This is a genomic window from Pseudogracilibacillus sp. SO10305 (assembly GCF_037072005.1).
Classification (GTDB): Bacteria; Bacillota; Bacilli; order Bacillales; family Amphibacillaceae; genus Pseudogracilibacillus; species Pseudogracilibacillus intestinigallinarum.
Genome location: NZ_JAXHDE010000003.1, coordinates 115343 through 173013, shown reverse-complemented (window position 1 = coordinate 173013; position 57671 = coordinate 115343). Strand labels below are relative to the sequence as shown.

Below are 57671 nucleotides of genomic sequence, written 5' to 3'. Positions count from 1 at the left end.
GTTCGTTGCTAATACGATGGAAATAGGGTTTGGATATATGTTCCTTACGACGATGGTTTTAGCGACAGTCGTTAGTATAATTGGATTTATTTTCTTGAAATTTCATAAGCAATAAAACATAGTCGGAATGTAGCTGTTTACAGAATATTCCGACTATAACTCAAATTGTGGAAAAGTTAAAAAAAGTATGTATAATTGAAATATCAGATAAAATCTGTATTTTTTAAAAAAGGGGAGGGTTCATACTATGAACTGGAAGAAATGGTCTTTACTTTTAACGATCGCTTTCGCATTCTCGTTATTTCTAGCAGCATGTGGCGGAGGAAATAATGATGCTGGATCAAATAACGGCAACAATGAAAGCGGAAACAATAATGCTGAAAACGCGGAACCATCTGGCGATCAGACATTAAACATTAATATTAAAACAGAGCCACCTTCATTACATCCAGGTACTTCATCTGATACGACTTCAAGTGCGGTACTTGACCAAGTGTTTGAGGGGTTAACTCGAATTAACTTAGAAGGTGAACCAGAGGAAGCGATGGCTGAGAGCATCGATGTATCTGAAGACGGATTAACATATACATTTAAAATCCGTGAAGATGCAGAATGGTCAAATGGTGATCCTGTAACGGCGGAGGATTTCGAATATGCGTGGAAATGGGTATTAGATCCTGAAAGCGCAGATACGGACTATGCATATCAATTATACCCAATTAAAGGTGCCGAAGATGCAAAGGAAAACGGCGGATCTTTAGATGATGTTGGGATTACAGTAGAAGATGAGAAAACATTAGTTGTTGAGTTGACTCAACCAACAGATTATTTCTTAGAATTAACAGCATTCCATACTTATTATCCATTAAATAAAGATGTTGCAAGTGAAAATGACAAATGGGCTCTAGATGTTGGAGACGACTACGTTACGAACGGGCCATTTAAATTAGTTTCTTGGGATCATAAAGATCGTATCGTTATCGAGAAGAACGAAGATTACTGGGATGCAGATACGGTACAATTAGAAACGATTACAATGCACATGATTGACGATGAGTCAACGGCATTATCTATGTATGAAAATGATGAATTAGACTGGATTGGAGATCCTGTTGATGCGATTCCTTTAGCAGCTATCCAATCGATGAAAGATGCGGGAGAGTTACACATTGAGGACCGTGCTGGATTATACTACTATGCAGTTAACCATGAAGACGAAGTGTTAGGAAATGCCAACATTCGTAAAGCATTAGCTTTATCTATTAACCGTCAAGGAATTGTAGATAATGTTACACAAACAGAGGAAAAACCAGCAATGGCACTAGTACCACCTTCCATGTTTGAAGAGAACGAAGAAGGATACTTCGCAGATAATGATATTGATGAAGCGAAGAAATATTTAGAAAAAGGTTTAGAAGAATTAGGTTTAGATGAATTACCAGCAATTAAACTTTCTTATAACACAGATGAAGGACACGCGGCAATTGCACAAGCTGTTCAAGATATGTGGAATAAGAACTTAGATTTAAATGTTGAATTAAATAACGAAGAGTGGAACGTTTACTTAGACTCATTAGGAGAAGGAAACTATCAAATCGGACGTATGGGTTGGATTGCAGACTTTAACGATGCGATTAACTTCTTAGAGATCTTCGAAACAGTTGGTGGAAACAACTACACGAACTGGGAGAACGATGAATTCAAAGCGTTATTAAAAGATTCACGTGCAGAACTTGATTCTGACAAACGTCAAGAAATTTTAAAAGAAGCTGAAGAATTATTTATGGAAGAATTACCAATCGTTCCTGTTTACTTCTATACAAACACATATGCTGCAAAAGACAATGTAAAAGGCATTGAGGCTCTACCTGTAGGTGCATTCAACCTTAAGTGGGGTTACAAAGCAGAATAATATGCATGTTTGCACATGAAAAAAGGGGTGATTCATTTCACCCTTTTTTCATGTTTTGTACATCTACAATATCTTGCCCCAGAATGAATTGTAGTTCCTCGAACGAATAATTAACTTCTTAAATAATGAATGAGTTTAGTGTGGAGGTGTGTTCACGTGTTTAAATATATTTTAAAGAGGATTGGATATATTTTCGTTTCTTTGTTTTTTATCGTTACGATCACTTTCTTTTTAATGCAAGCCGCTCCAGGTGGTCCGTTTGCATCAGAACGAAAATTGCCTCCTAAAATTGAAGAACAGATGAACGAATTATATGGATTAAATGATCCGATTTTTGTACAATATACAGATTATTTAGTAAGGGTGGCAAAATGGGATTTCGGACCATCTTTTAAGTATGTTGGTCAAAGTGTAAACGATATTATTTCACGTAGTTTTCCGTACTCTTTAGTATTGGGAATCGAAGCGATTTTAATAGCACTTTCTATAGGAGTGTTTTTAGGTGTTGTCGCAGCACTATACCATAATAAATTTGGAGATTATGTTGCGATGATTATTGCTGTACTAGGGATATCTGTACCGAGTTTTATTTTAGCGGCTTTATTACAATATGTTTTCGCTATAAAAATGGGTGCATTTCCGATCGCAAAAATGGACACGTTTTGGCATACAATTTTACCGGCGGTTGCCATTGCGACGACCCCACTTGCCTTTATAGCAAGGTTGATGCGTTCGAGTATGTTAGATGTATTAAGTTCTGATTATATTAAAACAGCTAAGGCAAAAGGTTTAAGTGGCCGTGTGACAATTTACCGTCACGGTATTCGAAATGCAATATTACCAGTTGTTTCTTATTTAGGACCGTTAGTTGTTCAAGTGTTAACCGGAAGTTTTATCATTGAGAAAATCTTTGCTATACCAGGACTTGGAAATGAATTCGTAACGAGTATTACGAACCGTGATTATACAGTTATTATGGGAACGACCGTATTCTTTAGTGTGCTATTATTGGTGTCGATTTTAATTGTCGATATTATTTATGGGTTTATCGATCCTCGAATTAAAATTACTGGAAAGGGGGATCAGTAATGTCACATCCACAATTAAATCAAAGTGATTTTGAACGTATGGAATATATGCAATCAGATGCTGAGAAAATTGCCGGAGAAAGTACTTCTTATTGGAAAGATGCTTGGCGTCGATTCCGAAAAAATAAATTAGCGCTTTTTGGTGTATTCGTAATCATCTTTTTAGGTGTGATGTCATTTGCGGGTGAATCTTTATCAGGGCATAATTATTATGACAACGATCTAATGATGGCGAACCAGTCACCATCTGCGGAACATTGGTTTGGAACAGATAACTTAGGCCGTGACATCTTTGCTCGTACATGGTATGGAGCAAAAATCTCCTTATTTATTGGGTTAATGGCGGCATTCATTGACGTATTAATCGGTATTATTTGGGGTTCGGTTTCAGGATATTTAGGTGGTAAAGTAGATGAATATATGATGCGTGTGGCAGATATTTTATCTGGTGTGCCATACCTTTTAGTAGTAATTTTATTAATGGTTGTTATGAAACCAGGATTATGGACGATGATTATCGCCATGACGATTACTGGGTGGATAAATATGGCCAGAATTGTTCGTGGGGAAGTTATGCGATTGAAAAATGAAGAATATGTACTTGCGGCGAAATCACTCGGAGCAAGTAGTTATCGAATATTATCGAAACATTTAATACCTAATACATTAGGTCCAATTTTAGTTACGTTAACATTAACAATCCCGACGGCTATTTTTACAGAGGCGTTTCTAAGTTTCTTAGGATTAGGTGTACCAGCACCAAGAGCTAGTTGGGGTACGATGAGTTCTGATGCGATTGCTGCATTACAATATTATCCATATCAATTATTTTTCCCAGCATTCTTTATTTGTTTAACGATGCTTGCGTTTAACTTAATTGGTGATGGATTACGAGATGCACTTGACCCGAAAGATCGTCGTTAGTTTGGAGGGGAATGAAGATGAAAAAAGTGTTAGAAGTGAAGGACCTATCTGTTTCGTTCCATACATATGGCGGAGAGGTACAAGCGGTCCGTAAAGTGAATTTTGACGTGTTTGAAAAGGAAACATTAGCAATTGTTGGAGAATCTGGTTCAGGTAAAAGTGTAACCGTTCAATCGATTATGCGTTTACTTGCCATGCCACCAGGAGAGTTTAAATCTGGTGAAATTTTACTCGACGGTGAAAACTTAATCGATAAATCAGAAAAACAAATGGAAAAAATCCGTGGGAAAGATATTGGAATGATCTTCCAAGACCCGATGACTTCTTTAAACCCAACGATGAAAATTGGTCGCCAAATTACAGAAGGATTAATAAAACACCAAGGTGTTTCAAAGAAGGAAGCATATGACCGTGGGATTGAGTTATTAAAACTTGTTGGAATTCCAAATCCTGAACGTCGTATTAACCAATATCCGCATGAGTTCTCTGGTGGAATGAGACAAAGAGCAATGATCGCAATTGCCCTTTCTTGTAACCCGAAAGTATTAATTGCGGATGAGCCGACGACAGCGTTAGATGTTACGATCCAAGCGCAAATTTTGGATTTATTACGTGATATTCAAGAAGAAATGAATACGGCAATTATTTTAATTACACATGATTTAGGTGTCGTGGCAAATGCTGCTGACCGAGTTGCGGTCATGTATGGTGGAAAAGTTGTAGAAACGGGAACGGTTGATGAAATTTTCTACCAACCGAAACACCCTTATACGTGGGGATTGTTAGGATCAATGCCGAAGCTGAACAACTCAAAAGAGAAGTTACAGTCCATTCCGGGATCACCACCTGATTTAAAAGATCCTCCAAAAGGTTGTCCATTTGCGGCGCGTTGTCCTTATTCGATGAAAGTATGTGATCAACATATGCCAGAGTTTAAGACATCATCTGAAACACAGCAAACAGCTTGTTGGTTACTAGATGAACGAGCACCGAAAGTGGAACCTCCAGCACATATTATGGTAGGAGGGGAAAACGATGAATAGTAGCGAAAAATTACTAGAGATTCGAAATTTAAAAAAGCATTTCAGAATTGACCGTAACAATGTGTTAAAAGCGGTGGATGGATTAAATTTCGATATTTATAAAGGGGAAACATTTGGATTAGTAGGAGAATCTGGCTGTGGGAAATCAACAGCAGGCCGTACGATCATGCGCTTGTATGAGGCGACAGAAGGGGAAGTCATTTTCAAAGGGGAAGATGTACATGGGCCGAAAAATAAAGATGCTTTAAAGAAATTTAACCAAAATATGCAAATGATTTTCCAAGACCCATACGCATCCCTAAATCCGCGTATGACCGTTGTAGATATTATTTCTGAAGGGTTAGATATTCACGGCTTAGTGAAGTCAAAACAAGAGCGTTTACAGCGTGTACATGAGCTACTCGAAATTGTTGGGCTCAATAAAGAGCACGGAAACCGTTATCCGCACGAATTTAGTGGAGGACAACGTCAGCGAATTGGGATTGCCCGTGCATTAGCAGTAAACCCGGAATTTATCGTAGCGGATGAACCGATTTCTGCATTAGATGTGTCGATTCAAGCGCAAGTTGTAAACTTAATGAAAGAGTTGCAAGAAGATCATGGGTTAACGTATTTATTTATTGCACATGATTTGTCTATGGTACGTCATATTAGTGATCGTGTCGGTGTTATGTACTTAGGGAATATGGCTGAAGTAGCAACGAGTGAGGAGTTATATGAAAACCCACTTCATCCCTACACGCAAGCTTTATTAAGTGCTGTCCCGATTCCGAATCCGGATTTAGAACGGTCACGTGAACGAATCGAAATAAAAGGTGATTTACCGAGTCCGATTGATCCACCGAGTGGTTGTGTATTTAGAACAAGGTGTCCATTTGCTACTGAAGTGTGTGCAAATGTGCAGCCATTTTATCAAGAGTACAAAAAAGACCACTGGGTTGCGTGTCATAAATATGATGATCGTTATAAAGATAGTTTTGAGTAATAGATGCCACGGGAGTATAATCTCGTGGCTCTTTGCATTTGTTCGTTTGAATAATTAGAGGAAATAGTAAACTCCTGAACAGTGTACATAATGGTTTCATATATTGCACCATCGAAAGGGAGAGTTTACTATAGTCTAAAATGAAAACAGGTGTTGCAAACCGTTATTTAAAGGGATCAGATATTAGATGCGATGCTGTGTGTACTGGATGCAATGTGATCGAAAACAGATGCAATAAACGAAAAACGGATGCAACGCGATTGAAAACAGATGCAATAAACAAAAATTAGATGCAACGCGATCGAAAACAGATGCAATAAACAAAAATTAGATGCAACGCGATTGAAAACAGATGCAATAAACGAAAATTATATGCAACGCGGTCGAAAACAGATGCAATAAACGAAAATTAGATGCAACGCGGTCGAAAACAGATGCAATAAACGAAAATTAGATGCAACGCGGTCGAAAACAGATGCAATAAACAAAAATTAGATGCAACGCGATTGAAAACAGATGCAATAAACGAAAATTATATGCAACGCGGTCGAAAACAGATGCAATAAACGAAAATTAGATGCAACGCGGTCGAAAACAGATGCAATAAACAAAAATTAGATGCAACAAAAAAGGATTCCAGCAAAATAAGCTAGAATCCTAAAATATTTATGCATACATCTCCGCTATTTCTTTTTGTAATTTTTCGTCACGGACATATTCATCATATGTCATCGATTTATCGATAATACCGTTTGGTGTAATTTCAATTAGGCGGTTTGCAATACTATGAACAAACTGGTGGTCACTAGAAGTGAATAAAATCGATCCTTTAAACTTAATTAAGCCATTGTTTAAAGCCGTAATGGATTCTAAGTCTAAGTGACTTGTCGGTTCATCAAAAATGAGTACATTTGATTCTGCAAGCATCATTTTAGATAACATACAACGTACTTTTTCTCCTCCTGAAAGCACTTTTGCTTGTTTTAAAGCTTCCTCCCCAGAGAAGAGCATTCTACCTAAAAATCCGCGTAAAAATGTTTCTGTTTGATCTTCAGGTGAATATTGACGTAGCCAATCTACTAATGTTAATTCGTTATGTTCGAAATAAGCACTGTTATCTTTCGGGAAGTAGGAGCGAGAAGTAGTGACACCCCAATGGAATTCTCCACTATCAGGTTCCATTTCGCCATTTAAAATTTCAAATAAAACAGTGTTTGCTAAGTCATCTTTTCCAACGAAAGCAACTTTTTCATCTTTATTAATCGTAAATGACACATTATCTAACACTTTTTGTCCATTGATCGTTTTGGATAACCCATCAACACGTAACAAATCATTTCCAATTTCACGACCTGGTGTGAAGGCAACATATGGATAACGGCGTGAAGAAGGTTTAATATCATCTAATGTAATGTTTTCTAGTAATTTACGACGTGAAGTTGCTTGTTTAGATTTTGATGCGTTCGCACTAAAACGCGCGATAAATGCTTGTAAATCTTTAATTTTTTCTTCTTTTTTCTTGTTTTCTTCTTTGGCCATTTTTGCAGCTAATTGACTAGACTCATACCAGAAATCATAGTTTCCAACATAAATTTCAATTTTCCCGAAGTCAACATCTGCAATATGTGTACACACATTGTTTAAGAAATGACGGTCGTGTGAAACGACGATTACTGTATTTTCAAAGTCTGCTAAGAAATCTTGTAACCAATGAATGGCTTGAATATCTATTCCGTTTGTCGGCTCGTCTAATAGTAATACGTCAGGTGTACCAAATAAAGCCTGTGCTAATAGCACTTTAACTTTTTGGTCATTTTTTAGTTCGGACATTTGTTTATCATGTAATGAATCAGGTATACCTAACCCAGAAAGTAAAATAGCAGCTTCTGATTCTGCTTCCCAACCATTTAACTCTGCAAATTCCCCTTCTAGTTCTGCAGCACGGATGCCGTCTTCTTCTGTGAAATCCGTTTTTAAATAGATCGCGTCCTTTTCCTTCATTACGTCATATAAACGTTCATGGCCCATTAGAACAGTTTCTAACACTTGTTCGTCTTCATATGCGAAATGATCTTGTTTTAACACTGCAATACGTCTATCTGCGTCTAGTGAAACATGGCCTTTTTGTGGCTCAATTTCCCCAGATAAAATTTTTAAAAATGTTGATTTACCGGCACCATTTGCACCGATTACTCCATAACAGTTTCCATTATTAAATTGTATATTGACATCTTCAAATAATTTTTTATCTCCAAATCGTAAACTAACGTCGGTGACATTTAACATGTACATGTTCCTTCCTAAATTTATTGTCTCAAGTAAGCGTAAGTGATTATCGTATATTCGTCAATAATTAGCTCTAATTATTCAATCCTTTTTTAGCGAGGCTATCAATTCCTAATGTCTTATAAGGGACATCAAATTTAAAAGCAATATTGTTCGTTTCTAAGTCGAATGCATGTACAGCGACGTGGAAGTTACTTTTGATATCCATTTCCGTCACTTTTACATAAATTTCTTCCTCTCGTGGATTAATCACAACCCATTCAGGTGTTGGTAAATATTGCTCGATATATTGCATAATTTTTTTGTTCGGTAATTTTAAATCGCCGACAGAGATTGATTTTTGTTTTAAGGATAAATCACCGTTCTCTTGAACAACTGGTTCAAAATTGACGACTAATGGAACGGTAGAAGAGAAAATAGGAATTTCTCCGAATAATTGTACTTCCTCATCAATATTAATATAAAATTGGTGGTCTGTATTTGCTAATAATTTATCTAAATACGCATTGACCAAATTATTTACATGATGTTTTGTCGATCGTACGATAAATTCCGAACTATCCTCTAATTTATATGCAGTCCGTTCCTTTTCAATATCGACTTTAGGTACAGGAGAATAAAAATAAAGTGTTAAGAGGAGGAGTACTCCAATATTAACCCCCGCCAATATATAAAATCGCTTTTTCCATACATTTTTATTCATTGTTTCGTTCTCCTTCATGGATGACAAATTGTAAAATACGTTCAGCCATCATTTCATATCCGGTATGATTCGGATGGAAATTGTCTCCAGATAAGTAAAATTCATTTTCAGCTTCATCGAAAATATCGACCATTGGGATAAAATACCCCTTTTCATAGCGGTTTGCTACGTCTGCTCCTATTGTATTCCAGCTTTCTACAATATAGTCCAATTCTTCGATATCTGAAAAATATCGTTTAAACGGATTGTAGAAACCAATTAAGTAAATTTCTGTATCTTCATTTAAATTTTTTATCGTATCAAAAATTGTTTCGAGTCGTTGTTCATATTTAATTTGTTCACTTGTGAATTGATCTAACGATAAATCGGTAAAATTGTCTTTAAACACTTGCATGATATCATTCGCTCCGATAGTAATAAGGACAATATGTGACTTTTCAATCGCTCTTTTTATTTCTCTTTCTCCTAGACGTTCAATTAATTGGCCACTTCGGTTACCACGTTTACCGAAATTATCAAAATGGACGAGTTGTTTTTCTTCATTAATAGTTTCATCTAAAACACCGACATAACCACCATTCTCCGTTTCATCGCCAACACCTTCTGTTAGAGAATCACCAATGGCAACGACATTAATTTCGTTTGTGAAAAAGAAGTTCGCAGCTCGTTTTAATTGATCTGAAATAAAGTCACGTACTGGGTCTTCTTTCATCATCGCTGTTTCTAACTCTTCATCCAATGGCTCACCGTCGCTATCTGTTTCACTCATTCTTTCATCTTCAATGATTTTATTTAAAGGTTTTTGTTTTTTTGGCGTAGAGAAAAATGCTAACACAATGATGCTTATAATAATGATGGACAAAATAAATGTTCGTTTAATAAAAATCACACCTATATTTCAATATTATCTATATTATAGATGACATTCCTTGATTATATAAGTACTTTACCCAATCGTTAAATAAATGTAAACGTATGAAAATAAAGTTGTTACGTAAATAAATAGAAATTTGAGCAATATAAGATGAAGTAGTAAAAAGTTTCGTTCCTATTATCCTGCACATTTCAAACATGTTTTATAAACTATATAATTTTTGTCATGCTAATTTTCGAGAAGAAAAGGGGCAGGAACTAAAGTGAAAAAACGACACAAGGAGGCTACTTTACATTAATTTTTACTGGAACTCCTTTTTTGTCGATTTCGGACATGACTAGTCTCGGAAAGGTTTCCAAAAATTCACAGAAGCTATGTGAAGGCACAAAAAAAGAGCACCCCTACGTAAATGTATAGTATTTACGTAGGGGTGCTCCTAATGATTATAAATCATGTTTTGTCCAAGTCTCGGTATTTTTAAGTTTAACTATCTAGTTTTTCTTATTTTTATTATGCACGTTTGTTTCTAGCACTTTTTACAGTCGTAACTAAGTCATTGTTTGTAATGACGATAGCATTCCCATTTACCGTAACATCACCATCAGACCAGATGATTGTAGCACCTACATTATTTTCTACTGTTGCCTCGTCTGTATAAAGGATGTCTACAATAGTTTCTGTCACATCTTGTACTTTCACAATATGATATCCTAATGGACGTAATTCATTTGCTTTTTCTAATAGCGCATCTGAACCTTGAACTGCAATTGTTTTTGCGCGTAGTCCTTCTGAACGATCAAATGGTGAATTCGTTACCCAATCAATTGCTGCATTGTTTGTCGTTTCAAGCACTGTTTCACCTGTTGCTTGTTCGATTGCGCGATCTAATGTAGCTAAAATGTCGTCAATTGCTTCGATACCGATAGAAAGACGAACAAGATCTTCTGTTACACCACTTTTTGCAAGGTCTGCTTCATTCAATTGTTGGTGTGTTGTAGAAGCTGGGTGGATAATTAATGACTTCGCGTCACCTACGTTCGCAACATGAGACCATAGTTCAATGTGGTCGATCAATGTTTTACCGGCTTCTAGACCACCTTTAATACCGAATGTAATAACAGATCCATATCCATATTCAAAATATTTATGTGCCAATTCATGTGATGGATGATCGTCAAATCCAGGGAAGTTCACCCATGTTACACCAGGATGATCCTTTAGGAAATTAGCGACTTTTATCGCGTTTTCACTATGACGTTCTAAGCGAACATGTAAAGTTTCTAATCCTTGTGTTAATAAAAATGCGTTATGTGGGCTAATTGCTGCTCCTGTGTCACGTAATAATTGAACACGAATCCGAAGTGCAAATGCAACTGGACCTAAATCAGCGAAGCGAACACCACCATAGCTTTCGTCCGGTTCTGTAAATCCAGGGAATTTATCGCTATCCCAGTTGAAACGTCCGCCGTCGACAATGATTCCACCAATCGATGTCCCATGTCCACCAATCCATTTTGTTGCAGAATGTACGACAATATCTGCTCCCCATTTTAATGGTTTCGCAAATTTTGGAGCGAAAGTGTTATCAATGATTAATGGAATGCCGTGTTCGTGTGCAATATTTGCTACAGTTTCAACATCAAATACATTTAAACTAGGGTTCGTAATGGTTTCTCCAAAAACGGCTTTTGTTTTATCTGTAATAGCATTTCGAATCGCCTCCGGATCTGTCCCATCGACAATTTTTACAGTAATTCCGAAACGTGGCAATGTATGAATGAATAGGTTATATGTTCCACCATATAAATTACTATCTGCTACAATTTCATCGCCTGCACTTGCAACATTTAAAATCGCATATGTAATTGCAGCCATCCCTGAAGCAACTGCCACTGCCGCTGTTCCATCTTCTAATTGTGCGACACGTTGTTCAAAAGCGTCTGTCGTAGGGTTCATTAAACGTGTATAAATATTACCAGCTTCTGCTAACGCAAATAAGTTGCGCGCATGGTCTGTATCGTTAAATACGTAAGAAGTTGTTTGATAGATTGGTAGTGCACGAGAACCTGTTGTAGGATCTGGCTCCTGACCTGCATGAAGTAAAATTGTTTCATCTTTCTGAAAATTGAATGTTGACATGTAAAACTCCTCCTTAAAATTTTGAACTTATTGTATTCCATTTGAGAAGGCGATGATATAAAAACCCTCTTCTACATGATTGTAAGAAGAGGGTATCATTATGTATTATCCCCCTCTTATCTTCCAGAATATCATCTGTAGGATTTGGCACCGTTAAAAGCAAACGCTTTAAGGTTGCTGGACTTCACAGGGCCTATTCCCTCCGTCCGTCTTGATAAGAGATGTGTCGATGAAATTAGTATCCATTATACATGTTTGTAAATCAATGTCAATTAATTTGTGAATTTTCTAACTTTATTGACTTTTAATGTAGAAGATACAAATAAAATTAGCGCAATCCAAATACATGTAAACGTCACGAAATGTGCAGACGTAAATGGCTCATCATAAAGAAATACTCCGAGTATCAGCATAATTGTCGGTGCGATATATTGTAAAATTCCTGCTAAGGACAAAGGAATGTATGCGACTGCATAGCCGAACAATAATAGTGGGACGGCTGTAGCGATCCCGGAGATGAGTAATAATCCTGTATCTGTCCATGATGTACTTGCTGCAAATCCTAAATCTACACCAACAAACGTGAATAAGTAAATGAGTGCAATTGGAGTTAATAGTAACGTCTCCACTGTTAATGAATATGCTGAATCTAGCTTAACAGCCTTTTTAAACAACCCATATAAACCAAACGAGAGTGCTAATGCAATAGAAATCCAAGGAAAGACACCATATGATATCGTTAAATATAATACGCCAAAACTTGCGAATAATAATGCAACTTTTTGTGCTGGATATAATGCCTCTTTTAAAAATAGGACACCTAATACGATGCTTAATAAAGGATTCATATAATAACCTAAACTTGCTTGAATGACGAAATTATTATGTACAGCCCAAATGTAAATGAGCCAGTTTGCGCTTATCACAATAGATGCTAATGTAATGTAGAGCATTTTTTGCTTATCTTTTAATAGTGTTGTACATAATGAGAAAAAGGAACGTAATTTGCCTGTGAAGAATAAATATCCGACCATAAAGAGACAAGACCAAATGATGCGATTCGCTAAAATGACATCTGGTTCATATATGTCTAATAGTTTCCAATAGATTGGGAAAAATCCCCATAAAATATATGTAATAATGCCTAGCATAATGCCTGTTTTCATGTTTTTATTGTCCATTTCCTGCCTCACTTCACTGATGTTTTCTCCCATCATTTTACGCCTATGTTCTAGCTGTTGGCAATTGTTCCGACTTTTTCATCCATTCATGCATGGTCAAACAGAATTATCAGAAAGTTTGTTATACTAGAGTTACATAAATAAGAGGAGGAACGGGCATGAAAAAATTTGAAACGATGTCCATTCATGATGGATATGATGCAAAACAATTGCTAGGTAGTGTTTCAGTGCCAATTTTTCAAACGTCTACATTTGAATTTCAGTCTGCTGAACATGGGGAGAAAAGCTTTAGTGGAGAAGCAGACGGGCATATTTATACACGAATTGGGAATCCGACTGTAGATGTATTAGAAAAAAGGATGGCAGTGTTAGAAGGTGGCGAGCGTGCATTAGCATTCGGTTCGGGAATGGGCGCCATATCTGCTGTACTCATTGCACTTACAAAAGCAAATGATCATATTTTATGTTCGAATGGTTTGTACGGTTGTACATTCGGCTTATTAAAAATGATGGAAGAGAAGTATGGAATGGATGTCGAATTAACAGATTTTGCATCAGAGGAAAAAATTCGCCATGCCATAAAAGAAAATACGGCAGTTATTTATATTGAAACGCCTATTAATCCGACGATGCAATTAATCGATTTAACATTGATTAGCAACATTGCAAAAGAATACGATATACCTGTCGTTGTAGATAATACATTTTCAACCCCTTATTTACAACGTCCGATAGAGCTTGGGTGTGACATCGTTGTACATAGTGCGACAAAATATTTAAATGGGCACGGAGATGTCATTGCTGGAATTGCCGTCGGAAAAGAAGAGATGATGAATGACATTGCAAGTACGACACGTAAAGATATTGGTGCTGTATTAGCGCCATTTGATGCATGGCTTCTATTAAGAGGACTGAAAACATTGCCATTACGGATGGATCGTCATTGTGATAACGCGGAAAAAATTGCAGCTAAATTGCAAACACATCCGAATGTAGAAGCGGTTTATTATCCAGGATTAGATGATCAGATAGTGTATAAGAAGCAAATGCACCGTGGTGGAGGTGTTATTGCATTTGATATAAAAGGGAATAAAGCTGAAGCACAGCAGTTTTTAAATGCGTTAACTTTTGTTAAAGTAGCAGTGAGTCTAGGAGATGCAGAAACTTTAATTGAACATCCGGCGACGATGACCCATGCAGTGATTCCCGAAGACGAGCGAATTCAGATGGGCATAAAAGACTCTCTTATTCGCTTATCTGTAGGATTAGAAAATTGGGGAGATATATGGAAGGACCTTGAAGTTGCATTACATACACTCTCTTAAGTTCAAAATATGTTAGAATATAAGAAAGAATCAGAGAGGGGATGCCTATGCAACTTGTACCTATATTATTTGGATCAGTCATGATTGTGAACTTTGTCCTTGCATTTACGGTTATTTTTTTAGAGCGGAAAAATGCAAGTTCCACATGGGCATGGCTAATGGTCTTATTTTTTATTCCTGTTTTAGGTTTCCTTCTATATTTATTGTTTGGTAGAAATTTAACGAACCAAAAAATATTTACATGGGATACGAAAAGTAGGCTTGGTGTAAAGAAGGAAGTGCAAGAGCAACTAAAGGAAATCGAAGAAGACCAACTTCCTTTTAAGCAAGAAGAACTAAAGGAATATAAGGAATTATATTATTTACATTTAAAGCATAATGATGCTATTTACACGCAAAACAACGAAGTGGAAATATTTACAGATGGAACAGAAAAATTCACATCCTTAATTCATGATTTAGAAAATGCTAAACACCATATCCATTTACTTTATTATATAATTCGGCAAGACCAACTAGGAACAAAAATCGCAGATGTGTTAATAAAAAAGGCACGTGAAGGAGTAGAAGTTCGCTTTTTATACGATGATATGGGTTCCCGTGGATTAAGTAAGAAATTCTTACAGCGATTAGAAAGAGAAAATATCCAGGTTGGCGCGTTTTTTCCACCAAAAGTGGGAAAAATTAATTTTAAAGTAAATTTTAGAAACCATCGAAAATTAGCTATCATTGATGGGGAAGTAGGATATATTGGTGGATTCAATATTGGAGATGAATATTTAGGGCGTTCCGAAAAATTCGGTTATTGGCGTGATACACATTTACGTGTACGAGGTGATGCCGTCAGAATGATGCAAACGAGATTTATTTTAGATTGGAATCAAGCATCACGAAATCATGTATTATATGATGAACGCTATTTTATCGGAGGCGAAAAGGGCCAAGGTGATGTAGGGATCCAAATCGTTTCTAGTGGACCAGATCAACAATGGGAACAAGTGAAATATGGTTATATAAAGATGATTTTGGAGGCAAAGGAATCGGTTTATATTCAAACACCATATTTTATTCCAGATGAAAGTTTAATGGACGCGTTGAGGATTGCGGCATTGTCAGGCATTAAAATTAAAATTATGATTCCAAACAAACCTGACCATATATTCGTTTATTGGGCAACATTATCGAGTGTCGGGGAATTATTGAATGAAGGCGCCGAAATTTATTTATACCAAAATGGATTTTTACATGCGAAAACAATCGTTGTCGATGGAAAAATGTCTTCTGTTGGAACAGCGAATATCGATGTACGTAGTTTCCGTTTAAATTTTGAAGTAAATGCCTTTTTATATGACGTGAAAATTGCCCAACAATTAGTAGATACATTTGAACAAGATATTATGTTATCAACTCAGATGACGAAACAGTTATACGAACAACGTTCATTATGGATTAAATTTAAAGAATCTATATCTAGGTTACTATCACCGATTTTATAAGGAGAGAAAATAATGGAGAAAAAACCGAGTTCGAATTCAAAGACAGTAAAAACAGCACAAATCTTACCACCAGATGCCAATGCATATGGAACATTATTCGGTGGTAAACTAATGGCGCATATTGATGATGTAGCAGCAATTGCTGCGGTACGTCATGCACGTAAATCGGTCGTCACAGCATCGACAGACTCTGTTGATTTTTTATTTCCAGTAAAAGTTGGAGATTCTATTTGTGTAGAAGGATTTGTTACATATGTACATAAAACATCAATGGAAGTATTTGTTAAAGTAATTAAGGATAGTTTGCTAACAGATGAACAAACTGTTTGTGCAACCGCGTTTTTAACGTTTGTTGCATTGGATGATGATGGGAATCCGGCGGAAGTTCCTGCGGTATATCCTGAAACAGAACAAGAAAAAGTATTATTTGAAGGTGCAGCATTACGAAGAGAACGTCGTAATGAAAGAAGAAAAGAATCCCAAAGAATGGCGGAATTATTCGGAACAGACTAACGTATGGATGTTTATACGAATGGTATATGGCGGCTTTAATCTAAAAGTAAGAAAGGTGAGTTAACGAATGGAACAACAAAATATGGAAAAGTATGCACAACTAGTTTTACAAAAGGGGGTTAACATCCAAAAAAACCAACCACTTGTCATTAATGCGCCGATTGAAGGGGCTTATTTCGTTCGTGAAATGGCAAAGCAAGCATATGCATTAGGTGCCAAGGAAGTACATGTGAATTGGGCGGATGATACATTAACTTATTTAACATATAAACATGCGAATGAAGAAGTGTTTCAAACATATCCAAAATGGAAAGTAATGTTACAAGAATCATACGCAGAACAAGGTGCGGCATTTGTTTCTATTCATGCAACAGATCCAGACTTATTACAAGATGTTGATCCAACACGTATTGCAGAAGCGAATAAATCTGCTGGAATTGCGCTGAAAACATATCGTGAGTATATTATGAATGATAAAGTATGTTGGACGGTAATTTCTATCCCGACGACTGGATGGGCGAAGAAGATTTTCCCAGATGTATCAGAGGAAGAAGCGATTGGAAAATTATGGCACGAAATTATGAAGATGGTTCGTGTAGATAAAGAAGACCCAATTGCTGCATGGGACACACATAATGACTTATTAAAAAAAGCGAATGATTACTTAAATGAAAAACAATATGAAAAATTAGTTCTAAAAGCGGAAGGAACTAATTTAGAAGTTGGTTTACCGAAAGATCATATTTGGGCTGGTGGAGTAGCTATTTCTGAAGATGGTACAGTATTTAATCCGAATATGCCGACAGAAGAAGTGTTTACGGCACCACATAAATATAATGTGAATGGTGTCGTATCTAGTACGAAGCCATTAAATTATGGTGGAAATGTCATTGATGATTTCCAATTAACATTTAAAGATGGAATGGTTGTCGATTATCAAGCAAAACAAGGTGAAGAAGTTTTGAAACATTTATTAGAATCAGATGATGGGGCAAAACGTTTAGGTGAATTGGCACTAGTACCACATGAATCACCTATTTCACAATCGGGTTTAATTTTTTATAATACATTATTTGATGAAAACGCATCTTGTCATATTGCGTTAGGTAAAGCATATCCGACAAATGTTGCTCGTGGTCCTGAAATGGATGAAGCAGCTTTAGACAAAAATGGAATTAATGATAGTATGGTTCACGTTGATTTTATGATTGGTTCAGCAGAAATGAATATTGATGGTGTAACAGCTGATGGAAAGGTGGAGCCGATTTTTAAAGATGGAACATGGGCGGTAACATTTAAATAATATAATATAGGTTGAGGCGTAATAAAAAGCAACGTGACACACGAAATGTCGTTTTATGTAAACATGTTTCGATACGGCTTAGACATGTATGCCTTGGCCTTTTTTAATCTTATGTGATGAGTGAGTGTCCAGTCACTATATATTTTATAATTATGTAGGCCCAAATATGTATCCTATTTATTTTGCTTGCAAATACTTTACATTCTTTTCTTTCCTATTTACAATATTGCCTATATCCATTTTCATGTACGATAAAAATAGAAAAAAGGCGGAAAAGTTACATGGAATTATCCTTATTAATTATTATTATGTTAATTGGTGTGTTAGGAATTGGTTCACAGTGGATTGCGTGGAAATATAGTTTGCCGGCAATCGTCATTATGTCTATTGCAGGACTGATTGTTGGTCCTGTACTAAATATTATGAATCCAGAGGAGAGTTTTGGGGCGATTTATGACCCGATCATTTCTGTTGCGGTTGCCATCATTTTATTTGAAGGAAGCTTAAATTTACGTTTTAAGGAATTGACTGGATTAGGAAAGCCAATCTTTCGTATTGCGACAGTAGGTGCTTTAATTGCCTGGATTTTTGGTTCTTTAACAGCACATTATGTCGCCGGTTTATCATGGGAAGTTGCTTTTGTCATTGGTGGGCTATTTATCGTTACAGGCCCGACAGTTATTATGCCTTTATTACGCCAATCGAAATTGAAGGCAAGACCTGCGAAGATTTTAAAATGGGAAGGAATTATCGTCGACCCGATTGGGGTACTTTTAGCAGTATTTGCATTTGAAATTATTACATTTTTCACATTGGAAGATAAGACGGTTTCAAGTCTATTATTCTTCTTTATGATAGCAGCTTTCGGAATGTTTTTTGGATGGTTTTGTGGAAGGGCAATTGGTTGGATGTTTGAAGGTGGCCATATTCCAGAGTTCTTAAAGTCACCTGTCGTCGTTGCAGTTGTTTTACTATGCTTTACATTACCAGATGGCTTTGTAAAAGGGGCTGGGTTATTATCTGTTACAGCGATGGGAATAACGTTATCGAATATCGGTATTAGTTCATTAGATGATTTCAGACATTTTAAGGAAAATGTGTCTATTTTACTTATTTCAGCGATTTTTATTATGCTTGCGTCTTCTTTACAAATGGAGACCATTATCCAAATTTTCCAACCGAACATTATTGGATATGTTTTATTAATGATGTTTGCAGTACGGCCATTATCTATTTTTCTATCGACAATTGGGACGGAGCTGTCGATACAGGAGCGAACACTTGTCGGATGGATTGCTCCACGAGGGATTGTCGCTTTAACGGTTTCGAGTTATTTTGCGATTATTTTATTAGAGTCAGGATTTGAAGATGCAGAAATTCTTACGACATTAACATTTGGTTTAGTAATTTTTACGGTTGTTGCACACGGGTTTACAATTAGCCCATTAGCGAAAAAACTCGGTTTATCATTAGAAGGAAAACCTGGTATTATCGTTGTTGGAAGTAATCCGTTTACCGTTCAATTAGCAAAGTCATTTGAAAACTTAAATTATCCATCATTAATTGTTGATTCATCGTTTGCAAATTTACGTTATGCTAGAAATGCTGGTGTACAATTTTATCATGGTGAATTGTTATCAGAGCAAACAGAATACAATTTAGATACAATACCATATGATTTTATTATTACTGCAACACCACAACATTCATACAATGCATTAATTTGTACGGCGTTTTTACCTGAATATGGTCGAATGAATGTGTTCAAGTTAGATCCGAGTAGTGCAGAAGATGCTGGGATTGTAGATCGTGTCGGTGGACGTTCATTATGTAAAGAGGAAATTACACTGAATGAGTTTATTGATAAAATTAATAATGGATTTACGTTTAAACAAACAACTTTAACAGAACAATTTGATTATGAGCAGTATAAGGAGGAAAAAGATGAGCGATCGGTATTCATTTATTTTGTAAAACCTTCTGGTCAAATTGTTTTCTATGCGAACGATATGCGTTTATCTCCTCAAGTTGGAGATACGGTCGTTAGCTTAGCACCACAAAGCAAAGAAATTGAAGAAAAGCTAAACAATCATCCGATTATTTAAAAAGAAGAGCCTGAGGCAAATGAAAGTATAAGATGAAAACATGATGTGGATGCCTATCGTATCACGCATCAGTTTCAATTTCTTATACGAAATGTATGCCTCAAGCTCTTTTGTTATTTGCTCGCTAGTTGATCATTTATGGCAGAGATTTCTCCCTCTAATCGTTCTAATTGTTGTTCAATTGGAGAAACTTGTCCTCCAACTGCCTCCATTTTATCTAAATCTCCTTGAATTCGGATATAATCAGATTTTAGTTCTAATAATTTAGCTTCTAATTGTTTTCGGTCCATTTTTGTCCCTCCTCATTATTGGTAATGATACATTTAGTATAACTTTTCCACTTATAAACGACAATAAAAAGTATACTATTAGGAAAATGGACAAGTTGTATGCTATAATAAAACCATTCAAAAGAGTATATTAAAGGGGAGTAGCTTACAGTGTAAGTCGTCACTACGAGAATTCGTTCTCCGGCTGAACTGGCAACTCTTGTTGTTTGCGAGACCTTTACTATGGAAATATTTTCTGCTTCAATGGGGAAAATACATTCATAGTAAAGGTCTCTTTTTATTTTCATAAGAAGGAGTGCATAAAATGGACGCACAGTTATTGTTGGAGTATCTTTGGGTGTTACTTATTTTAATTGGATTAGAAGGATTGTTAGCAGCGGATAATGCTCTAGTTTTAGCAATTATGGTAAAACATTTACCAGAAGAAAAACGTAAAAAGGCATTATTCTATGGATTAGTAGGGGCCTTTATTTTACGGTTCGGTTCGTTGTTTATTATTTCGTTCCTTGTCGATGTATGGCAAGTACAAGCTATTGGAGCGATTTATTTAATGTATATTGCGGGGAAAAATTTATATGATAAATTTGCACAAAAAGATGGTATTAAAACGAAACAACGGAAAGAGAGCGGTTTTTGGATGACCGTATTTAAAGTAGAAGTAGCTGATTTAGCATTTGCGGTAGACTCTATTTTAGCTGCAGTTGCTTTAGCAGTTGCATTGCCACCATCAGGGTTATTTCATGTCGGTGGACTAGATGGAGCACAATTTATCGTTATTTTTGCAGGGGGAATGATTGGTGTCATCATTATGCGTTTTGCTGCCAATATGTTCGTGAATTTATTACAGAAACGTCCAGGTTTAGAAGTAGCAGCATTTCTCATCGTTGGATGGGTCGGTGTAAAATTGTCCGTACTCGTTTTAGGACATCCAGACGTACAAATTATCCCAGAAACATTTATTCATTCATTCGGTTGGAAACTGACATTTTACTTAGGCTTAATTATTATTGCAGTTAGTGGTTGGTTTTTATCTGATATTGGTAAGAAAAAACAGTCATAAAAGATTGCAAATAATTATATTGTACTAGTAATGCTATTTTGACGAATTTTCAAAAAATTGATTGAAATAGCAATTAAAACCGAGTATAATCAACATTGATTCAAGAATTTATAATCAATTTATATAATGAAAAGTAATCAAACAAAATGTCATAATGGATAATAGAAGGAGTAAATAGAAATGTCAGGAAAAGATTATCGGGTAGAAGAAGATTTATTAGGGCAAAAAGAAGTGCCTGTTGATGCGTATTATGGGATCCAAACGATTCGAGCGAAGGAAAATTTTCATATTACTGGATATACGATAGAGCCTGAAATGATTGTAGCCATTGCGACAGTTAAGAAAGCTGCCGCTTTAGCTAATATGGAAATTGGACAGTTAGAAGAAACGAAGGCAAAAGCAATTGTTGCTGCTGCAGATGAAATTATAAAAGGAAAGTTCCATGACCAATTCATTGTCGATCCGATTCAGGGTGGAGCAGGTACATCTGTCAATATGAACGCGAATGAGGTTATTGCGAATCGTGCTCTAGAAATTTTAGGAAAAGAAAAAGGAGCATACGATGTTATTCATCCGAACACAGATGTAAATATGGCACAATCAACGAACGATGCTTTTCCGACAGCTATTCATATTGCGACAATCCAATTATTAGACGAGTTAGAAATAACATTAAATAAACTAATGCATACATTTTTAGATAAAGGAAAAGAATTCGATCATGTAATTAAAATGGGAAGAACTCATTTACAAGATGCTGTTCCAATTCGTTTAGGGCAAGAGTTTCAAGCATATGGGAAAGTGTTATCACGTGATATGAAGCGCATCAGCCGTTTATATGAAAATTTATTAGATGTAAACTTAGGTGCAACGGCAGTAGGTACAGGATTAAATGCAGACCCATCATATATGGAGAAATCTGTTCGTCATTTAAATGAGATTACAGGTATTCCTTTAAGAAATGCATCTGATTTAGTTGATGCAACACAGAACACGGATGCATATACAGAAGTATCTGCCGCATTAAAAATTTGTATGATCAATATGTCGAAAGTAGCGAATGATTTACGTTTAATGTCATCTGGGCCACGTGCGGGCTTTGGCGAAATTAATTTACCAGCACGACAACCTGGTTCCTCTATTATGCCTGGGAAAATTAATCCAGTTATTTGTGAAGTTTTAAACCAAGTAGCTTTCCAAGTAATCGGGAATGATCAGACGATTTCTATGGCGTCTGAAGCAGGCCAATTTGAATTAAATGTAATGGAACCCGTGTTAGTCTTCAATTTACATCAATCGATTAAAATTATGGACCGTGTGCTAAATACATTTAGACAGTATTGCTTAGAAGGAATTGAAGCGAATATTGAAGTGTGTAAATCATATGTAGACCGTAGTATCGGCATTATTACGGCATTAAATCCACATATTGGGTATAAAGCTGCAACGAAGATTGCTAAAGAAGCATTAGAAACAGGCATACCTGTGAAAGATTTAGTATTACGTGATAAATTACTGTCGGAAGTTGCTATTAATGAGATTTTAAATCCATTTGAAATGACTCGACCAGGAATTGCCGGAGCGTTATTGTTGAAAAAATAGTTCAGGTGGTGGCATGATGGAGTTACACGATCAAACATCGTTATCTTTGCAACATATTTTACAAGCACAACATCGGATTAAGCCGTTTGTTCAACAAACACCACTTATTTCTTCTGGAAAATTAAATAATATATATGAAGGATCTATTTATTTAAAGTTAGAAAACTTACATGAAACAGGTGCATTTAAACTTAGGGGAGCAGCGAATAAGCTGCTCTCTTTAACAACTACAGAGAAATTAAATGGTGTAACAACATTTTCAACTGGAAATCATGGAGTTGCGGTAGCTTATATGGCGCAAAAACTTGGAATAGAAGCGACGATTTGTATTTCGAATCGTGTACCAGATGCAAAAGTGAAGCGGCTCGAAGCATATGGGGCAAACATAGTAAAAGTAGGGGAAAGTCAAGATGATGCTGCCAAACATTGTTATCGCTTACAAAAGGAAGGGAAGACATTAATTGAACCTTTCGATGATTTAGCAATCATTGAAGGCCAAGGTACCATTGGTTTAGAAATTTTAAATGATTTACCGGATATAGATCTAATAATTATTCCCGTCTCAGGTGGTGGGTTGTTTGCTGGTATTGCATATGTGTTAAAAACATATCATAAAAATATTAAGGTAGTCGGTGTGTCGATGGAACGTAGTGCGGTGATGTATGAAAGTATACGCGCCAATAAACCTATTATATTGAAAGAACATGATACATTGGCAGACAGTTTATTAGGTGGGATTGGACAACATAATCGGTACACCTTTTCGGCAGTAAAAAAGTATATCGATGAATTTGTGTTAGTTTCTGAAGATGAAATAAAAGAAGCGATGAACTATATGTTAGAAGAACATAAACAACTTATTGAAGGAGCGGCTGCGACAAGTATTGCCGCTATCTTAAGTGAGAAGGTCCATGTTCAACACAAAAAAGTAGCAGCTATTATTACAGGAAATAATGTAAATCTTTCTGTTTTGCGTACAATATTATAATTATGGGGTGTGAGGAAGATGCCTGTTTCCGTTCAAAACATAGTGAACTTGCCAATATTTAGTACAGCTACGATTCTAACTGGGATGGAAATGTTGGAGCAACGCCAGGTAGAATGGATGTCTGCAATTGAAGGACCTGTAGAAAACTTTGTACGTGAAAAGGAATTTATTTTAACGACAGGAATGGGATTTGAAGAAGATTCAAATGCTTTATTTCAATTTGTGAAAGACGTCTTTCGTGCGAATGCATCTGCCTTGGCGATTGCAACAGGAAGGTATGTGACAGAAATTCCCCGGGAAATAATTGATTATTGTGATGAGCGCCAATTTATTTTATTGGCATTACCGTGGGAGTTACGTTTTACCGATATTCAAAGAGAAGCGATGATGGAAATTAACCGACGGCAAGAAGACTTTTCAGAGACAGCACGTCGCATCCAACAAACATTAATTCAATATGTCATTATGGATAAAGATTTATCTGATATTATCCGTTATGTGGAACGTGATTTATCTTGTACCATTGTATTTACCGATAATAAAGGACGAAAACAAGGGACGGTCGAACATCCAGATGATTACATTAATTTATGGTATAACGCAGAAGAGGTCGAAGAAAATTACTTAGGAACATTTATGCAATACCATTCTATCAAAGGAAATGCAGGGTCATTAATAAAAAAGGAAATAACTTCTGGTACAAAAAATTTAACACAAGGATATTTTATTATTTACTTTGAGAAAGAGCGAAACTTGACCTATTATGACCGTCAGGTATTAGAGAGTTTAGCAGCAGCAACAGCCCTATGGATTTCGCGAGAAGATGCCATTGTAAAAACAGAGATCCGATTACGAAATGAGTTTATATGGGGATTAGCGAAAACACCAAATATGGCATATGACGAAAACTTATTATCACGGGCAAAGTTGTTTGGTTATCAACTAGAGTTACCGTATATTTGTCTAGTCGGTTATTCGAAAAACTTCGACACTTTTTCAGAGACGAAATACGGAAAAGAGATATCGGGTTTTAAAAATATCATTTATTATATTGAGGAAGAAGTACGTAATGCGGCATCTGTAGTTGATAAACATGTCGCCTTTACGTTTGACGGCGAAAATTTAATTATCTTTTTAGAATTGGAGGAAGAGGAGCATTTTGCTGTTCACCATTTTTTAGATTTAGTAGATAAAAGATTACACGCTCTCGTACCGGGGATTGTTTTTTCGTGGGGAATTGGAAAAAGCGGAGACGGCTATATGAAGTTTTATGAAAGTTATCATAAAGCACAAGCTGCTCTAGAAATGGGTTTAACGAAAGACGGCGAAGGATTACGCCATCATTTTGAAGATACAAAATTAAAACGTCTCTTGCTTCATATTGTCAAAGACACCGAAGTAAGAAGGATTACATTAGGAACGATTGAGCCATTAATAGCATACGAAGAAAAGCGAGAAATGGATTTAATTGATACATTCATTGCCTATGATAAACATAATGGTAATGTAAGCCAAGCGGCACGAGCTTTAAACTTACATCGACAATCTCTTTTATATCGGCTGCGCAAAATAGAAAGCTTAACAAATTTATCGCTCGACCAACCTGACGATGTTTTCCTTTTGAACTTAAGTATAAAAGTATGGAAATCTCAATTGACGAGCAAATAAATCGTGTTCCAATTTTAAAAGGAACATGTTGCATTCCTTTATAAAATAAAAATAAAGGATGTATAACTGAAATATTCATTAAAAAACCGTATAAAATCATTCATTAGATAGTGATGAACACTTTCATCCACATTGTCTATACAACACCCTTTCAACTTAGTTGGAAGGGTGTTCTTTTTGTGCATTTGAAAACCCCTGGCTCTGACGGGGATTCTAAGTAGCTTTTGGCGTGGTATTAAAAATGCCTCCTTCTGTTATAAGATAAAGTTGGTTTTCCGACCACCATATCTTATAACAGAAGGAGACAATCCTAGTGCAGGACAAGAAAAGACACAGTGGAGATGTAAGTATCATATTGTATTTGCTCCAAAATACAGACGACAAATTATTTATGGAAAATACAAAAAGAGCATAGGAGAAATTATAAGAGGTCTTTGTGATAGAAAAAATGTAGAGATTCATGAAGCAAATGCTTGTAGATATTCCACCAAAATTAAGTGTATCTCAATTTATAGGTTATCTAACAGGAAAGAGTAGTTTAATGATGGTTGATCGTCATACAAATTTATAGTACTAATATGAAAACTAGGTAGTTGCAAGAATACGGGTCAAAGTTGCAAGAATGCGTACCGAAGTTGCAAGAATACGAGTCGAAGTTGCAAGAAAGCGTGTCGAAGTTGCAAGAATACGGGCCAAAGTTGCAAGAATACGAGTCGAAGTTGCAAGAATACGGGTCAAGGTTGCAAGAATACGGGTCAAAGTTGCAAGAATACGAGTCGAAGTTGCAAGAATACGGGTTAAAGTTGCAAGAATGCGTACCGAAGTTGCAAGAATACGAGTCGAAGTTGCAAGAAAGCGTGTCGAAGTTGCAAGAATACGAGTCGAAGTTGCAAGAAAGCGTACCGAAGTTGCAAGAATACGAGTCGAAGTTGCAAGAAAGCGTGTCAAAGTTGCAAGAATACGAGTCGAAGTTGCAAGAAAGCGTACCGAAGTTGCAAGAATACGGGTCGAAGTTGCAAGAATGTAGGTTGAAGTTGCAAGAACCCAACCCCAAACCTGCAAGAACGCAACCATATAGCTAATCACCTCACCACAAAATGGAAATAGGAGTTTTGGTGTAGAGGATATTTTGTGGATACAGTAGGAAGGAACAAAAATCAAATCCAGAAATATATAAGAAATCAACTAAAAGATAGCGATTAATTAACGTCATTCGAAGAGTACGATCCATTTATGGGAGAACGAAATAAAAAAGAAAGCAATAAGAAATTCCTAAAGAATCTGTGCGTGGATGTGGTGCATAAGGGGGAGCGTTCAGTGAACCTTTTAGGCTGAGGTTGGTCACAAAAGCACTCGGCCGTAGAGCAACCCACCAGTCCGGTAATGCCCCATAAGCTAGAGTTTTGATTTTGTTGATTTTAAAGCAAAAATGAACAAAATAAAGTTTATCATACAAATTGTATATAAACTGTCATAAAAAGTTCATACATTCTTGCAATTGTTTCAAAAGTGCTCTTGATTTTATAATATATGTAAGATAGAAAAATGTACATTTTATTGGAAAGGCTGAAAAGGAGGAATGTTCGTGTTAATTTTCACAGAAGAAGAGATAAGAGAATATGTGAAAATAAATAAGGAATCAATAGATGAAATAGAGGCTGCATTTACCGACCTAAAAACAAAGGATGTCCAAATGCCACCAATTATGCGGGTGGACATTCCAGAATATAACGGAGAAGTGGACATTAAATCAGCATTTATTCCTGGATACGAAATGTTCGCCTTGAAAGTATCATCTGGATTTTTTAACAATTATCAACTAGGTTTACCGAGTACAGGTGGATTGATGTTTTTAATAAATGCTTTAAATGGTCAACCTGAAGCATTACTTTATGACAATGGCTATTTAACGGATGTTCGTACTGCTGCAGCAGGTGCTGTAGCTGCAAAATATATGGCAAATGAACAGGTAGAAACAGTAGGTGTTATCGGTGCAGGAGCACAAGCACGCTATCAATTGATAGCTTTGAAAGAAGTACGTGAGTATAAGCATGTACTCGTAGCGGGGAAATCCAAACGTAGATTACAAGAATTTAAAGAAGAAATGGAGTCAACATTAAAAGTCTCTGTAACTATTTTAGAAACACCACAAGAAGTGGCAGAACAAAGCGACTTAGTTATTACAGCAACACCATCTTCCGAACCCATTTTACAAAATAGTTGGGTGAAAAATGGTTTGCATATTACGGCTATGGGAGCAGATGCCCAACATAAAAATGAAATTGATCCAAATATATTAAAGCGGGCAAATTATTATGTGGCAGATGTTATGTCTCAATGCGAAATACTAGGAGAATTACGTTCGGCATTAGAAAAGGGAGTTGTAACGAAAGATCATCCAGTAATGGAGTTAGGCGACATTACCTCACGTGCAGAAAAAATACGCACCTCAAAAGATGATATAACGATTGTGGATCTCACAGGTACGGGTGCACAAGATACGAGGATCGCACTGTATGCATATAAAAAATTAACGGAAGAAAAGTGAGGGATTCCATATGCATATTGCAGAAGGGGCTGAAAATTTATTTGAACAATTAATGGAATGGAGACGTCATTTGCACGCTCATCCAGAATTAAGTTTTCATGAAAAGGAAACAGCGAAATTTGTCGTGCAACAATTGTCGACAATTCCGAATATAAAAATTGAAGAAAATGTTGGTGGTTATGGTGTAGTTGCAACACTAACATCTGGAGTTGGCCCAACAATAGCGTTAAGGGCTGATATGGATGCATTGCCGATTGAGGAAGAAAATGATCTCACATATAAATCGACAAAGGCAGGTATCATGCATGCATGTGGACATGATGCACATACGACGATGTTACTCGGTGCAGCAAAATTACTTGGCGGACAGTTTGAACGTGGAGAATTAACTGGCACGGTAAAGTTTATTTTTCAACCAGCAGAAGAAGCGACAGATGAAAATGGCTTATCTGGCGCACCTTATATGATTCAAGATGGTGTGTTAGACGATGTATCTTCTGTGATTGCTTTACATGTATGTCCGTGGCATCCAGTCGGTGTCGTGCAAATGAATCAAGGTTTTAGTATGGCAAATGTCGATGTATTTCAGGCAACGATTCGAGGAACTGGCGGACATGGTGGGTATCCACATTTATCGACAGATCCATTATGGATGCTCGGTGCAGTATTGCAGACATTTTACGGAACGGTTAGTAGGCGTGTATCACCGTTGGACGTTGTCGCAGCGAGTATTGGGAAGATCGAAGCTGGGGCAGTAAGCAATGTAATTCCATCTGAAGTTTATATAGAAGGAACATTACGCTCGTATACACCAGAAGCACGGGAAAAGCTTGCAGAAGAAGTCGAAAATGTTTTTAAAATCGTAGAAGCTTTTAGTGGAGAATACGAGTTCGAGTTAGAAAAGGGAGAACCAGCATTGAACAATGATATGGAAGTAAATCGTGTCATTGAACAAGCAATTTATGAGTTATACCCAGATATGGTGATCGATTGGGAGCCATTTGGAATGGGTGGAGAAGATTTTGGTTATATGACGGAACAAATACCGGGAGCAATGTTCTTCTTAGGTTGCTCGTTAGAAGATGGAGAAGACCGTGATTTGCATACACCTATTTTTAATATTGACGAAACGTGTATGCCAATTGGCACAGCAATATTTGTAAAAGCAGTAAATTTATTTTTGCAAGAAGAGGAAGTTCATCACCCATTAAAACGAAATAATATCCAAAGGGGGGCTTGACATGATGACAGCTGTAAAGGAAACGAGGATGCTACTAGGTGGGGAGTGGGTGAACCGAAAGGAAACCATTACGGTTCGTGACCCTCAAGACAATACGATTTTTACCACGGTACCAAAAGCATCTGTAAAAGATGCATTATACGCGATTGAAACAGCAAAAGAAGGGGCAAAAATTTCAGCAAAATTATCCGTTTTTGAACGAATGAATATTATCCATAAAGCGGTTCAATATATCGAAGACAATAAGGAACGTTATGCTCAAACAATTGCGACTGAAGGAAGTAAAACCATTACGGAAGCTCGAGCAGAAGTGAAGCGGTGCATGGATACGATGCGATTATCGGCAGAAGAGGCACGTAGAATGCATGGAGAAACCATTCCGTTTGGTCAACGAGAAGGTGGCGACAATCGAATTGGATACTACTACCATTTCCCAGTAGGAATTGTTGCAGCAATTACACCATTTAATGATCCATTAAATTTAGTTGCCCATAAAGTTGGTCCGGCTATCGCATCTGGAAATGCAATTATCGTAAAACCCGCATCATTAACACCGGTTAGTGCTATTTTACTTGCAGAAGCATTAGATTATGCTGGACTACCGCGAAAAGTTTTACAAGTCATTACAGGTAATGGCGGGGAAATCGGCGATGTACTTGTGACACATCCGGCTGTTCGTCTCGTATCTTTTACTGGAGGATTCGAAACAGGTGAAGCGATTGCGAAAAAAGCAGGCTTAAAGAAAATTAGTATGGAATTAGGTTCAAACTCACCAGCCATTGTGTTAGAGGATGCCGATGTGATGGATGCCGTCCAAAGTTGTGTTGCTGGTGCATTTGGTGCAGTCGGACAAAATTGCCTTGGAGTGCAACGTATTTATGTCAAAGAAGCGGTCTATCATGCATTTGTGGAACAGTTCGTGGCAGAGGCGAAAAAATATATCGTCGGTGATAAACGTTCAGATGAGACGATGATGGGGCCACTTATTCATGAAAAAGAAGCGATTCGTATCGAAAAATTAGTCGATGAAGCAGTTGCATTAGGTGCCACTATTTTAACTGGCGGGGAACGTGATGGAGCATTTTATATGCCGACAGTGTTGGAAAATGTTCCAAGAGGTGCACAAATTATTGAAGAAGAAGTGTTCGGGCCAGTCGTATCAATTTTTAAGATTGATAGTGTGGAAGAAGCGATAGAGTTAGCAAATGATGTGAATTACGGGTTACAAGCAGGTATTTTTACGAAAAATATTGACATTGCATTTAAGGCGATTCACGATTTAGAAGTCGGTGGTGTGATCGTAAACGATAGTAGTGATTATCGTGTAGACGCAATGCCATTCGGTGGAGTAAAAGGATCTGGTATTGGTCGAGAAGGTGTTAAGTTTGCGATGGAAGATATGACAGAAAAGAAAGTTGTGCAATTTAAATTATAAAAGAAAAGGATGATCATCATGACACAAGTACTAAACAATGAACAGTTAAAACAAGCATTAACAGAACTGGATAAAAAGCATTTTATCCATCCGACATCAAATATGAAACAATTACAAGAGGAAGGCCCGACATTTATTTTTACAGAAGGTGATGGAATTTATTTAAAAGATATAGAAGGAAGGAAATTAATTGATAGTTTATCATCTTTATGGAATGTAAATATTGGCCACGGTCGAGAGGAATTAGGAGAAGTTGCGAAAGAACAAATGACGAAGTTAGCTTTCACCTCTGCGTTTAGTAATTGGTCACATGAACCAATTATTCGCCTTGCAGAAGAAGTAGCTAAATGGACTCCAGGAGATTTAAATGTGACGTTTTTTACGTCTGGTGGATCTGAAGCGAATGATACGGCATTTAAAACGGTTCGTCACTATTGGAATGTGAACGGAAAACCGGAGAAGAAAAAGATTATTTCACGTAAAAAATCGTACCATGGGGTTGCAATGGGATCGACAAGTGCAACAGGTATTCCAGAGTTTCATACATTTACTCAATCTATTGCGCCAGACTTTCATTATGTTGATTCGACAGTAGAATCTTTTAATGAAATGATTGAAAAGGAAGGCGCCCATACTATTGCGGCATTTATTTCGGAACCAGTACAAGGTTCAGGTGGGGTAAACATTCCTGAAGCTAATTACTTTAAGGAAATAAAGGCGATTTGTGAAGCGAATGATATTTTGTTCATATCGGATGAAGTGATTTGTGGATTTGGTCGTACTGGTACCAACTTTGGAATGGAAAACTTCGGTATCACACCAGATATTATTACGATGGCAAAAGGTGTCACGAGTGGATATGCACCATTAGGTGGAATGGTCATCTCTGAAAAAATGCACAAAGAATTATATGAGAAGACAGAAGGAAACTTTTGGCACGGGTACACATATAGTGGCCATCCGACAGCGGCAGCAGTCGCATTGAAAAACTTAGAAATTATAAAAGAAGAAAACTTAATCGATAATGTCAACGAAATGGGTAAATATATGTTAGAAGGATTTGAGTGGATCAAGGAACAGCATGCTCATGTTGTAGATGTTCGCGGAATTGGTTTACTTGGTGCTATTAGTTTACATCGATCTGAAGGTGCAGAGGCGAAAACACCAAAAATTGTTCAAGAGGCATTAAAGCGTGGATTGATTTGTCGGGCAGTCGTTTATGATGGGCAAGATACGTTAGCGTTTGCACCACCATTTACGATTACAAAAGATGAGATGGATCAAATTATTCACATTGTGAATGAGTCCATTCAAACGGTAGGATAATAGAGTTAGGTGGAACATGAAATGAATCTACAAAAATGTTCCACCTTTTTTCACACCATTCACACCATGTAATAATAAATGCTTTCATACAAGTTGTATGAAAAGAAAAGTATTTTCTTCATACATGTTTCATATTGTTTCAAATAGGGAATGTTTTTATAATGTATACCAACTATCCCGTTTTACCGTTCCCGACCTTATGTCAAGTAAACAAAAGAAAAGGGAGGGATAACATGCAGAAAAACCCATATGGTTTTAGAGCGCGCATTGGATTAATATACATAGCATCTGCATATGCGATGGATGTTGAGTTCCAGGAAATGGCACCTCGTGGTGTAACGAGCCATGTAACGAGAATTAAATTGTCAGAAGATCCGACTCGTTTTACAATCGAAGACTTAGTTGAGTTAGAAGGAAAAGCATTAGAGGCGACATCTATTCTATCGCAAGCACCATTAAAAGCGATTGGATTTGGTTGTACGAGTGGAAGCTTCGTTAACGGTGTGCAATATGATAAAGCTCTCATTCAAAAAATGGAAGCTATTGCACAAGTGAAATGCACGACAACATCTAATGCTGTTGTAGAAGCATTACACCAGTTAGATGTCCAGACGATTGCCATTGCTGCACCATATACAAAAGAGGTGACAGATCAGGCAATTCATTATTTCAAAGAGGCAGGATTTGATGTAGCGAATTTAATTGGACTCGGTATGATGAATGACTACGACATTTCGGCCTTAGATCTGAAGACAATTTATGATATGGCAGTGCAAGCTGATCATCCCGATGCAGAAGCAGTTTTTATATCGTGTACCGGAATACAAGCGCTACAAGTAATTCCGTTATTAGAAAGGGATTTACAAAAACCAGTATTAACATCAAATCAAGCGACTTTTTGGCATTTATTACGTTTGAGTGGTATTCACGAAAACATGAATCAATATGGAGAAATATTCGATTTTTAATGAAGAGAAATGAAAGCGTTTTATTATTTGGGGGGTGTTAGAACGATGAAAATAATCGCAACGATAGATAAAGTTTGGGAAGAAATTGAGAAGGCAATTTTGAGTTTAACGACCATTGCGATGAGTTTAATGTTAGTTGGGAACGCGTTAAGTCGATATTTTTTAAATAAAAGTTGGGCTTTTACAGAAGAGGTTGGAAAAATGGGGGTTATCGTCTTGACGTTTATGGGACTCGGATATGCAGCAAGGAAAAAAATGCATATTGAAATGTCCGGATTTTTTGATTTAATGCCATTTAAAATGCAAAGGATTGTAGGAATGGGTGTTCATTTTATATCGGCATTCGTCTTACTTTATTGTGCATATTTAGGGTTAGAATACGTACAACACTTACAAAAGTTAGGTCAAGTTTCTACTATTCTTCGTGTGCCGTTATCTGTCACAATGTTTGTCGTTCCATTAGGATTCTTTTTATCCGGAATACGCTATTTTGTTGACTTATTTATCGGTATAAAACAAAAGGATAGTAATTTGATGCACGAACTTGAAATAACAGAAGAGAGGTGATTGTATGTTGTGGGGAATTATAGCATTATTGTTCGTCATGTTATTTTTAAACTTTCCCATTATGGTAGTTTTAATTGTATCTGCTTTACTCATGATGTTTTTCATGGCTGGAGATTTAAACTTAGTAATGTTCGTTCAGCAGATGACGAGTAATGTAGAGTCTTATGTATTGTTAGCGATTCCGATGTTTATTTTTGCAGCGGATATTATTGTTGAAGGTAGAACTGCAACGAGATTATTAGATTTTATTAATGACTTAATCGGTCATATTCGTGGTGGAACTGGTATTGTTGCTGCCGCGACGAGTACATTTTTTGGTTCTGTTTCTGGTTCATCGCAAGCAACGATTGCGGCAATCGGTCGACCGATGCGTGATCGTGCACTACAGTATGGATATAAGGATTCGCATATTATGGGGTTAATTATTAACTCAGCAGGGATTGCGATCTTAATTCCACCTAGTATCGTTATGATTTACTATGGTATGTTAACAGGAACATCGGTTGGTGATTTGTTTATGGCAGGAATTATTCCCGGATTAATGATTTTCTTTGGATTTGCGATTTGGGAGTTTTTCATCGCAATTAAGAAGGATATTCCTGTAGAGCCGAAAGCGACATGGGGCCAACGTTGGCGATCTTTCAGAAAGTCGTTTTTAACATTAGGATTCCCAGTACTTATTCTTGGTGGGATTTACTCTGGAATGTTTAGTCCGACAGAAGCTGCGGCATTCTCAGTATTATATGCGTTATTACTAGAGCTCGTTATTTTTAGATCCATTAATATTGCTGATATATATCGTATTGCTATTTCCACTGGAGCTGTAACGAGTATCGTATTTATTTTACTTGCAGCAGGTGGGGCATTCTCATGGATTATTTCTTATTTAAGAATTCCACAACAATTAACAGAAGCAGTGTTAGGAGCAGATCCATCACAGTTTCAAATTTTACTTATTATGTCGTTGTTTTTCTTAGTTTCATGTATGTTTGTTGACTCGCTCGTTGCCATTGCGATTTTAACGCCGATTTTTTTCCCGATTGCGGTGGCAGCAGATATACATCCAGTTGCAATCGGTATTTTAATTACGATGCAAGCAACATTAGGGACAGTTACACCACCATTTGGTGTAAATATTTTTACAGCGAGTGCCATTTTTAAACGGCCTTATTTAGAAATAGTTCGGGGAATTGCGCCATATATTATCATATTTGTTGCGATTAACTTTTTACTCATTTTATTTCCAGATATTATTATGGTTTATGAAACGATTTTCGGTAGTTCGAAAGGTGGTTAAAATGGAATTATATGTGAGGGGGTGTCATCGTTCCATTTTAGCTAGCAATTTTTAATTAAAATATATAGAAAAATTAAAGGAGGCAATGGTTTGTTAAACAAAAAAAGTCTAATGGTATTTGTAGGGATGTTAATGTTGACGATGTTTTTAGTAGCTTGTGGTGGAGGTAATAATAATACAGGTGGTAATAATGATGGTGGAAACGCTGGTGGCGGTGATGGTGATACAATCAACTTGCGTTTCGCTCATGAAGAAGGTCAAGGAGACGTACAAGATTTATATGCGAATAAATTTAAAGAGATTATTGAAGAAAAATCTGGTGGAGACATAACGGTAGATGTATATACTGCAGGTCAATTAGGGTCGAACATGGACGTATTGCAGTCATTACAAACAGGGGCAATTGAAATTGCAATTACATCACCGGGATTCTCTGGAGACGTTATTACTGAATCACAAATTATGGCAATTCCGTTTTTATTCTCAGATAATTTAGAAGTAAATAAAAAGGTTTTAAACGAAAGTGAAGCATTATATGGCCCACTTGCTGATAAATACGAGGAAAAAGGTTTAACGCCTTTTAAATTCTGGTTAGAAGGATTTATGTATTGGACAGCAAACAAAGAAGTAACGACAGAAGACGATATGAAAGGTTTAAAAATTAGAACGATGCCGACGAGCTTAATTATTAAGTCGTATGAATTAATGGGTGCAAATCCGACACCGACAGACTCAGGTGAAATTTATACGATGCTACAAACGAAAGGGATCGATGCACAAGAAAATCCATTATTTTATATCGTGAATAGTAACTTCCTAGAAGTACAAGATTATTTAATGGACTCTAAACACCATATTTATACGACAGTAACAGCGGCAAACCAAGATTTCTTCGAAGGATTATCAGAAGAACATCAAGAATTAATTCGTGAAGTCGTAGATGAAGTAAATGAGTGGTCGTTCGAGATGCAAGATGAAGAGCAGAAAAAAGCTATGGAGAAAGCAAAAGAAGAAGATGTAGAAATTGTGGAACTGACTGCAGAAGAGCGCGAAGTGTTTAAAGAGTTATCTTTAGAAGCTCGTGAACTATACAAAAAAGAAAGTGATGCAGCGAAGGAGATTATTGAAACATTAGAAAAGGAAATTGAAGAGGCAGAAGCTGAATTAGGCGATTAATTTTTCAAGTTTACTTTCTATTCATGTTATGAAACACAAATAAAATAAAGTAAATAAAGATACCGAACAATGATGGTAATGAAGAAATACAATTATCGTATTGTTCGGTTTTCTTTACGCAAAATATGACTGAATGAGGGTGAAATAATATGTTGTTTTCAAAGGCTGAGTATAAAAAAAGAGTACAAAAAACGAAGGAAAGTATGCAGTCTCGTGGGATTGATGTATTGTTGTTGACAGACCCAGCAAACATGAATTATTTAACGGGATTTGATGCATGGTCGTTTTATGTGCATCAATTAATTATCGTTACAATGGATCATGACGAACCAATATGGGTTGGTCGCGGCATTGATGCAACCGCTGCACAATTTACGACATGGTTAAAAGATGAAAACATCCTTTCATATCCTGATCATTATGTGCAATCAACGAAACGCCATCCGATGGACTTTGTTGCTAATTTGTTAGAAAAGATGAATCAGGATACAAAGACGATTGCTGCTGAATTTGATGCATATTATTTTACGGCGAAAAACTATATTCAATTAACGAAAAATTTGCCCAATGCTCGTTTTGTCGATGGGACGAGTTTAGTGAACTGGATTCGCATTGTAAAATCGGATGAAGAGATTCAATTAATAAAGCGAGCTGCAAACATCGTAACGATAACGATGGAACATGCAATAGAACAAATAAATGCTGGTGTTAGACAATGTGATGTCGTAGCAGAAATTTATCATAAACAAATTACTGGAACAAAAGCATATGGGGGAGATTATACCGCGATTGTTCCATTGTTACCGACAGGTGAAAAAACATCTGCCTGCCATTTAACTTGGACGGATGAAGTGTACAAAGAAGGGGATCCGGTCATTTTAGAACTAGCCGGTTGTCATCAACGGTACCATTCTCCACTTGCAAGAACGATGGTCATTGGTGAGCCGACAGATCAATTAAAAGAGTTGGCAGACGTAGCGGTAGAAGGAATTGAGGCGGCTTTATCTATGATTAAGCCAGGTGTAACATGTGAAGAAGTAGAATTTGCGTGGCGAACATCCATTCAAAAACGTGGTTATGAGAAAGAATCTCGGATTGGATATGCGACAGGTTTAAACTACCCGCCAGATTGGGGCGAGCATACTGCTAGTTTACGACCGGGAGATAAAACAGTGTTACAACCAAATATGGTATTTCATATGATTCCAGGGTTATGGCTCGATCATATCGGCATGGAAATAAGCGAAACATTTCGTGTAACCGAAACAGGGGTGGAAGTATTAGCAAACGTAGACAGAAAATTATTTATAAAGTAATCATTCGATGAACAATTTAGTAAAGTGTATACTGTTACTAAGTTGTTCATTTTTTTATGCAACAGGGATAAATGTCCATGATATACTAAGAAGTGGAGGGTAATAAATGATTTCAAAAAAGACATTGCTTCATAAGATGGACCAAGCAATACAATTGGCGAAACAAACGTCGAATGAAGACGTAATGATGCAGCAAATACAAAAAGTACATGTATTAGCAGAATTAATGATTGAAGAAACATCTATGACAAAAATGTCTACACAATCGATGAGTGTTCCAAATCAGATAGAAACGAAAACAACCGTTACACCAGCACAAGTACAACCATCAACGGTAGAGCATGAAACAACAAATCATCAAGAGGATGATGGTACATCGATTTTTGACTTTTAATATGCAAATAAATAAAAATGAAAGGGTAGGATGAGAGAATGAAAGTATTTTTTATCATTAGTGCGATTTATGGGTTTTTAGCAGTTGCATTAGGGGCGTTTGGCGCACATGGATTAGAAGGGAAAATTTCTGAAAAAGCGTTAGATGCTTGGGAGAAAGCAGTAAAGTACCAAATGTTCCATACGGGAGCATTATTAGTCGTTAGTATATTATTGTTAAAAGAACAGACCGGTTCACTAGTAGCGGCAGGATGGTTATTTGTTATTGGTACACTATTGTTCTCAGGAAGTTTATATGTATATGCACCGACAGGCATTAAATCTTTAGCGATGATTACACCAATCGGTGGAGTTGTATTTTTAATCGGCTGGATCTGTTTCGGACTAGCTGTTTCGAAATTATTTTAATGTAGAAACAATAGAATAAAAATGCATAAAATTGTTACGGTTCTGCATAATTGTAGGACACTTTCATAAGACCGAGACGTTTTATATAATAAAAATGCATCCAGAACGAGGTTGCAAATAATAAAAAAAGCAGCAAGTATGGTCGTTAACAACATTGTTTTAAAAAAGCTAATCAAAATAAATATGATTGCACAACAAAGAGAGAGTGATTGGAAGATGTCCATTTTAATTAGTGGATGATACAACTTCTGTCCCCCTCTCTTTTTATGTCATTATATGCGTATAAAAGAAAAACATGTGATGAAATCTTGCAAAAGGTATAAAAATAACTTCACAAATTTTGTAAATTGTATATAATAAAGTTATCGGACTATCGAAAATGAAAGAAGAGGAGAATGCATGCAATGAGTGATTTGTTTGAAGTGTTAAAAGGGAATTTACGTCATGGTGAACAAAAAAAGGTAGTATTTCCAGAAGCGACTGATGAAAGAATATTAGTTGCGGCATCAAGATTAGCACAAGATGGACTAGTTCAGCCTATTCTGATCGGAAACGAAACAGAGATTAAAGCGACTGCAGAAAAGTTAAAAGCAGATGTAGCAGGCACGACTATTTTAGACCCAGACAATTATGACGCATTCGATGAGATGGTGGAAGCATTTGTAGAGAGAAGAAGTGGAAAAGCGACGCAAGAAGACGCGAAGGAAATTTTGAAAGATGCCAACTACTTTGGTACGATGCTTGTGTATATGAATAAAGCGGACGGGCTAGTAAGTGGAGCTGCTCATTCAACAGGTGATACGGTACGTCCAGCATTACAAATCATTAAAACAAAAGAAGGTATTAGTAAAACATCCGGTGTATTCATCATGGTACGAGAAACTGAAAAATATGTATTTGCTGACTGTGCAATCAATATTGCCCCGAATAGCGCTGATTTAGCAGAAATTGCTGTAGAAAGTGCACGTACGGCAAAATTGTTTGATATTGAACCAAAGGTAGCGATGTTAAGTTTCTCTACTAAAGGGTCCGCAAAATCTGAAGAGACAGATCGTGTTATTGAAGCGGTAAGTATCGCAAAAGAAAAAGATGCCAACCTCGTTGTCGATGGAGAATTCCAATTTGATGCAGCATTCGTCCCAACAGTAGCACAGAAGAAAGCTCCAGACTCCGACATCCAAGGAGATGCAACGGTATTTGTATTTCCGAGCTTAGAAGCCGGAAATATTGGATATAAATTAACTGAGCGTTTAGGTGGTTTTGAAGCGGTAGGACCTATTTTACAAGGGTTAAATAAACCAGTAAATGATTTATCAAGAGGATGTAGTGAGGAAGACGTATATAAACTAGCATTAATAACAGCAGCACAAGCTGAATAATGATAGAAAAGAAGTGGAGAGACGAATACATGTCACTCTACTTCTTTATACTGGCTCTACAATATATGTATGGTGTTGGTCGAAAAATGCACTGGCACCTTTTTTTATGCATAAAAGTAGAACTATTTTACACTTTAAATGGAGATCAATCATACAAAGTAGAAAATCCTCCGCCCTTAGAGCTTAAGCAACAAAGGAGGAAACCAGCATGTAAACATCCATATGAAACGTAGGAAATGTACGTAGACTCCTGCGTGAAAAAAGGCCTAGATAAGACAAGGGAAGGCAAAGCCTGAGCTTGGCTTAGCAGCCGCACGCGGAAAGCGGAGTACATTTCCGAAGTGACATATTCATGCTATTCTTGATGGCTATTTATTGGCTCAACACAATTAAATATTACATGACTTTAAGAGGGTTACCAACGCTATTTGACAAAGAGCCTAGTTTACTCATTTTTATGTTACACAACAATTACTATGGATTGTACGAACGAATGGTTTCATTCCGTTTTAACATTTGTTCGTATCGTTTTTGGAAAATCGTTTCTTCCTCTTCGATTAATTTACCCTCTTCCACTTGAACGCCTTTTTCCTCTAAAATAGAGCGAATATCATCTATTACTTCTTGCACTGTAAACTGTTGGTCGAGCAGTTCATTGATGGAACTCATAACATGAGGGTTCACTTCTGGGTAATCCATTTTCGTTTCTGTATCTTTTTTACTACATCGATAAAAATCCCTTACAATCGATGCACGTTCATAACTAGAGCCCTCAATATCAATATATATTTGGACGGCTATCCCATTTCGTACTCGTCTTTGTGAAATGCCAGCGAACTTTTTACCACGGATACTTAAGTCATAATCACCCGGGCAATAAGATCCGACAATCTCGTAAGCTTCAATCTCATCCGTATATGAAGAAAAAAGGAGTTGCACGAGTTCAAGCATCATCTCATATCCATCATTAATCGATACTTCTTGATTGCCTGGTATAATGATCGACATATTTAGTACACCGCGATTTAATAATACTGCAAGCCCACCAGAATTTCGAATAACAGCATGAAAATGATTTTCTCTTAAATATTGTAATCCATCTTCTAAATGTGGTAATTTCCCATCGATAATGCCGAGGACGACAACGTTTGAGTGGACCCAAAATCGGACAGTTGGATGTACAGTATGTTGTCCGACCGCCGTTGCAATCGCATCATCCACTGCAAAATCTGAAAGTGGTGTATTATCTCTATTAAAAATAGTCGTTTCTTTGGAGTGGTCGATCAGTCTCACTGTTTCATGGCTTAATAATAAAGCTAATTTATTCATAAAAATGATCCTTCTTTCAAACTAAGTTTTAACGAACCTAAAAGTATTATATAATAGAATGAAATGGGATGGAAAGAAACGGGTGATAAACATGGAATACAAAGATAAACAATTAGACGAAGTAAAAGTATTTAAAGACCCTGTACATCGATATGTTCATGTACGTGATCTAGTTATATGGGATTTAATCGCGACAAAAGAGTTTCAACGATTACGTAGAATTAAGCAGTTAGGAACGACATATGTTACGTTCCATGGTGCGGAGCATAGTCGTTTTAACCATTCGCTCGGCGTGTATGAAATTGTCCGTCGAATGATTAAAAATTTTCAACAAGATGAAGGTTGGCATCCAGAAGAAAGGTTAACGGCACTTTGTGCGGCATTATTACATGATTTGGGACATGGTCCGTTTTCTCACTCTTTTGAAAAAGTATTTGGCTTAGACCATGAAAAATTTACACGAAATATAATTTTAGGAGATACGGAAGTGAATGAAGTGCTAAAAAGAGTAGATAAAACATTTCCCGAAAAAGTAGCAAGTGTCATTCAAAAAACGTATGATGATAAACTAGTCGTTAGTATGATCTCGAGTCAGATTGATGCAGACCGGATGGATTATTTATTAAGAGATGCCTATTATACTGGTGTGAGTTATGGTCATTTCGATATGGAAAGAATTTTACGAGTCATGCGTCCGACAGAGGATCAAGTCGTCGTGAAAGTAACGGGAATGCATGCAGTAGAAGACTATATAATGTCACGCTACCAAATGTATTGGCAAGTATATTTTCATCCTGTAACGAGAAGTGCGGAAGTAATTTTAACGAAAATTTTTAAACGAGTAAAATATTTATATAAAGATGGTTATGCATTTCAAATTGAGCCGACATTATTATTGCCGCTATTTAAAGGAAATGTTGATATCGATAGTTATTTACAGTTAGACGAATCTGTCGTAAACTACTATTTCCAACGCTGGCAATATGAAACAGACCCGATTCTATCTGATTTATGTGATCGTTTCATGAACCGTCGTTTATTTAAATATATTGAATATGACCCAGAGAGTGAAAAAAGTAAATTAGACAAATTAGAGGAACTTTTTGAACGTGCAAATATTGATTCGACCTACTACTTAACGATCGATTCTTCTAAAGATTTACCTTATGATGTATATCGCAAAGGAAAAGACCGTGTACCGATTTATTTACAAACATCGTCTGGAGAAGAGAAAGAATTATCGACACATTCTGTTATTGTAGAAGCAATTACAGGGAAAACGAGGGAAGACCATAAATTATATTATCCAAGTGAAAAAATTGCTGCGATAGAAGATACATCGTTACGAGAAGAGATTTTAAAGCTATTACACGTTCGTTCTTCACATAATATGTTACAATGACGATAAATGGTGATATGGAAAGGGGAGCTTGTCTTTAATGGATAAAAAGAAAAAAACGACACAACAATTTACAATTATAAAAGATGACTCTACAGATGGTCATGGTGGATATGGTATAGGCTCTATTTCATTAGAAAATATGTCCTCCATTATTGTGGACCCGAATGAAGATAAAGCATATGTGGATATGGATGCGATGCATGCTCGAAGTGAAATAGAACGTCGCGTAAAATATTTTAATGACCGTTCGGAAGTACCTGATGGATTATTATATTGGATTGTTTGGGTGACAGTAGAACGTGGAGAAAACGGACCATATTATGCAGGTGTGGCGGCAAGTGAGATACGAGTAGATAAGCCGAATAAACGTGCTTATAAATCATTACCTGAACATGTGATTCATATGGAGAAGTCATTAAAACATAAAGTGATTGTCGATCATATGGATGAGAAATCTCGTAATTTATTATGTGATTTCTTAAAAAAATTTGATGAAAATATGTGGGAAATTTCATCAGCCGAATTAAAAGCAGCACTCGAATCTTGAACAGTTTGTGACAAAAGTTTAACTTAATAGTTAACTCTTGTACTTTACGTATATAGTTTGTAATATAGAATGTACATGGGCTACTCATGTATTGCTAGGACAATAAAGAAACCGACCTCCATCCAGGGTCGGTTTCTTTAATTATGACGAAAAACGCAAAAAGAGTTGCCAGAACGGGATATTTACATTCGTTTGTTCATTCGAACAATAAGTGGTCGGTTCAGTTCCTTTTTCAAAGTATGCTGTTCGTCTCATTTCACATTGATCTGTTGCGAGTAGACCTGTTTTTGGGTCGATTACTTTTTCAACGAGTCCATCAGGCTTTTGGAAGGATACTTCTTCTACTGTTTCATGGGCTCGTTCCATCGTTTCTGCCCATACTTTTTTGGCGATTAATTTTTCCTCGTTTACTTGTATCGTTGTATTTTGATCGTATCCCGTCCAAACGCCGGTAACGAGTGTAGGTGAAAAGCCAATCATCCAACTATCGGCATCCGTTGTACCTGATTTTCCTGCATATTCCCTCGTTAACATTGGTGAAATAGAAGCACCGGTGACGGTCATATAATCATTTAACCGCTCATCAAACATGCCTTTCATTAAATCGATTAAAATATAATTTTTTCTTTCATCTAACACTTGTTCTTCTTCACTAGCATGTTCATATAATACTTTTCCATCTGGTCGAGTAATTTTTTCGATCGTATAACTTTGAGCAAACTTTCCGCTATTAGCAATCGTACGATATCCATTTGTCATCTCGAGCAAGGAAATAGAAGCGGTTCCAAGTGCTAATGAAGGAACATTTGGTAATGGTGCAGTAATTCCAAATTTTTTAGTTGTTTCAATTACCGTATTTGCTGACAATAGTACATTCGTTTTTACCGCATAAATATTATCTGACAACGCTAGCGCCGTCATTAAAGTAATTGGTCCATTTGCATAATAGTCATTGAAATTACCAGGCTCATATAATGTATCTTCGGAAGTAGTAAAAGCTGTCGGTTTACTAACTAATATGGAAGATGGTGTAAAATGATGTTCCAATGCTGCATAATATAGAAACGGTTTAAATGTCGATCCGACCATTCGATTCGCATGGATGGCGCGATTGAAAGAACTTTCAGCATAATCCTTCCCACCAATCATACTGCGAATTGCTCCGGTTTGTACGTCCATTGTAATCGTTCCAATTTGCAGCTCACTATCGGTCATATATGTATGTACAGCTTGTTCAGCATCGTTCTGAATGGCGGGGTCAAATGTCGTATAAATATGCAGCCCTTGTTGTAAAAGTTGCTGTTCTGACATATGTAAAATTTCGGCCGCTTCTTTTAAGGTATAATCTGTAAAATACGTACGAGCAGAAGAGACGTCGTTTTCTGCTCGTTCAAAAGTAAGTGTCGCTTGTTTCGCCTTCACATAGTCGGCTTCTTGGATGACCTTTTCCTCCCGTAATTTATTTAAAATAAAATGCTGTCTTTCTGTAGCACGTGTTTCGTCATTTAGTGGGGAATAATATGTCGGCCCTTTTGGAATACCGGCAAGCATGGCACTTTCTGCTAATGTTAAGTCTTTCGATTCCTTTTCAAAAAAGTAATGGCTTGCATCTTCAATTCCGTAAATACCATGTCCAAAATAAATTGATTGCATATAGGTTGCTAAAATCGTTTCTTTATCGTAGAACATTTCAAGACGAATCGTGTAAAAGGCTTCTTTCAATTTACGTTCAAACGTTTTTTCGTTTGATAAATATAAGTTTTTAGCGAGTTGTTGTGTAATCGTGCTCGCTCCTTCTTTTAAGGCCCCCGCTTGAATATTGTTCATGACGGCTTTTAGCATACGTTTAAAATCGAAGCCAACATGTTTATAAAAGTCTTTGTCCTCTGTTACAAGAAGGGCATCTGTGAAATCGGATGAAATATCTTCCAGTTTTAATGGAGTTGTTTCTGTTTTGTTTTGAAAAATTGATTGGTCATAACGATCATATAAAATTGTTTCAGTCTCTGCCATTATTGGTGGTGGTCCTTGTTTATAGGCAAAAAATAAGATACTGCCGAACGCAAGACAAAAAAAGAAGAATATAATCGCCATTCCGAGGCATAATTTTTTAACCCAACTCATGTTGCAACCCTCATAATCATTAGATGTAATATCATTATTATTGGTTGGATGTTCATGATTTAAACAATTTTTTTATGATAGAATAAATTCATTGTGTTCGAATGGTAAATCAAAATAATAATCGTTATAATAGATGTAGCATATTTTTGATGATGTTCTGTAATTTGAATTTGCATAATAGAGACGAAACTTATTTGGGACGCATATAAGCAATTAAAAAGTATAGATAAACGTCATCAAGATGTAAGGAGTTATTATGGAGCTAAATAAATTAGAGATACCTATACAATTACGTACTGTCATCGAAGAAAACGGCGATAAAGAAATGAACATCATCAAGCAAGTTGGTCAATATGTCGGTGCAAAGAATCGTGAGGTAATCACATTTTCTGAGGATACGGAGCTTGGAGAAGTTCGTAATTTTATAACGCTGCAAGATGGAAAGGTGACATTGAAACGTTCTGGGCAATTAACGATGAACCAGAAGTTTATACTCGGGGAACGGACAGAAAGCATTTATCGTCATCCATATGGCACATTGCATTTAGAAATACATACGAAAAAAATGCAATACGATCGAATGGAACAAGGACGTAAAGGGAAAGTAATCATACAGTATGACATGATTATTAATGGTGATCAAAAAAGACGACACCATTTAACGCTTATATATGGAGGAGAAAAAGAATGACTGTTTTATCAGAAATAGAGGCGACGTTAAAAGCAACCATTAAGCAAGCCGTTTTAGAAGCGGGATTAGCACAAGAAGAGGAAATCCCGGCTATCGTATTGGAAAAACCAAAAGAGGAAGCACATGGAGATTTTGCGACGAATATTGCGATGCAATTAGCACGTGTAGCTAGAAAAGCGCCACGTCAAATTGCAGAAGACATCTTAGCGAAATTCGACAAAGAAAAAGCAAATGTTCGAAATATGGAGATTGCAGGACCGGGATTCATTAACTTTTTCATGGCAGAAGATTTCTTAGGTGACATTGTTCCGACAATTTTGGAACAAAAAGATGCATATGGTCGTTCAAATGTCGGGGAGAATAAACGCGTGCAAGTTGAATTCGTTTCTGTAAATCCGACAGGTGACTTACATTTAGGTCATGCTCGTGGAGCGGCTTTTGGCGATGTATTATGTAATGTATTTGCTGCTGCAGGTTTTGATGTGGATCGTGAATATTATATTAATGATGCAGGAAACCAAATCGATATGTTAGCAAGTTCGATTGAAGCACGTTATTTCCAAGCTTTAGGGGAAGAAAAACCGATGCCAAAAGATGGCTATCATGGGCAAGATATTATCGAAATAGCAGAGAAACTTGCTAAAGAAGATGGAACGAAGTGGAAAGAGACGGCGGAAGAGGAAAGAATGAAGTTTTTCCGTGATTATGGACTTACTTATGAATTAAATAAAATTAAGGCGGATTTAGATGAATTTGGCGTTCATTTCGATCGCTGGTTTTCGGAAATGTCTTTATATGAAGAAGGGAAAATCCAGCAAGCATTACAAACATTAACTGATAATGGGTATGTTTATGAAGAGAATGGAGCGACATGGTTTAAATCTACAGTATTTGGCGATGACAAAGACCGTGTTCTTATTAAGCAAGATGGATCTTATACGTACTTAACACCAGATATTGCATATCATAAAGATAAGTTAGAACGTGGATACGATAAAATTATTAATGTGTGGGGGGCAGACCATCACGGATATGTACCTAGAATGAGTGCGGCAATTCAAGCATTAGGATATGAAAAGGAAAAATTGAGTGTAAGTATTATCCAAATGGTGAACGTACTAGAAGCCGGAGAAATTGTTCGGATGAGTAAGCGTACAGGGAAAGCTGTTGCATTACGCGAATTAATGGAAGATGTCGGTGTAGATGCGGTTCGCTATTTCTTTACGATGCGTTCAAATGATTCGCAATTAGATTTTGATATTGATTTAGCGAAATCACAGTCAAATGAAAACCCAGTCTTTTACGTACAATATGCACATGCAAGAATTTGTACCATGTTAAAAACAGCGGAAGAAAAAGGTTTTGATATGGATGCTTTGAATGCAAATATGTCTTTACTAACTTCTGTGAAAGAAACAGATTTATTGAAACATTTAGCAGCATTTCCACAAGCGGTTGCAGATGCAGCGTTGCGTGAAGCTCCATATCGTGTAACACAATATGTGTACGACTTAGCTGCTTATTTACACAGTTTCTACAATGCGGAAAAGGTTATTAACGAAGAGGACAAAGCACTAACGAACGCAAGAATTGCATTAATGCAAGCTGTTCGTATCGTATTAGTAAATGCATTAACTATTTTAGGTATTCACGCACCAGAAAAGATGTAAGCAAAATTCGCCGTATTTCAACATAAAACTTGGGATACGGCTACTTTTTTACAAAAAACATAGAAAATCATTGACTGAATAGTCATTCATGTTTTATGATAGTATACATAAACAAGGCTACTGTATTTTAGACAGTACGTAATTTTTTCGAATAATATTGAAAACGTTGTCATTATATGGAAGGTAGGAGGAGAGCGATGAGTACATTTTTAACGATTAATTTAATCGCGTTTATCGTAGTCGTTTTATATGGGCTATTTTTATTTTTAAAAGCCGTGTCAACGCGATTAGCTTATATGAAACTTGGAAAGAAGTCGGAATTTGATGGAAAAGTAAAAGAACGACTTCAAGATGTATGGACGATAGTATTTGGACAGTCGAAATTATTAAAGGATAAGAAATCCGGAACGATTCACGTTTTAATGTTTTACGGATTTATTCTCGTCCAATTCGGTGCAATTGATATGTTTATTAAAGGACTCGCACCAGGAAAACATTTACCTTTTGGACCATTATATCCAGCGTTTACGTTTTTCCAAGAGTTCGTAACATTAGCTATCTTATTTGCAGTTGTATGGGCATTTTATCGCCGTTATATTGAAAAACTTGTCCGTTTAAAAAGAGGTTGGTATGCAGGACTTGTCTTAATTTTTATCGGAACGTTAATGATTTCAGTATTATTCGGAAACGGAATGCTACAGATTTGGGAAGGACAGTCAGCGACATGGGCTGAACCAGTTGCGAGTGCAATCGCGTTTGTATTTGGCTTCTTAACACCGAATGCAGCAATGGTATTATTCTTTATTGCTTGGTGGATTCATACTGTCACGATTTTAGCGTTTTTAGTATATATTCCACAATCAAAACACGCACACTTAATTGCCGCACCAATAAACGTTTTCTTAAGCAAGCGTGTGCCTGGAAAGTTAAATACTATTTCATTTGATTTTGATGAAGAAACAGATGAAGAAGAGTTTTCATTTGGAGTAGGAAAAGTAGAAGATTTTGAACAATATCAAATGTTAGACTTTTATTCTTGTGTAGAGTGTGGACGTTGTACAAGTGTATGTCCAGCAGCAACGACAGGAAAAATGCTGTCCCCAATGGATATAATGATTAAATTACGAGACCATTTAAATGATAAAGGGGCGGCCGTAACAGGGAAGTCGCCTTGGGTACCTTCATTTGCATTTGGCGATCAAGGTCCGAACAAATTTGCAAGAATGGAACGAGATGCAGCCATTGAGGAAATGAGTGCTGTTAGCATGATTGGGGACGTTATTACAGAAGAAGAGATTTTCGCATGTACGACATGCCGAAATTGTGAAGATGCTTGTCCTGTTATGAACGAACATGTTGGAACGATTATGGATATGCGTCGTTACTTAGTGATGACAGAAGGAAAAATTGACCCTGAAGCACAACGTGCCGTTATGAATATTGAACGCCAAGGAAACCCTTGGGGATTATCGAAGAAAGACCGTATTAAATGGCGTGAATTGGATGAAGATGTATCGATTCCAACGATTAAAGAGTTGAAAAAGGAAGACAAAGAATTTGAATATTTATTCTGGGTTAGCTCGATGGGAGCATATGATAGCCGAAGCCAAAAAATCGCACTTGATTTTGCTAAATTAATGAATGAAGCAGGAATAAGCTTTGCTATTTTAGGAAATAAAGAGGCGAATTCAGGAGATACGGCGAGACGAATTGGAAACGAATTTTTATTCCAAGAAATTGCTGAGAAGAATATTAAAGAGTTTACGAAAAATGGTGTAACGAAAATTGTGACGATTGACCCTCACGCGTACAATATTTTCAAAAATGAATACCCTGACTTAGGATTTGAAGCAGAAGTATATCACCATACTCAACTATTATTTGATTTAGTAAGGGAAGGAAAATTACAACCGAAAGGCCGTATTGAACAACGCTTAACATATCATGATTCTTGTTACTTAGGTCGATACAATGGCGTATATGATCCACCACGTGAAATTTTAACGTCCATCCCAGGGCTAGAATTAGTCGAAATGGTTCGGACACGTGAAAATGGAATGTGTTGTGGAGCAGGTGGAGGTCTCATGTGGACAGAAGAGACGACAGGGAACCGTGTGAACGTTGCTCGTACTGAACAAGCATTAGAAGTAGAGCCATCGATCATATCTAGTGCATGTCCATTCTGCTTAACGATGTTAAGTGATGGAACGAAAGCGAAAGATGTCGACCAAGATATTAGTACAATGGACGTGGCAGAAATTTTAGCATTGTCTGTATTTGCAGATGTAAAAGAGGAACAAACAGCATAGAATAAACGAGAAGGATATATTGATTCAACCATTTCATGGGAGACATATATCCTTCTTTTAACGAATCAAATTTGATTGAGCGGTCGTTCGACAAAAATGAAAACGTTTACTATAATAGAGATAGAGGAACGTTCAGAAAATGAGTGGAGTGATAGGGATGGGAAAACAAACAGTATTTGTAATAGGAGCAGGACAAATGGGTTCAGGTATTGCGCAAGTATTTGCTCAAGCGGATTATGACGTATATTTGCATGATAAAGATGGAGCGATATTAGAGCGTGCAAGAAACTCTATCGAACGACTTTTATATAGGTCTGTGGAGAAAGAGCGTATAACAGAGGAAGAAAGGAATGCGATAGTAAATAGATTGCAATTCACTTCCCAAATAGAAGATGCAAAAGCAGCAGACTTAGTCGTAGAAGCAGTGGTGGAAAATATGGACGTCAAAAAGGAAATTTTTAAACAACTAGACGAAATTACGTCTCCATACACGATTTTAGCAACGAACACATCTTCTTTATCGATTACAGAAATAGCTTCTGTGACGAAACGACCTGAAAAGGTAATAGGGATGCATTTTATGAATCCTGTTCCAGTAATGGAATTGGTAGAAGTAATACGTGGTTTACAAACAGACGATATAACATATGAAACGATTGTATCTGTAACAAAAACCTTGTATAAAACAGCTGTTACGTCGAAAGACTTCCCAGGATTTATTTCAAATCGAATTTTAATGCCAATGATCAATGAAGCAATTTATACTGTGTATGAAGGTGTAGCAACGATAGAAGATGTCGATACGGTAATGAAATTAGGGATGAATCACCCGATGGGGCCATTGACATTAGCAGATTTTATTGGTCTAGATACATGTTTATACATTATGGAAGTGCTGTATGAAGGATTTGGAGATAGTAAATATCGTCCATGTCCATTATTACGCCAATACGTGCAAGCTGGTTGGCATGGAAAGAAGAGTGGAAAAGGATTTTATACGTATGAATCTTAAATAACTTATATGAAATGAAAGCGAGGGTGTTACAATGAATATCCAGTTGACGAGTGAACAACAAATGATGCAAAAGATGGTAAGGGAATTTGCGGAAAAAGAGATTACACCGTATATTACATCCATGGAAAATGGCGAGTTTCCGTACGATGTAATAAAAAAGATGGGTGAGCTCGGACTACTGGGTATTCCAATTGATGGGAAATATGGTGGGAGCAATATGGATTTTATGAGTTACATTATTGCTATTCACGAAATTTCAAAAATTAGTGCTGCGGTCGGAGTTATTTTATCAGTTCATACATCTGTTGGAACGAATCCAATTATTTATTTCGGTACTGAAGAGCAGAAGGAGAAGTATGTGCCTAAATTAGCAACTGGACAATACCTTGGTGCTTTTGCACTTACAGAGCCTAGTGCCGGATCAGATGCAATGAATGTAAAGACGAGTGCTAGAAAAGAAGGCGATGCATATGTGCTAAATGGTTCCAAGGTTTTTATAACGAACGGATTGGAAGCGGATACATTTATTGTGTTTACACGAACAGGTGCAGAAAAGTCTTCGAAATCGCTTACAGCTTTCATCGTCGAAAGAGATACAGAAGGACTCATTATCGGTAAGTCGGAAAAGAAAATGGGCTTACATGGTACGAGTACAGTCACATTAACCTTTGATCAGTGCAGGGTGAACGAAGCGAATCGATTAGGAAATGAAGGAGATGGCTTTAAAATTGCGATGGCCAATTTAAATATTGGGCGGATTGGGATTGCAGCACAAGCGTTAGGTATTGCGGAAGGAGCTTTATCACATGCAAGAACTTATGCAAAAGAGCGCACTCAATTTGGCACGCCAATTGCACATCATCAAGGCATTTCATTTAAGTTAGCGGATATGCATACGGCAGTAGAGGCGACTAGATTACTCGTATATCGTGCCGCATCTCTAATAGAAGCAGAGATAGAGTGTGCGAAAGAAGTATCGATGGCAAAATTAATGGCAGCTCAAACAGCACGTCAAGTAACAATTGAAGCGGTACAAATACTTGGTGGGTATGGTTATACAAAAGATTATCCAGTCGAACGATATTTCCGCGATGCTAAAGTAACGGAAATTTACGAAGGTACAAATGAAATTCAAAAAATGGTTATCGCAAAACGTCTGTAATGATAGAAAAAGTGTTGTACCTGTATAGTTCATAAAGAGATTGTTACGAAATAAGTAGATAGGTAAAGATGTGCTTGCGTAAGTAAGTTGGCATATAAGAAACATTACTAGATTTGATCGTGGTAGACCACATATATTTATAAACAATCAAGGAGGAATACAAATGTTTTTTCAATTAAACGATGAACAAAAAATGTTACAAAAAATGGTGAGAGATTTTGCGTTAAAAGAGGTAGAACCGACAGCAGCAGAACGAGATGAAGAAGAGAGATTCGATAGAGAAATTTTTGATAAAATGGCAGAACTAGGTTTAGCAGGTATACCGTGGCCAGAAGAATATGGTGGAATCGGGTCAGACTATATTAGTTATGTTATCGCAGTAGAAGAATTATCAAGAGTATGTGCCTCCGTGGGAGTAACCTTGTCTGCACATGTTTCTTTAGCAAGTTGGCCAATATTTACATATGGAAATGAGGAGCAAAAACAAACATTTTTACGAAGATTAGCGGAAGGATCTGCGATTGGAGCATATGCATTATCAGAACCAGGTGCTGGAAGTGATGTTGCTTCTATGACGATGACGGCGAAAGAAGATGGGGATGGATACGTTTTAAACGGTAGTAAAGTATGGATTACAAATGGTGGTGTCGCCGATATTTATGTCGTATTTGCAAAGACAGATGTAGATGCAAAACATCGTGGTATTTCGGCATTTATCGTTGAAAAAGGTACAGAAGGATTCACCTTTGGGAAAAAGGAGAAAAAGTTAGGAATTCGTTCATCACCTACGACAGAATTAATTTTTGAAAATTGCCGTATTCCGAAAGACAACTTACTCGGTGCCGAAGGAGATGGCTTTAAAATTGCGATGACAACGTTAGATGGTGGCCGAAGTGGGATCGCGGCCCAAGCAGTAGGAATTGCGCAAGGAGCACTAGATGCATCTGTTGCATATGCAAGAGAAAGAGAGCAATTCGGCAAGCCTATCGCACATAATCAAGGTATCTCCTTTAAATTAGCAGATATGGCAACAGATATTGAAGCTGCACGGTTATTAACGTATCAAGCTGCATGGTTAGAAAGTGAAGGACTGCCATATAGTGAAGCATCGGCAATGGCGAAGTTATTTGCAGGAGATGCTGCAATGCGTCATACCGTAGAAGCAGTACAAATTTTTGGTGGGTATGGTTATACAAAAGATTATCCTGTAGAAAGATATATGCGAGATGCAAAAATTACACAGATTTATGAAGGGACAAATGAAATACAACGTCTCGTTATTGGAAGAAGCGTAACAAAATAATAGTTTTTGGTTTGAAGGAGGGATGGACGTGGAGGATAATGTCGTATCTTCAGTCAAAGATGAATCATTAATTACAAAAAGACGTCATCAAATTATAAAAAGTGCTATTCAACTTTTTAAGGAGAAGGGATTTCATCGGACGACAACGAGGGAAATCGCACAGAAATGTGGTTTTAGTATTGGAACATTATATGAATATATTCGTACGAAAGAAGATGTTCTCTTTCTCGTCTATCAATCCATTAATGAAAGAGTATATCAACATTTACGTGAAAAAGTAGATTTAAGCGATGTTTCTTCGTCTAACATTATGGATACGATTGCTTCTTACTATCGATTAGTTGATGAAATGCAGGATGAAGTAATTATTTTGTATCAAGAAGTAAAATCATTGCATACATCGAAAAAAGAGGTCGTTTTACAAAAAGAACGTGACATGGTCGAATTGTTAACACGAGCCATATATGCGTGCTACGACGATAAAGTGAATGAGAAGGAAGCGACTCTTATTGCGAACAATATTTTTGTGCAAGGGCAAATGTGGGCATTTAGACGATGGACATTGCAAAAGCAATATACAATCGATGAATACATTCAGATGCAATTGGAATTATTTCAAAAGACGGTAGGGCTGACAACAATATATAAGGAGGGTTAATGATGGACAAATATGAACCTCAATATCCAGTTCGATTTGTAACAGCTTCCAGTTTGTTTGATGGGCATGATGTTTCTGTTAATATTATGCGTCGTATGTTGCAAGATACAGGGGCAGAAGTCATTCATTTAGGGCATAATCGGAGTGTAAAAGAAGTTGTTAGTGCCGCTATCCAAGAAGATGCCAATGCCATTGCCCTTTCTTCGTATCAAGGTGGTCATATTGAATATTTTAAATATGTCGTTGATCTATTACGTGAATATGGTGCTAGCCATATTAAAGTATTTGGCGGTGGTGGTGGGACGATTATTCCACGAGAAGTGAAAGAACTTCATGATTATGGGGTAGATTGGATTTTTACGCCAGAAGACGGTAGGAAGATGGGGTTACAAGGGATGATCAATAAAATGATGGAATTAAGTGATTATCCTTTGCCAATCGATATAGAGGAAGCATTAAAAGACCTTCGAAATGGCCGCCAATTAGCGATGTCACGCCTTATTACGTATGTAGAAAGAGGCGATATTTTAAAAGAAGAAAAAGAAACATTATTGGATCAAGTGAAACAGCATGTCAATAAACAGACTCCTGTTCTAGGAATTACAGGTACAGGAGGGGCAGGAAAGAGTTCTTTAACAGATGAACTTATTTTACGCTTTTTACAAGAATGTCCCGATAAAAAGGTGGCAATTGTATCGATCGATCCGACAAAACGAAAAACGGGTGGTGCTCTATTAGGAGACCGAATTCGAATGAATGCTATTTTTTCTAATCGTGTGTTTATGCGTTCCTTAGCGACACGAGATTCTCGAACGGAAATATCGAATGCAACGATAGATGTGATGCAAATTTTACGGGCATCTAATTATGATTTCATTATTATTGAGACGAGTGGAATCGGGCAAGGAGATGCGGAAATTACAGAAGTAACGGATTTCTCAATGTATGTGATGACTGCGGAATTTGGAGCACCGACCCAATTAGAAAAAATCGATATGATTGATTATGCCGATTTTATCGCAATAAATAAGTTTGAACAAAAAGGCTCGGAAGATGCTCTAATTCAAGTTCGTAAACAATATGAACGTAGTCGCTTACTTTTTCATGAAGATCCAGCAACGTTTCCAATCTATGGTACGATTGCAAGTCAATTCCATGATCCAGGTGTCAATCGATTGTTTGCTGCTTTAATCAAACATTTGAATGACCATTATGGATGGGAAGAAGAAATTCCATTTCAAGATGATGTGACAGTAGAACGGCGTACGATTATTCCGAATGACCGCATCCATTATTTGCGTGAACTTAGTGAAACAGTACGTAAATATCATGAACATGTAGAAAAACAAAGTGATATTGCACGTCAATTGTATCGATTAGAAGGTACGAAGGAAATGGTTCATGAAGATGAAGTGAGAGTATTGCTTGAACCGTATAAAGAAAAGTTGATGCGAGAATTGGAACGTGATACAGAAGAAATGTTGGAGCGTTGGGAACATTTACAAGAAAGATATGAAAAAGATATATATACTTTCAAAATACGTGATAAAATCGTCGAACTTCCTTTAACGACAACGAGTTTATCTGGATTGAAAATACCGAAAGTGAAATTTCCTCCTTATACAGATTGGGGAGATCGAATCCGTTGGTTAATGAAAGAAAATGTTCCGGGTTCTTTTCCGTATACAGCGGGTGTGTTTCCGTTAAAACGGGAAGGGGAAGACCCGACACGGCAATTCGCTGGGGAAGGGACACCGGCTAGGACGAATCGTCGTTTTCATTACTTGTCGGAAGGAAATGATGCAAAAAGATTATCCACTGCATTTGACTCTGTCACATTATACGGAGAAGATCCAGCATATGAGCCAGATATTTATGGGAAAGTTGGTGAAAGTGGTGTAAGCATTTGTACATTAGACAATATGAAGGAATTGTATAAAGGCTTTGATTTAACAGACCCAACGACATCTGTTTCTATGACGATTAATGGACCTGCACCAATTATTTTAGCGATGTATTTTAATACTGCAATTGTTCAACAAGTAGAAAAATTTGAAGAACACAATAACCGTCCTCCAACGACAGAGGAATATGAGGAAATTAAACGAAAAACATTAAGTGTCGTTCGTGGTACAGTTCAAGCAGATATTTTAAAAGAGGACCAAGGACAAAATACATGTATTTTTTCTACAGAGTTTGCTCTGAAGATGATGGGAGATATTCAAGCATACTTTATTGAAAACAATGTACGAAATTATTACTCCGTATCTATTTCAGGCTATCATATTGCAGAGGCTGGAGCGAATCCAATTACACAATTAGCTTTTACATTGGCAAATGGCTTTACGTATGTCGAGTATTATTTAAGTCGGGGGATGCATATCGATGATTTTGCTCCGAACTTATCTTTCTTCTTCTCTAATGGCTTAGATCCTGAATATACGGTTATCGGTCGTGTTGCTCGAAGAATTTGGGCTATTACGATGCGCGATAAATATGGTGCAAATGAACGAAGTCAAAAATTAAAATACCATATCCAAACATCTGGACGATCTTTGCATGCACAAGAAATCGATTTTAATGATATTCGTACGACATTACAAGCGTTAATCGCAATACAAGATAACACGAATTCGCTTCATACAAATGCTTATGATGAAGCAATTACAACACCGACAGAGGAATCTGTGCGTCGTGCATTAGCCATTCAATTAATTATTAATCGTGAATTTGGTTTAACGAAAAATGAAAATTCATTACAAGGTTCATTTATTGTCGAAGAATTAACGGAATTGGTAGAAGAGGCAGTTTTGCAAGAGTTTGAACGAATTAATGATCGTAATGGGGTACTTGGTGCGATGGAGAGACAATATCAACGTGGAAAAATTCAAGAAGAGTCATTATATTATGAAACGAAAAAACATTCTGGAGCGTTGCCAATTATTGGAGTTAATACGTATGTAAATCCGTCTCCACCTTCCGAAGAAGAGATAGACTCGATGGAATTAGCCCGTGCTTCTAAAGAAGAAAAGGTTAGCCAAATCGAACATGTAGAAAAATTTAAGGCTAAAAATAAAACAGAGGCTGAAGAAGCATTATATCATTTACAACAAGTAGCCAAAGCGGATGGTAATATTTTTGCAGCGTTAATGGATACGGTTCAAGTAGCTAGTTTAGGCCAAATTACCAATGCATTATATGAAGTAGGCGGAAAATATAGAAGAAACATGTAAAGGTTCAAACGAAAAACGGTGTGGGGCGGCAGTATATTATTGTCTGTCATCAGCACCGTTTTTTTTGTGAATGTAAACAATGGCATATACTATTTTCATTTCCTTGTTCTTCTTTTTACTTTTGTTACATACTATTTCCTAATAACATATTTATTCACAGATTTTTAACCGAATTTTATAAATTTTAAAAAGACGTTTCATGTCGCTTGATTATCTCATTATGAATGGTTATACTACAAAATTATTAGGATAATATTTTATTGAAAATAGATATAAATAATTAAAAAATAAAGGAAGTGCATTGGTCGTGGCATTAGAAAAATATTCAGAAGAACAATTATTAAAAATGTCGATGATTGAACTGGCGAACATCGTATTAGCAGATGAAAAAAAGGAAATGAAGTTTGCAGATTTATTTAACGAAGTAGCAAAATTAAAAAACTTTACGGACGCTCAGCGCCAAGATTTGCTCGCACGTTTTTACACAGATTTAAATGTTGATGGGCGCTTTATGACGTTAGGGTCGAATGTGTGGGGTTTAAAAAGATGGTACCCTGTGGAACAGACGACAGAAAAGTCACTAGCTGAATCAAGAAAACGTGATTTAGAAGAAGCAGATGAAGATTTTTATGATGAAGAGTTAGATGGTGAAGTAGAAGAAGAGGTGGAGGATGACATTTACGATGACAT

Annotated in this window: 47 protein-coding genes, 2 pseudogenes and 1 riboswitch (2 of these 50 running past the window's edge); of the genes and pseudogenes, 41 read left to right on the top strand and 8 right to left on the bottom strand. The window is 36.7% G+C overall.

Translation table 11 applies throughout. The features are described 5' to 3' along the window. The 6 genes from SPD45_RS04785 to SPD45_RS04760 all read left to right on the top strand — a co-directional run. On the top strand, positions 1-115 hold the end of the coding sequence (locus SPD45_RS04785) for an MFS transporter (RefSeq protein ID WP_336266569.1). The gene continues 1409 nt to the left of window position 1, outside the view; only the last 115 of its 1524 coding nucleotides appear in the window; the start codon falls outside the window, past its left edge; the stop codon is at positions 113-115. Positions 116-247: 132 nt separating this feature from the next. After that, positions 248-1912 carry a peptide ABC transporter substrate-binding protein gene (locus SPD45_RS04780; RefSeq protein WP_336266568.1) on the top strand — a complete coding sequence of 555 codons (1665 nt, stop codon included), beginning with the start codon at positions 248-250 and terminating at the stop codon, positions 1910-1912. Between the two features lie 156 nt (positions 1913-2068). Beyond that, on the top strand, positions 2069-3001 hold the full coding sequence (locus SPD45_RS04775; RefSeq protein ID WP_336266567.1) for an ABC transporter permease: 933 nt from the start codon (positions 2069-2071) through the stop codon (positions 2999-3001). Continuing rightward, a complete protein-coding gene (locus tag SPD45_RS04770; protein WP_336266566.1) occupies positions 3001-3924 on the top strand; it encodes an ABC transporter permease in 924 nt (307 codons plus the stop codon). Before SPD45_RS04775 ends, SPD45_RS04770 begins: the two co-directional genes overlap by 1 nt. Positions 3925-3941: 17 nt before the next feature. Then, a complete protein-coding gene (locus SPD45_RS04765; protein ID WP_336266565.1) occupies positions 3942-4967 on the top strand; it encodes an ABC transporter ATP-binding protein in 1026 nt (341 codons plus the stop codon). Beyond that, a complete protein-coding gene (locus tag SPD45_RS04760; protein ID WP_336266563.1) occupies positions 4960-5952 on the top strand; it encodes an ABC transporter ATP-binding protein in 993 nt (330 codons plus the stop codon). The genes SPD45_RS04765 and SPD45_RS04760 overlap by 8 nt, the downstream gene beginning before the upstream one ends. Positions 5953-6618: 666 nt before the next feature. On the opposite strand, the gene SPD45_RS04755 is transcribed toward SPD45_RS04760, so the two are convergent. From SPD45_RS04755 to rarD, 5 genes are all read right to left on the bottom strand, one after another. Beyond that, complete coding sequence (locus SPD45_RS04755) at positions 6619-8238, bottom strand: ABC-F family ATP-binding cassette domain-containing protein (protein ID WP_336266562.1); 1620 nt, start codon at positions 8236-8238, stop codon at positions 6619-6621. A 73-nt stretch (positions 8239-8311) separates the two neighbouring features. Next, the gene (locus tag SPD45_RS04750; RefSeq protein WP_336266561.1) at positions 8312-8941 is read right to left on the bottom strand and encodes a YpmS family protein; all 630 of its coding nucleotides are present in this window, start codon (positions 8939-8941) and stop codon (positions 8312-8314) included. Continuing rightward, positions 8934-9830 carry an SGNH/GDSL hydrolase family protein gene (locus tag SPD45_RS04745; protein WP_336266560.1) on the bottom strand — a complete coding sequence of 299 codons (897 nt, stop codon included), beginning with the start codon at positions 9828-9830 and terminating at the stop codon, positions 8934-8936. Before SPD45_RS04745 ends, SPD45_RS04750 begins: the two co-directional genes overlap by 8 nt. 495 nt (positions 9831-10325) lie before the next feature. Continuing rightward, the gene (locus tag SPD45_RS04740) at positions 10326-11954 is read right to left on the bottom strand and encodes an O-acetylhomoserine aminocarboxypropyltransferase/cysteine synthase family protein (RefSeq protein ID WP_336266559.1); all 1629 of its coding nucleotides are present in this window, start codon (positions 11952-11954) and stop codon (positions 10326-10328) included. Positions 11955-12067: 113 nt separating this feature from the next. Further along, a riboswitch (SAM riboswitch) is annotated at positions 12068-12175 on the bottom strand. Between the two features lie 51 nt (positions 12176-12226). Then, positions 12227-13168 (bottom strand): EamA family transporter RarD, encoded by a 942-nt coding sequence (gene rarD / locus SPD45_RS04735; protein WP_336266558.1) that lies wholly within the window; start codon positions 13166-13168, stop codon positions 12227-12229. A 125-nt stretch (positions 13169-13293) separates the two neighbouring features. Here rarD and megL point away from each other — a divergent pair, with 125 nt between their 5' ends. The 5 genes from megL to SPD45_RS04710 all read left to right on the top strand — a co-directional run bounded on the left by megL (position 13294) and on the right by SPD45_RS04710 (position 19877). After that, positions 13294-14460 (top strand): methionine gamma-lyase, encoded by a 1167-nt coding sequence (gene megL, locus SPD45_RS04730; protein WP_336266557.1) that lies wholly within the window; start codon positions 13294-13296, stop codon positions 14458-14460. 47 nt (positions 14461-14507) lie between these two features. Next, positions 14508-15956 (top strand): cardiolipin synthase, encoded by a 1449-nt coding sequence (cls, locus tag SPD45_RS04725; protein WP_336266556.1) that lies wholly within the window; start codon positions 14508-14510, stop codon positions 15954-15956. Positions 15957-15968: 12 nt separating this feature from the next. Then, the gene (locus tag SPD45_RS04720) at positions 15969-16469 is read left to right on the top strand and encodes an acyl-CoA thioesterase (RefSeq protein WP_336266554.1); all 501 of its coding nucleotides are present in this window, start codon (positions 15969-15971) and stop codon (positions 16467-16469) included. Positions 16470-16536: 67 nt separating this feature from the next. Next, complete coding sequence (locus SPD45_RS04715; protein ID WP_336266553.1) at positions 16537-17772, top strand: aminopeptidase; 1236 nt, start codon at positions 16537-16539, stop codon at positions 17770-17772. 281 nt (positions 17773-18053) lie between these two features. Continuing rightward, positions 18054-19877, top strand: a complete 1824-nt coding sequence (locus SPD45_RS04710; RefSeq protein WP_336266552.1) for a cation:proton antiporter — start codon at positions 18054-18056, stop codon at positions 19875-19877. 113 nt (positions 19878-19990) lie between these two features. Here SPD45_RS04710 and SPD45_RS04705 read toward each other — a convergent pair whose 3' ends face one another. After that, positions 19991-20167, bottom strand: coding sequence for an SE1832 family protein (locus SPD45_RS04705; protein WP_336266551.1), 177 nt, complete (start codon positions 20165-20167; stop codon positions 19991-19993). A 304-nt stretch (positions 20168-20471) separates the two neighbouring features. Here SPD45_RS04705 and SPD45_RS04700 point away from each other — a divergent pair, with 304 nt between their 5' ends. The 19 genes and pseudogenes from SPD45_RS04700 to pta all read left to right on the top strand — a co-directional run bounded on the left by SPD45_RS04700 (position 20472) and on the right by pta (position 39538). Further along, positions 20472-21227, top strand: a complete 756-nt coding sequence (locus SPD45_RS04700) for a TerC family protein (protein WP_336266550.1) — start codon at positions 20472-20474, stop codon at positions 21225-21227. Positions 21228-21407: 180 nt separating this feature from the next. After that, positions 21408-22829 (top strand): aspartate ammonia-lyase, encoded by a 1422-nt coding sequence (aspA, locus tag SPD45_RS04695; RefSeq protein WP_336266549.1) that lies wholly within the window; start codon positions 21408-21410, stop codon positions 22827-22829. A gap of 16 nt (positions 22830-22845) precedes the next feature. Beyond that, positions 22846-23817 (top strand): threonine ammonia-lyase, encoded by a 972-nt coding sequence (locus SPD45_RS04690; RefSeq protein WP_336266548.1) that lies wholly within the window; start codon positions 22846-22848, stop codon positions 23815-23817. Between the two features lie 18 nt (positions 23818-23835). Then, positions 23836-25485, top strand: coding sequence for a PucR family transcriptional regulator (locus SPD45_RS04685; protein WP_336266547.1), 1650 nt, complete (start codon positions 23836-23838; stop codon positions 25483-25485). 291 nt (positions 25486-25776) lie between these two features. Continuing rightward, positions 25777-26053 (top strand): annotated as a pseudogene (tnpA, locus tag SPD45_RS04680) (IS200/IS605 family transposase); the annotation flags it as partial. Between the two features lie 25 nt (positions 26054-26078). Continuing rightward, the gene (locus tag SPD45_RS04675) at positions 26079-26567 is read left to right on the top strand and encodes a hypothetical protein (RefSeq protein WP_336266546.1); all 489 of its coding nucleotides are present in this window, start codon (positions 26079-26081) and stop codon (positions 26565-26567) included. A 25-nt stretch (positions 26568-26592) separates the two neighbouring features. Then, positions 26593-26688, top strand: a pseudogene (locus SPD45_RS04670) (transposase); the annotation flags it as partial. A 376-nt stretch (positions 26689-27064) separates the two neighbouring features. After that, positions 27065-28033: a cyclodeaminase gene (locus SPD45_RS04665; RefSeq protein WP_336266545.1), complete on the top strand. Its 969-nt coding sequence runs from the start codon at positions 27065-27067 to the stop codon at positions 28031-28033. A gap of 10 nt (positions 28034-28043) precedes the next feature. After that, positions 28044-29273 carry a M20 metallopeptidase family protein gene (locus SPD45_RS04660; RefSeq protein ID WP_336266544.1) on the top strand — a complete coding sequence of 410 codons (1230 nt, stop codon included), beginning with the start codon at positions 28044-28046 and terminating at the stop codon, positions 29271-29273. 1 nt (position 29274) lies between these two features. After that, positions 29275-30708, top strand: a complete 1434-nt coding sequence (locus tag SPD45_RS04655) for an aldehyde dehydrogenase family protein (protein WP_336266543.1) — start codon at positions 29275-29277, stop codon at positions 30706-30708. 18 nt (positions 30709-30726) lie between these two features. Continuing rightward, a complete protein-coding gene (locus SPD45_RS04650; RefSeq protein ID WP_336266542.1) occupies positions 30727-32034 on the top strand; it encodes an aminotransferase family protein in 1308 nt (435 codons plus the stop codon). A gap of 233 nt (positions 32035-32267) precedes the next feature. Next, positions 32268-33002: a maleate cis-trans isomerase family protein gene (locus SPD45_RS04645; protein ID WP_336266541.1), complete on the top strand. Its 735-nt coding sequence runs from the start codon at positions 32268-32270 to the stop codon at positions 33000-33002. Positions 33003-33047: 45 nt separating this feature from the next. Beyond that, a complete protein-coding gene (locus tag SPD45_RS04640; RefSeq protein WP_336266540.1) occupies positions 33048-33569 on the top strand; it encodes a TRAP transporter small permease in 522 nt (173 codons plus the stop codon). Positions 33570-33573: 4 nt separating this feature from the next. Further along, positions 33574-34866 carry a TRAP transporter large permease gene (locus SPD45_RS04635; protein WP_336266539.1) on the top strand — a complete coding sequence of 431 codons (1293 nt, stop codon included), beginning with the start codon at positions 33574-33576 and terminating at the stop codon, positions 34864-34866. Positions 34867-34956: 90 nt separating this feature from the next. Continuing rightward, a complete protein-coding gene (gene dctP / locus SPD45_RS04630) occupies positions 34957-36042 on the top strand; it encodes a TRAP transporter substrate-binding protein DctP (protein WP_336266538.1) in 1086 nt (361 codons plus the stop codon). A gap of 149 nt (positions 36043-36191) precedes the next feature. Next, positions 36192-37358, top strand: a complete 1167-nt coding sequence (locus SPD45_RS04625; protein WP_336266537.1) for a M24 family metallopeptidase — start codon at positions 36192-36194, stop codon at positions 37356-37358. A gap of 106 nt (positions 37359-37464) precedes the next feature. After that, positions 37465-37752 carry a DUF5327 family protein gene (locus tag SPD45_RS04620; protein ID WP_336266536.1) on the top strand — a complete coding sequence of 96 codons (288 nt, stop codon included), beginning with the start codon at positions 37465-37467 and terminating at the stop codon, positions 37750-37752. A gap of 38 nt (positions 37753-37790) precedes the next feature. Further along, on the top strand, positions 37791-38159 hold the full coding sequence (locus SPD45_RS04615) for a DUF423 domain-containing protein (protein ID WP_336266535.1): 369 nt from the start codon (positions 37791-37793) through the stop codon (positions 38157-38159). Positions 38160-38563: 404 nt separating this feature from the next. Further along, on the top strand, positions 38564-39538 hold the full coding sequence (gene pta, locus SPD45_RS04610) for a phosphate acetyltransferase (RefSeq protein WP_336266534.1): 975 nt from the start codon (positions 38564-38566) through the stop codon (positions 39536-39538). Between the two features lie 474 nt (positions 39539-40012). Here pta and SPD45_RS04605 read toward each other — a convergent pair whose 3' ends face one another. Next, on the bottom strand, positions 40013-40867 hold the full coding sequence (locus SPD45_RS04605) for a lipoate--protein ligase family protein (protein WP_336266533.1): 855 nt from the start codon (positions 40865-40867) through the stop codon (positions 40013-40015). A gap of 91 nt (positions 40868-40958) precedes the next feature. Here SPD45_RS04605 and SPD45_RS04600 point away from each other — a divergent pair, with 91 nt between their 5' ends. Together SPD45_RS04600 and SPD45_RS04595 are read left to right on the top strand one after the other, a co-directional pair. Beyond that, positions 40959-42269, top strand: coding sequence for an HD domain-containing protein (locus SPD45_RS04600; RefSeq protein ID WP_336266532.1), 1311 nt, complete (start codon positions 40959-40961; stop codon positions 42267-42269). A 37-nt stretch (positions 42270-42306) separates the two neighbouring features. Then, the gene (locus tag SPD45_RS04595; protein WP_336266531.1) at positions 42307-42816 is read left to right on the top strand and encodes a YwhD family protein; all 510 of its coding nucleotides are present in this window, start codon (positions 42307-42309) and stop codon (positions 42814-42816) included. 141 nt (positions 42817-42957) lie between these two features. Here the strand turns inward: SPD45_RS04595 and SPD45_RS04590 are convergent, their stop codons facing one another. After that, the gene (locus SPD45_RS04590; RefSeq protein ID WP_336266530.1) at positions 42958-44940 is read right to left on the bottom strand and encodes a transglycosylase domain-containing protein; all 1983 of its coding nucleotides are present in this window, start codon (positions 44938-44940) and stop codon (positions 42958-42960) included. 256 nt (positions 44941-45196) lie between these two features. Between SPD45_RS04590 and SPD45_RS04585 the strand changes: the two genes are divergently transcribed. From SPD45_RS04585 to rpoE, 9 genes are all read left to right on the top strand, one after another. After that, positions 45197-45631 carry a DUF1934 domain-containing protein gene (locus tag SPD45_RS04585; RefSeq protein WP_336266529.1) on the top strand — a complete coding sequence of 145 codons (435 nt, stop codon included), beginning with the start codon at positions 45197-45199 and terminating at the stop codon, positions 45629-45631. Beyond that, positions 45628-47301, top strand: a complete 1674-nt coding sequence (gene argS, locus SPD45_RS04580) for an arginine--tRNA ligase (RefSeq protein ID WP_336266528.1) — start codon at positions 45628-45630, stop codon at positions 47299-47301. The genes SPD45_RS04585 and argS overlap by 4 nt, the downstream gene beginning before the upstream one ends. 197 nt (positions 47302-47498) lie before the next feature. Continuing rightward, positions 47499-49610 carry a (Fe-S)-binding protein gene (locus SPD45_RS04575; protein WP_336266527.1) on the top strand — a complete coding sequence of 704 codons (2112 nt, stop codon included), beginning with the start codon at positions 47499-47501 and terminating at the stop codon, positions 49608-49610. Positions 49611-49767: 157 nt separating this feature from the next. Beyond that, positions 49768-50622, top strand: a complete 855-nt coding sequence (locus SPD45_RS04570) for a 3-hydroxybutyryl-CoA dehydrogenase (RefSeq protein WP_336266526.1) — start codon at positions 49768-49770, stop codon at positions 50620-50622. Between the two features lie 34 nt (positions 50623-50656). Continuing rightward, entirely contained in the window at positions 50657-51787 is a 1131-nt protein-coding gene (locus SPD45_RS04565) for an acyl-CoA dehydrogenase (RefSeq protein ID WP_336266525.1), read from the top strand. A gap of 163 nt (positions 51788-51950) precedes the next feature. Continuing rightward, positions 51951-53090, top strand: coding sequence for an acyl-CoA dehydrogenase (locus SPD45_RS04560; protein WP_336266524.1), 1140 nt, complete (start codon positions 51951-51953; stop codon positions 53088-53090). 28 nt (positions 53091-53118) lie between these two features. Next, on the top strand, positions 53119-53748 hold the full coding sequence (locus SPD45_RS04555) for a TetR/AcrR family transcriptional regulator (protein ID WP_442961987.1): 630 nt from the start codon (positions 53119-53121) through the stop codon (positions 53746-53748). 2 nt (positions 53749-53750) lie between these two features. After that, positions 53751-56981: a fused isobutyryl-CoA mutase/GTPase IcmF gene (gene icmF, locus SPD45_RS04550; RefSeq protein ID WP_336266522.1), complete on the top strand. Its 3231-nt coding sequence runs from the start codon at positions 53751-53753 to the stop codon at positions 56979-56981. Between the two features lie 307 nt (positions 56982-57288). Continuing rightward, a protein-coding gene (gene rpoE, locus SPD45_RS04545) for a DNA-directed RNA polymerase subunit delta (protein WP_336266521.1) crosses the window boundary here: on the top strand, positions 57289-57671 show its 5' portion. It continues 40 nt past the right edge of the window; the window shows 383 of its 423 coding nt (coding positions 1-383); the start codon lies at positions 57289-57291; its stop codon lies beyond the right edge, outside the window.

Bases quoted from the DNA above. Each gene is read 5' to 3' on its own strand.
- SPD45_RS04780 (WP_336266568.1), top strand. From the start codon at position 248: ATGAACTGGAAGAAATGGTCTTTACTTTTAACGATCGCTTTCGCATTC.
- SPD45_RS04770 (WP_336266566.1), top strand. From the start codon at position 3,001: ATGTCACATCCACAATTAAATCAAAGTGATTTTGAACGTATGGAATAT.
- SPD45_RS04765 (WP_336266565.1), top strand. From the start codon at position 3,942: ATGAAAAAAGTGTTAGAAGTGAAGGACCTATCTGTTTCGTTCCATACA.
- SPD45_RS04760 (WP_336266563.1), top strand. From the start codon at position 4,960: ATGAATAGTAGCGAAAAATTACTAGAGATTCGAAATTTAAAAAAGCAT.
- SPD45_RS04755 (WP_336266562.1), bottom strand. From the start codon at position 8,238: ATGTTAAATGTCACCGACGTTAGTTTACGATTTGGAGATAAAAAATTA.
- SPD45_RS04750 (WP_336266561.1), bottom strand. From the start codon at position 8,941: ATGAATAAAAATGTATGGAAAAAGCGATTTTATATATTGGCGGGGGTT.
- SPD45_RS04740 (WP_336266559.1), bottom strand. From the start codon at position 11,954: ATGTCAACATTCAATTTTCAGAAAGATGAAACAATTTTACTTCATGCA.
- rarD (WP_336266558.1), bottom strand. From the start codon at position 13,168: ATGGGAGAAAACATCAGTGAAGTGAGGCAGGAAATGGACAATAAAAAC.
- megL (WP_336266557.1), top strand. From the start codon at position 13,294: ATGAAAAAATTTGAAACGATGTCCATTCATGATGGATATGATGCAAAA.
- cls (WP_336266556.1), top strand. From the start codon at position 14,508: ATGCAACTTGTACCTATATTATTTGGATCAGTCATGATTGTGAACTTT.
- SPD45_RS04720 (WP_336266554.1), top strand. From the start codon at position 15,969: ATGGAGAAAAAACCGAGTTCGAATTCAAAGACAGTAAAAACAGCACAA.
- SPD45_RS04715 (WP_336266553.1), top strand. From the start codon at position 16,537: ATGGAACAACAAAATATGGAAAAGTATGCACAACTAGTTTTACAAAAG.
- SPD45_RS04710 (WP_336266552.1), top strand. From the start codon at position 18,054: ATGGAATTATCCTTATTAATTATTATTATGTTAATTGGTGTGTTAGGA.
- SPD45_RS04705 (WP_336266551.1), bottom strand. From the start codon at position 20,167: ATGGACCGAAAACAATTAGAAGCTAAATTATTAGAACTAAAATCTGAT.
- SPD45_RS04700 (WP_336266550.1), top strand. From the start codon at position 20,472: ATGGACGCACAGTTATTGTTGGAGTATCTTTGGGTGTTACTTATTTTA.
- aspA (WP_336266549.1), top strand. From the start codon at position 21,408: ATGTCAGGAAAAGATTATCGGGTAGAAGAAGATTTATTAGGGCAAAAA.
- SPD45_RS04690 (WP_336266548.1), top strand. From the start codon at position 22,846: ATGGAGTTACACGATCAAACATCGTTATCTTTGCAACATATTTTACAA.
- SPD45_RS04685 (WP_336266547.1), top strand. From the start codon at position 23,836: ATGCCTGTTTCCGTTCAAAACATAGTGAACTTGCCAATATTTAGTACA.
- SPD45_RS04665 (WP_336266545.1), top strand. From the start codon at position 27,065: ATGTTCGTGTTAATTTTCACAGAAGAAGAGATAAGAGAATATGTGAAA.
- SPD45_RS04660 (WP_336266544.1), top strand. From the start codon at position 28,044: ATGCATATTGCAGAAGGGGCTGAAAATTTATTTGAACAATTAATGGAA.
- SPD45_RS04655 (WP_336266543.1), top strand. From the start codon at position 29,275: ATGATGACAGCTGTAAAGGAAACGAGGATGCTACTAGGTGGGGAGTGG.
- SPD45_RS04650 (WP_336266542.1), top strand. From the start codon at position 30,727: ATGACACAAGTACTAAACAATGAACAGTTAAAACAAGCATTAACAGAA.
- SPD45_RS04645 (WP_336266541.1), top strand. From the start codon at position 32,268: ATGCAGAAAAACCCATATGGTTTTAGAGCGCGCATTGGATTAATATAC.
- SPD45_RS04640 (WP_336266540.1), top strand. From the start codon at position 33,048: ATGAAAATAATCGCAACGATAGATAAAGTTTGGGAAGAAATTGAGAAG.
- SPD45_RS04635 (WP_336266539.1), top strand. From the start codon at position 33,574: ATGTTGTGGGGAATTATAGCATTATTGTTCGTCATGTTATTTTTAAAC.
- SPD45_RS04625 (WP_336266537.1), top strand. From the start codon at position 36,192: ATGTTGTTTTCAAAGGCTGAGTATAAAAAAAGAGTACAAAAAACGAAG.
- SPD45_RS04620 (WP_336266536.1), top strand. From the start codon at position 37,465: ATGATTTCAAAAAAGACATTGCTTCATAAGATGGACCAAGCAATACAA.
- SPD45_RS04615 (WP_336266535.1), top strand. From the start codon at position 37,791: ATGAAAGTATTTTTTATCATTAGTGCGATTTATGGGTTTTTAGCAGTT.
- pta (WP_336266534.1), top strand. From the start codon at position 38,564: ATGAGTGATTTGTTTGAAGTGTTAAAAGGGAATTTACGTCATGGTGAA.
- SPD45_RS04605 (WP_336266533.1), bottom strand. From the start codon at position 40,867: ATGAATAAATTAGCTTTATTATTAAGCCATGAAACAGTGAGACTGATC.
- SPD45_RS04600 (WP_336266532.1), top strand. From the start codon at position 40,959: ATGGAATACAAAGATAAACAATTAGACGAAGTAAAAGTATTTAAAGAC.
- SPD45_RS04595 (WP_336266531.1), top strand. From the start codon at position 42,307: ATGGATAAAAAGAAAAAAACGACACAACAATTTACAATTATAAAAGAT.
- SPD45_RS04590 (WP_336266530.1), bottom strand. From the start codon at position 44,940: ATGAGTTGGGTTAAAAAATTATGCCTCGGAATGGCGATTATATTCTTC.
- SPD45_RS04585 (WP_336266529.1), top strand. From the start codon at position 45,197: ATGGAGCTAAATAAATTAGAGATACCTATACAATTACGTACTGTCATC.
- argS (WP_336266528.1), top strand. From the start codon at position 45,628: ATGACTGTTTTATCAGAAATAGAGGCGACGTTAAAAGCAACCATTAAG.
- SPD45_RS04575 (WP_336266527.1), top strand. From the start codon at position 47,499: ATGAGTACATTTTTAACGATTAATTTAATCGCGTTTATCGTAGTCGTT.
- SPD45_RS04570 (WP_336266526.1), top strand. From the start codon at position 49,768: ATGGGAAAACAAACAGTATTTGTAATAGGAGCAGGACAAATGGGTTCA.
- SPD45_RS04565 (WP_336266525.1), top strand. From the start codon at position 50,657: ATGAATATCCAGTTGACGAGTGAACAACAAATGATGCAAAAGATGGTA.
- SPD45_RS04560 (WP_336266524.1), top strand. From the start codon at position 51,951: ATGTTTTTTCAATTAAACGATGAACAAAAAATGTTACAAAAAATGGTG.
- icmF (WP_336266522.1), top strand. From the start codon at position 53,751: ATGGACAAATATGAACCTCAATATCCAGTTCGATTTGTAACAGCTTCC.